This window comes from Halococcus salsus (assembly GCF_009900715.1).
GTDB classification, from domain to species: Archaea; Halobacteriota; Halobacteria; order Halobacteriales; family Halococcaceae; genus Halococcus; species Halococcus salsus.
The window spans coordinates 111,151-165,228 of sequence record NZ_JAAAJC010000005.1 but is presented as its reverse complement, the minus strand read 5'-3'; the positions used below and the strand labels follow the sequence as shown (position 1 = coordinate 165,228).

At 66.6% G+C, this 54,078-nt stretch carries 61 protein-coding genes, 2 tRNA genes and 1 pseudogene (2 of these 64 cut by a window edge); 34 read left to right on the top strand and 30 right to left on the bottom strand.

Annotated features, from left to right (window positions below; all coding sequences use genetic code 11):
* Window positions 1-194: the end of a twin-arginine translocase subunit TatC gene (gene tatC / locus GT355_RS13565; RefSeq protein WP_160135118.1), read on the top strand. It extends 607 nt beyond the left edge of the window; the window shows 194 of its 801 coding nt (coding positions 608-801); its start codon lies off the left edge, out of view; its stop codon occupies window positions 192-194.
* 33 nt (window positions 195-227) lie between these two features.
* On the opposite strand, the gene GT355_RS13560 is transcribed toward tatC, so the two are convergent.
* The 3 genes from GT355_RS13560 to GT355_RS13550 all read right to left on the bottom strand — a co-directional run bounded on the left by GT355_RS13560 (window position 228) and on the right by GT355_RS13550 (window position 3,706).
* A complete protein-coding gene (locus GT355_RS13560) occupies window positions 228-1,505 on the bottom strand; it encodes a Fic family protein (RefSeq protein ID WP_240145815.1) in 1,278 nt (425 codons plus the stop codon).
* A gap of 313 nt (window positions 1,506-1,818) precedes the next feature.
* Complete coding sequence (locus tag GT355_RS13555) at window positions 1,819-2,937, bottom strand: ORC1-type DNA replication protein (protein WP_160135117.1); 1,119 nt, start codon at window positions 2,935-2,937, stop codon at window positions 1,819-1,821.
* 43 nt (window positions 2,938-2,980) lie between these two features.
* Window positions 2,981-3,706 (bottom strand): DUF1405 domain-containing protein, encoded by a 726-nt coding sequence (locus GT355_RS13550; protein WP_160135116.1) that lies wholly within the window; start codon window positions 3,704-3,706, stop codon window positions 2,981-2,983.
* A 99-nt stretch (window positions 3,707-3,805) separates the two neighbouring features.
* Here GT355_RS13550 and pdxS point away from each other — a divergent pair, with 99 nt between their 5' ends.
* Window positions 3,806-4,714 carry a pyridoxal 5'-phosphate synthase lyase subunit PdxS gene (gene pdxS, locus GT355_RS13545; protein ID WP_160135115.1) on the top strand — a complete coding sequence of 303 codons (909 nt, stop codon included), beginning with the start codon at window positions 3,806-3,808 and terminating at the stop codon, window positions 4,712-4,714.
* A 278-nt stretch (window positions 4,715-4,992) separates the two neighbouring features.
* Here pdxS and GT355_RS13540 read toward each other — a convergent pair whose 3' ends face one another.
* On the bottom strand, window positions 4,993-6,216 hold the full coding sequence (locus tag GT355_RS13540; protein WP_160135114.1) for an MFS transporter: 1,224 nt from the start codon (window positions 6,214-6,216) through the stop codon (window positions 4,993-4,995).
* Window positions 6,217-6,832: 616 nt separating this feature from the next.
* On the bottom strand, window positions 6,833-7,384 hold the full coding sequence (gene thpR, locus GT355_RS13535; RefSeq protein WP_160135113.1) for an RNA 2',3'-cyclic phosphodiesterase: 552 nt from the start codon (window positions 7,382-7,384) through the stop codon (window positions 6,833-6,835).
* Between the two features lie 53 nt (window positions 7,385-7,437).
* Between thpR and GT355_RS13530 the strand changes: the two genes are divergently transcribed.
* Together GT355_RS13530 and GT355_RS13525 are read left to right on the top strand one after the other, a co-directional pair.
* A complete protein-coding gene (locus tag GT355_RS13530; protein ID WP_160135112.1) occupies window positions 7,438-8,199 on the top strand; it encodes a tetratricopeptide repeat protein in 762 nt (253 codons plus the stop codon).
* On the top strand, window positions 8,171-8,464 hold the full coding sequence (locus GT355_RS13525) for a DUF424 domain-containing protein (protein ID WP_120074859.1): 294 nt from the start codon (window positions 8,171-8,173) through the stop codon (window positions 8,462-8,464). The genes GT355_RS13530 and GT355_RS13525 overlap by 29 nt, the downstream gene beginning before the upstream one ends.
* Here GT355_RS13525 and GT355_RS13520 read toward each other — a convergent pair whose 3' ends face one another.
* A complete protein-coding gene (locus GT355_RS13520; protein ID WP_160135111.1) occupies window positions 8,465-8,722 on the bottom strand; it encodes a GYD domain-containing protein in 258 nt (85 codons plus the stop codon).
* A 122-nt stretch (window positions 8,723-8,844) separates the two neighbouring features.
* Between GT355_RS13520 and GT355_RS18085 the strand changes: the two genes are divergently transcribed.
* From GT355_RS18085 to GT355_RS13510, 3 genes are read left to right on the top strand one after another with little or no spacing between them, the layout of a single operon-like run.
* Complete coding sequence (locus GT355_RS18085) at window positions 8,845-8,991, top strand: hypothetical protein (protein ID WP_192928021.1); 147 nt, start codon at window positions 8,845-8,847, stop codon at window positions 8,989-8,991.
* A 52-nt stretch (window positions 8,992-9,043) separates the two neighbouring features.
* Window positions 9,044-10,291, top strand: coding sequence for an aminotransferase class V-fold PLP-dependent enzyme (locus GT355_RS13515; protein WP_160135110.1), 1,248 nt, complete (start codon window positions 9,044-9,046; stop codon window positions 10,289-10,291).
* Window positions 10,292-10,336: 45 nt separating this feature from the next.
* On the top strand, window positions 10,337-10,756 hold the full coding sequence (locus GT355_RS13510) for an iron-sulfur cluster assembly scaffold protein (protein ID WP_160135109.1): 420 nt from the start codon (window positions 10,337-10,339) through the stop codon (window positions 10,754-10,756).
* 366 nt (window positions 10,757-11,122) lie between these two features.
* On the opposite strand, the gene GT355_RS13505 is transcribed toward GT355_RS13510, so the two are convergent.
* Window positions 11,123-11,725 carry a DUF502 domain-containing protein gene (locus tag GT355_RS13505; RefSeq protein WP_120074865.1) on the bottom strand — a complete coding sequence of 201 codons (603 nt, stop codon included), beginning with the start codon at window positions 11,723-11,725 and terminating at the stop codon, window positions 11,123-11,125.
* A gap of 39 nt (window positions 11,726-11,764) precedes the next feature.
* A complete protein-coding gene (locus GT355_RS13500) occupies window positions 11,765-12,598 on the bottom strand; it encodes a proline dehydrogenase family protein (protein WP_160135108.1) in 834 nt (277 codons plus the stop codon).
* Between the two features lie 82 nt (window positions 12,599-12,680).
* Here GT355_RS13500 and GT355_RS13495 point away from each other — a divergent pair, with 82 nt between their 5' ends.
* From GT355_RS13495 to GT355_RS13485, 3 genes are all read left to right on the top strand, one after another.
* Complete coding sequence (locus tag GT355_RS13495; RefSeq protein WP_160135107.1) at window positions 12,681-13,226, top strand: CDP-2,3-bis-(O-geranylgeranyl)-sn-glycerol synthase; 546 nt, start codon at window positions 12,681-12,683, stop codon at window positions 13,224-13,226.
* Window positions 13,227-13,437: 211 nt separating this feature from the next.
* On the top strand, window positions 13,438-14,154 hold the full coding sequence (locus GT355_RS13490; protein WP_160135106.1) for a twin-arginine translocation signal domain-containing protein: 717 nt from the start codon (window positions 13,438-13,440) through the stop codon (window positions 14,152-14,154).
* Between the two features lie 24 nt (window positions 14,155-14,178).
* Window positions 14,179-14,586: a hypothetical protein gene (locus GT355_RS13485; protein WP_160135105.1), complete on the top strand. Its 408-nt coding sequence runs from the start codon at window positions 14,179-14,181 to the stop codon at window positions 14,584-14,586.
* A gap of 66 nt (window positions 14,587-14,652) precedes the next feature.
* Here the strand turns inward: GT355_RS13485 and GT355_RS13480 are convergent, their stop codons facing one another.
* The 3 genes from GT355_RS13480 to GT355_RS13470 form a co-directional block, all read right to left on the bottom strand.
* On the bottom strand, window positions 14,653-15,108 hold the full coding sequence (locus tag GT355_RS13480; RefSeq protein ID WP_160135104.1) for a 30S ribosomal protein S19e: 456 nt from the start codon (window positions 15,106-15,108) through the stop codon (window positions 14,653-14,655).
* A gap of 72 nt (window positions 15,109-15,180) precedes the next feature.
* Window positions 15,181-16,146, bottom strand: coding sequence for a cation diffusion facilitator family transporter (locus tag GT355_RS13475; RefSeq protein ID WP_160135103.1), 966 nt, complete (start codon window positions 16,144-16,146; stop codon window positions 15,181-15,183).
* Between the two features lie 53 nt (window positions 16,147-16,199).
* On the bottom strand, window positions 16,200-16,742 hold the full coding sequence (locus tag GT355_RS13470) for an HIT family protein (protein WP_160135102.1): 543 nt from the start codon (window positions 16,740-16,742) through the stop codon (window positions 16,200-16,202).
* A gap of 158 nt (window positions 16,743-16,900) precedes the next feature.
* Here GT355_RS13470 and GT355_RS18280 point away from each other — a divergent pair, with 158 nt between their 5' ends.
* Window positions 16,901-17,149, top strand: a complete 249-nt coding sequence (locus GT355_RS18280; RefSeq protein WP_476702760.1) for a DUF7835 family putative zinc beta-ribbon protein — start codon at window positions 16,901-16,903, stop codon at window positions 17,147-17,149.
* A 107-nt stretch (window positions 17,150-17,256) separates the two neighbouring features.
* Here GT355_RS18280 and GT355_RS13460 read toward each other — a convergent pair whose 3' ends face one another.
* Entirely contained in the window at window positions 17,257-18,906 is a 1,650-nt protein-coding gene (locus GT355_RS13460) for a tRNA uridine(34) 5-carboxymethylaminomethyl modification radical SAM/GNAT enzyme Elp3 (protein WP_160135101.1), read from the bottom strand.
* Between the two features lie 121 nt (window positions 18,907-19,027).
* Between GT355_RS13460 and GT355_RS13455 the strand changes: the two genes are divergently transcribed.
* On the top strand, window positions 19,028-19,903 hold the full coding sequence (locus GT355_RS13455; protein WP_160135100.1) for a homoserine kinase: 876 nt from the start codon (window positions 19,028-19,030) through the stop codon (window positions 19,901-19,903).
* Between the two features lie 16 nt (window positions 19,904-19,919).
* Here GT355_RS13455 and GT355_RS13450 read toward each other — a convergent pair whose 3' ends face one another.
* Complete coding sequence (locus GT355_RS13450; protein WP_160135099.1) at window positions 19,920-20,432, bottom strand: PH domain-containing protein; 513 nt, start codon at window positions 20,430-20,432, stop codon at window positions 19,920-19,922.
* 166 nt (window positions 20,433-20,598) lie between these two features.
* Here GT355_RS13450 and GT355_RS13445 point away from each other — a divergent pair, with 166 nt between their 5' ends.
* The 4 genes from GT355_RS13445 to GT355_RS13430 all read left to right on the top strand — a co-directional run bounded on the left by GT355_RS13445 (window position 20,599) and on the right by GT355_RS13430 (window position 24,138).
* Entirely contained in the window at window positions 20,599-21,855 is a 1,257-nt protein-coding gene (locus tag GT355_RS13445; RefSeq protein ID WP_240145814.1) for an Nramp family divalent metal transporter, read from the top strand.
* A 304-nt stretch (window positions 21,856-22,159) separates the two neighbouring features.
* Window positions 22,160-22,633, top strand: a complete 474-nt coding sequence (locus GT355_RS13440; RefSeq protein WP_160135098.1) for a TRAM domain-containing protein — start codon at window positions 22,160-22,162, stop codon at window positions 22,631-22,633.
* Window positions 22,634-22,696: 63 nt separating this feature from the next.
* Window positions 22,697-23,482 carry an SDR family oxidoreductase gene (locus GT355_RS13435; RefSeq protein ID WP_160135097.1) on the top strand — a complete coding sequence of 262 codons (786 nt, stop codon included), beginning with the start codon at window positions 22,697-22,699 and terminating at the stop codon, window positions 23,480-23,482.
* Window positions 23,482-24,138, top strand: a complete 657-nt coding sequence (locus GT355_RS13430) for a Dph6-related ATP pyrophosphatase (RefSeq protein ID WP_160135096.1) — start codon at window positions 23,482-23,484, stop codon at window positions 24,136-24,138. The genes GT355_RS13435 and GT355_RS13430 overlap by 1 nt, the downstream gene beginning before the upstream one ends.
* Before the next feature lie 66 nt (window positions 24,139-24,204).
* Here the strand turns inward: GT355_RS13430 and GT355_RS13425 are convergent, their stop codons facing one another.
* The 4 genes from GT355_RS13425 to GT355_RS13410 all read right to left on the bottom strand — a co-directional run bounded on the left by GT355_RS13425 (window position 24,205) and on the right by GT355_RS13410 (window position 26,494).
* Window positions 24,205-24,372 (bottom strand): hypothetical protein, encoded by a 168-nt coding sequence (locus GT355_RS13425; protein ID WP_160135095.1) that lies wholly within the window; start codon window positions 24,370-24,372, stop codon window positions 24,205-24,207.
* Window positions 24,373-24,374: 2 nt separating this feature from the next.
* Window positions 24,375-24,881 (bottom strand): DUF2243 domain-containing protein, encoded by a 507-nt coding sequence (locus GT355_RS13420; protein WP_160135094.1) that lies wholly within the window; start codon window positions 24,879-24,881, stop codon window positions 24,375-24,377.
* The gene (locus tag GT355_RS13415; protein WP_160135093.1) at window positions 24,881-26,125 is read right to left on the bottom strand and encodes a sulfite oxidase; all 1,245 of its coding nucleotides are present in this window, start codon (window positions 26,123-26,125) and stop codon (window positions 24,881-24,883) included. Before GT355_RS13415 ends, GT355_RS13420 begins: the two co-directional genes overlap by 1 nt.
* Window positions 26,126-26,218: 93 nt before the next feature.
* The gene (locus GT355_RS13410) at window positions 26,219-26,494 is read right to left on the bottom strand and encodes a DUF7091 family protein (RefSeq protein WP_120071840.1); all 276 of its coding nucleotides are present in this window, start codon (window positions 26,492-26,494) and stop codon (window positions 26,219-26,221) included.
* Between the two features lie 141 nt (window positions 26,495-26,635).
* Between GT355_RS13410 and GT355_RS18565 the strand changes: the two are divergent.
* The 4 genes and pseudogenes from GT355_RS18565 to GT355_RS13395 all read left to right on the top strand — a co-directional run.
* A pseudogene (locus GT355_RS18565) lies at window positions 26,636-26,818 on the top strand (replication protein A); the annotation flags it as partial.
* Between the two features lie 150 nt (window positions 26,819-26,968).
* Window positions 26,969-27,874: a hypothetical protein gene (locus GT355_RS13405; RefSeq protein WP_420825970.1), complete on the top strand. Its 906-nt coding sequence runs from the start codon at window positions 26,969-26,971 to the stop codon at window positions 27,872-27,874.
* Window positions 27,871-28,464 (top strand): RPA family protein, encoded by a 594-nt coding sequence (locus GT355_RS13400; protein WP_160135091.1) that lies wholly within the window; start codon window positions 27,871-27,873, stop codon window positions 28,462-28,464. The genes GT355_RS13405 and GT355_RS13400 overlap by 4 nt, the downstream gene beginning before the upstream one ends.
* A gap of 80 nt (window positions 28,465-28,544) precedes the next feature.
* Window positions 28,545-28,958, top strand: a complete 414-nt coding sequence (locus GT355_RS13395; protein ID WP_120071834.1) for a DUF8146 domain-containing protein — start codon at window positions 28,545-28,547, stop codon at window positions 28,956-28,958.
* Here the strand turns inward: GT355_RS13395 and GT355_RS13390 are convergent.
* Entirely contained in the window at window positions 28,955-29,407 is a 453-nt protein-coding gene (locus GT355_RS13390) for a DUF5814 domain-containing protein (protein ID WP_120071832.1), read from the bottom strand. The two genes, GT355_RS13395 and GT355_RS13390, sit on opposite strands and share 4 nt — an antisense overlap.
* Window positions 29,408-29,503: 96 nt before the next feature.
* On the opposite strand from GT355_RS13390, the gene GT355_RS13385 reads away from it, so the two are divergent.
* Window positions 29,504-29,575 (top strand) — tRNA-His (locus GT355_RS13385).
* A 69-nt stretch (window positions 29,576-29,644) separates the two neighbouring features.
* Here the strand turns inward: GT355_RS13385 and GT355_RS13380 are convergent.
* Window positions 29,645-29,929: a hypothetical protein gene (locus GT355_RS13380; RefSeq protein WP_160135090.1), complete on the bottom strand. Its 285-nt coding sequence runs from the start codon at window positions 29,927-29,929 to the stop codon at window positions 29,645-29,647.
* A 139-nt stretch (window positions 29,930-30,068) separates the two neighbouring features.
* Between GT355_RS13380 and GT355_RS13375 the strand changes: the two genes are divergently transcribed.
* Complete coding sequence (locus GT355_RS13375; RefSeq protein ID WP_120071828.1) at window positions 30,069-30,791, top strand: competence/damage-inducible protein A; 723 nt, start codon at window positions 30,069-30,071, stop codon at window positions 30,789-30,791.
* Here GT355_RS13375 and GT355_RS13370 read toward each other — a convergent pair whose 3' ends face one another.
* Entirely contained in the window at window positions 30,792-31,976 is a 1,185-nt protein-coding gene (locus GT355_RS13370) for a site-2 protease family protein (protein WP_160135089.1), read from the bottom strand.
* Window positions 31,977-32,054: 78 nt separating this feature from the next.
* Here GT355_RS13370 and GT355_RS13365 point away from each other — a divergent pair, with 78 nt between their 5' ends.
* A complete protein-coding gene (locus GT355_RS13365) occupies window positions 32,055-32,435 on the top strand; it encodes a cupin domain-containing protein (RefSeq protein WP_160135088.1) in 381 nt (126 codons plus the stop codon).
* 53 nt (window positions 32,436-32,488) lie between these two features.
* Window positions 32,489-34,549 (top strand): DEAD/DEAH box helicase, encoded by a 2,061-nt coding sequence (locus GT355_RS13360; protein ID WP_160135087.1) that lies wholly within the window; start codon window positions 32,489-32,491, stop codon window positions 34,547-34,549.
* Here GT355_RS13360 and GT355_RS13355 read toward each other — a convergent pair.
* Window positions 34,546-34,830 carry a pro-sigmaK processing inhibitor BofA family protein gene (locus tag GT355_RS13355; protein ID WP_160135086.1) on the bottom strand — a complete coding sequence of 95 codons (285 nt, stop codon included), beginning with the start codon at window positions 34,828-34,830 and terminating at the stop codon, window positions 34,546-34,548. The genes GT355_RS13360 and GT355_RS13355 overlap by 4 nt on opposite strands.
* 150 nt (window positions 34,831-34,980) lie before the next feature.
* Between GT355_RS13355 and GT355_RS13350 the strand changes: the two genes are divergently transcribed.
* The 3 genes from GT355_RS13350 (at window position 34,981) to GT355_RS13340 (ending at window position 37,664) form a co-directional block, all read left to right on the top strand.
* Window positions 34,981-35,053: transfer RNA gene (locus tag GT355_RS13350), tRNA-Pro, on the top strand.
* Window positions 35,054-35,115: 62 nt separating this feature from the next.
* Complete coding sequence (locus GT355_RS13345; RefSeq protein ID WP_275690154.1) at window positions 35,116-35,466, top strand: pyrimidine dimer DNA glycosylase/endonuclease V; 351 nt, start codon at window positions 35,116-35,118, stop codon at window positions 35,464-35,466.
* 101 nt (window positions 35,467-35,567) lie between these two features.
* A complete protein-coding gene (locus GT355_RS13340) occupies window positions 35,568-37,664 on the top strand; it encodes a minichromosome maintenance protein MCM (protein WP_160135084.1) in 2,097 nt (698 codons plus the stop codon).
* Window position 37,665: 1 nt separating this feature from the next.
* Here the strand turns inward: GT355_RS13340 and GT355_RS13335 are convergent, their stop codons facing one another.
* Window positions 37,666-38,520 (bottom strand): transcription initiation factor IIB, encoded by an 855-nt coding sequence (locus GT355_RS13335; protein WP_160135083.1) that lies wholly within the window; start codon window positions 38,518-38,520, stop codon window positions 37,666-37,668.
* Window positions 38,521-38,589: 69 nt separating this feature from the next.
* Window positions 38,590-39,021, bottom strand: coding sequence for an HIT family protein (locus GT355_RS13330; protein WP_160135082.1), 432 nt, complete (start codon window positions 39,019-39,021; stop codon window positions 38,590-38,592).
* A gap of 130 nt (window positions 39,022-39,151) precedes the next feature.
* On the opposite strand from GT355_RS13330, the gene GT355_RS13325 reads away from it, so the two are divergent.
* Window positions 39,152-40,363, top strand: a complete 1,212-nt coding sequence (locus tag GT355_RS13325; protein WP_160135081.1) for an AI-2E family transporter — start codon at window positions 39,152-39,154, stop codon at window positions 40,361-40,363.
* Between the two features lie 49 nt (window positions 40,364-40,412).
* On the opposite strand, the gene GT355_RS13320 is transcribed toward GT355_RS13325, so the two are convergent.
* Window positions 40,413-41,483, bottom strand: coding sequence for a DUF7972 family membrane protein (locus GT355_RS13320; protein WP_160135080.1), 1,071 nt, complete (start codon window positions 41,481-41,483; stop codon window positions 40,413-40,415).
* Entirely contained in the window at window positions 41,480-41,689 is a 210-nt protein-coding gene (locus tag GT355_RS13315; protein WP_160135079.1) for a Sp36 family protein, read from the bottom strand. Before GT355_RS13315 ends, GT355_RS13320 begins: the two co-directional genes overlap by 4 nt.
* A gap of 100 nt (window positions 41,690-41,789) precedes the next feature.
* Here GT355_RS13315 and GT355_RS13310 point away from each other — a divergent pair, with 100 nt between their 5' ends.
* Window positions 41,790-42,185, top strand: coding sequence for a hypothetical protein (locus GT355_RS13310; protein ID WP_160135078.1), 396 nt, complete (start codon window positions 41,790-41,792; stop codon window positions 42,183-42,185).
* A 409-nt stretch (window positions 42,186-42,594) separates the two neighbouring features.
* Here the strand turns inward: GT355_RS13310 and GT355_RS13305 are convergent, their stop codons facing one another.
* Window positions 42,595-42,918, bottom strand: coding sequence for a 4Fe-4S dicluster domain-containing protein (locus tag GT355_RS13305; protein ID WP_120071805.1), 324 nt, complete (start codon window positions 42,916-42,918; stop codon window positions 42,595-42,597).
* Window positions 42,919-43,028: 110 nt separating this feature from the next.
* Here GT355_RS13305 and GT355_RS13300 point away from each other — a divergent pair, with 110 nt between their 5' ends.
* The 3 genes from GT355_RS13300 to GT355_RS13290 are packed head-to-tail and all read left to right on the top strand — an operon-like array spanning window position 43,029 to window position 47,025.
* Window positions 43,029-44,168 carry a thiamine ABC transporter substrate-binding protein gene (locus GT355_RS13300; protein ID WP_160135077.1) on the top strand — a complete coding sequence of 380 codons (1,140 nt, stop codon included), beginning with the start codon at window positions 43,029-43,031 and terminating at the stop codon, window positions 44,166-44,168.
* The gene (locus GT355_RS13295; protein ID WP_160135076.1) at window positions 44,168-45,952 is read left to right on the top strand and encodes an ABC transporter permease; all 1,785 of its coding nucleotides are present in this window, start codon (window positions 44,168-44,170) and stop codon (window positions 45,950-45,952) included. The genes GT355_RS13300 and GT355_RS13295 overlap by 1 nt, the downstream gene beginning before the upstream one ends.
* Window positions 45,940-47,025 (top strand): ABC transporter ATP-binding protein, encoded by a 1,086-nt coding sequence (locus GT355_RS13290; RefSeq protein ID WP_160135075.1) that lies wholly within the window; start codon window positions 45,940-45,942, stop codon window positions 47,023-47,025. Before GT355_RS13295 ends, GT355_RS13290 begins: the two co-directional genes overlap by 13 nt.
* A gap of 29 nt (window positions 47,026-47,054) precedes the next feature.
* On the opposite strand, the gene GT355_RS13285 is transcribed toward GT355_RS13290, so the two are convergent.
* Complete coding sequence (locus GT355_RS13285; protein WP_160135074.1) at window positions 47,055-48,134, bottom strand: ATP-NAD kinase family protein; 1,080 nt, start codon at window positions 48,132-48,134, stop codon at window positions 47,055-47,057.
* Between the two features lie 202 nt (window positions 48,135-48,336).
* Window positions 48,337-49,029, bottom strand: coding sequence for a competence/damage-inducible protein A (locus GT355_RS13280; RefSeq protein ID WP_160135073.1), 693 nt, complete (start codon window positions 49,027-49,029; stop codon window positions 48,337-48,339).
* Between the two features lie 403 nt (window positions 49,030-49,432).
* Between GT355_RS13280 and GT355_RS13275 the strand changes: the two genes are divergently transcribed.
* Window positions 49,433-50,275, top strand: coding sequence for an eIF2B alpha/beta/delta subunit family protein (locus tag GT355_RS13275; RefSeq protein WP_160135072.1), 843 nt, complete (start codon window positions 49,433-49,435; stop codon window positions 50,273-50,275).
* On the opposite strand, the gene GT355_RS13270 is transcribed toward GT355_RS13275, so the two are convergent.
* Window positions 50,272-50,469 carry a DUF8106 domain-containing protein gene (locus GT355_RS13270; protein WP_160135071.1) on the bottom strand — a complete coding sequence of 66 codons (198 nt, stop codon included), beginning with the start codon at window positions 50,467-50,469 and terminating at the stop codon, window positions 50,272-50,274. The two genes, GT355_RS13275 and GT355_RS13270, sit on opposite strands and share 4 nt — an antisense overlap.
* Before the next feature lie 102 nt (window positions 50,470-50,571).
* Window positions 50,572-52,593, bottom strand: coding sequence for an AMP-binding protein (locus GT355_RS13265; RefSeq protein ID WP_160135070.1), 2,022 nt, complete (start codon window positions 52,591-52,593; stop codon window positions 50,572-50,574).
* A gap of 110 nt (window positions 52,594-52,703) precedes the next feature.
* Here GT355_RS13265 and GT355_RS13260 point away from each other — a divergent pair, with 110 nt between their 5' ends.
* Window positions 52,704-54,078, top strand: partial view of a short-chain fatty acid transporter gene (locus GT355_RS13260; protein ID WP_160135069.1) — the 5' portion only. Its footprint extends 53 nt past the window's final position; only the first 1,375 of its 1,428 coding nucleotides appear in the window; the start codon lies at window positions 52,704-52,706; its stop codon lies off the right edge, out of view.

Sequence of the window (54,078 nt, the reverse complement as noted above, 5' to 3'; positions counted from 1 at the left end):
TGATGCTCGCGATCATGATGGGGATCACGACGCGGGCGTGGCTCGCGAGCAAGCGGCTCTACTTCTGGGGGACGTTCATCGGGGTCGCCTTCCTCTTCAGCCCCGACCCGACCGGGATGGCCCCGATCATCGTCGCCGCGACGATGATCACGCTGTTCGAGGGGACGCTCCTCTTGCTCCGGTGGACCGAATGATCTGCAACATGGGATTGTTGACCTTCACTTGAATCAAGGGCCGATATCTAAAGGAAGGTCTACTGTATCCCGGTCAACGACATCCCGTGGCTCTGGCAACTGTGCATAATCATATTCTATTATCGCGGTGACGTCAATAGCTTCAAATATTCGGTTACGCCGTTGATCATTGAATTGTCGTACACGACCATCGGCAACGAGCTGCTCAATAGCGTTGCTAGCTGATTGATATGTCATTCCCATCATTTCTGCAGCTTCGTTAACAGAGAAGTATGGTTTAGAAATAAGCCCCTCAGTGAGACGACTCACGGATGTTGGGGCAGTAGCGTACGTTGTTTTGTACCGATCACGAAGCACTAGAAGTAGTTTTGCACGAACGAATGCCTCCTCTGCCTGCCGACGAATTCCTGTTAAGAAAAAGAGGATCCATTCTTCCCACACCCCCTTCTCTGAAACATTCAACAGCAAATCGGTATATTGGTCACGAAACTGCCTGAAGTATGAACTGAGGTATAACACGGGGTGAGCTAGCGTATCTCCGCTGATCAAAAGCAGAATGATCAGCAATCGCCCAACCCGTCCATTACCATCACGAAATGGATGAATCGTCTCAAACTGATAGTGTATGAGTGCAATATCGATAAGTGTTGGATAATCACCACCGCTTTGAATGTACTCAATGAGTGCATCTAAATCAGCATGTGCCATGTTGGGTTTGGGCGGAACAAATCGAATCGGCTTTTTCCAACTTTCTTCTTCTTTGATCACCACGAAATCGCCGTGATCGTAACGAAATTCACCAGGCATAAGATCGTCTTCATCGGTCCGACCACCAACCATGAGTGTCTCATGGATCGATTTGAGTAGGGATTGATCAATATTTTTCCAACTTCTGCCAACTTCGTTGAAGTGGCTTATACCCTCGCTGAGTGCCTGAATATAGTTTTTTGCTTCGCGGATGTCATCAAGCTCGTCTTCGGATGCTTCGAGCTGTTCGATTTTGTCAGCACCCATCTCGTAACGACGAATATCGGAAACCGTCACACGAGTTCCTTCAATTTGCGACGATTGTTCAGCTTCTTTGTAGACAAAAGAGCTGAAAATAGCATTACGTTGCTCAACCTCGCCTGCGACTCCATCTAACTGGCCCAACGCATATGCTGCTGACGTTAGCTCTTCTACTATCTCAGAAGAGACAGCTAATTTCGGAGGGAGGGGGTTCGGTCGATACGCTTTTGCTAATCCTCTATCTTCACGGAGAGGAATATATTCTCCAGGTGCTTCGTCCGGGAGATCATACCCGTCGATCATCGCTTGTGATTGAATAAGCGGCGCTCAATTAAAATTCTTCGGGGTTATTTTGATCTACGCCCCCTCTATTCAGGCTCTATTCAAATTGATGTCCCACGGTTGGTTTGATAGAACCTCGTCGCTACAACGTCTCTTTAGCTGTAGCGTCACTCTGCACCGGTCATAACCGAATTTGAATAAGAGCGTCTGTGATGTCTCTTGTGAAAATTCAACTCGATAGTTTTGAACAGCGGTTACTGTAGATATCTGGTTCAATCGTTAACAATTTCTACCACGTTTTCTATAGAGGAGACCTTCAGAAAATGCTGTTTTATTACGACAGCCGGTCACGAACCGCGTCGGCGTCGTAGGCCAGCGAGAGCTCGCGCGAGCGGCCGCGACCCTCGACGGTGGTGTAGGTGGCCTCGATGAGGCCTACCCGGTCGAGCTTGTTGACGATCTCGGAGTAGCGGGTGTAGCCGAGGTCGGTCTCGTCGTGGAAGGCCTCGTAGACGTCACCCGCGCGGTCGCCGTCGTACTCGGCGACGACACGGAGCAGCGCGCGCTCGGAGTCGGTGAGCCCGCGCACCCGCCGTGAGAGGTGGACGTGACGCGATTTCTCGTAGGCGGCTTCGACGTCCTCGGCCTCGACGCGCTCGCTCGCGCGACCCTCGGCGTGGAGGCCCGCGCGCCGCAGGAGGTCGATCCCGACCCGGAGGTCGCCCGTGCCGGCGGTGAGTTCGGCGACCCGATCCAAAACCGTCGGCCCCACCACCCCCTCACGGAAGCCGCGCCGCACCCGCTCGTCGAGGATGTCGACCACCTCGTTCTCGCCGTAGGCCGGGAAGAACACCTCTTCCGGGCGAAAGACGCTCTGGACGCGACTGTCGAGTTCGGCCACCACGTCGAGGTCGAGGTCCGAGGAAACCAAGAGAACGCCGACTTTCGCGCCGGCGTGGGTCTCGTGGGCTCTGAGAAGCGAATAGAGGGTCTCGGAGGCCTCGCCCTCGTAGAAGAGGTAGTTCACGTCGTCGAGACACACGGTGAGAACCTCGTTCTCGTCGGTGAGGTGGTCGGCGATCTGCTCGAAGAGGCTCTTGAAGGAGATCCCGCTCGCGGGCGGTTCGTACTCGAAGATCGCCTCGAAGATCCGTGAAAAGACGGCGTAGCGGGTCGAATCGACCTGACAGTTGACTCTGACGGTTCTCACGCCACGCCGGCCGTCGAGCTCGGCGAAGAGCTTCTGGATCGCGGTGGTCTTCCCCGTTCCGGGTGGGCCGCGAACCATCGCGTTGAGCGGGCGCGAGCCACGGACCGCGGGCCGGAGGGCGTACTGGAGCCCGTTGAGTTGATTCTCGCGGTGGTGGAACGTCTCGGGGAGGTAGTCGACCTCGAAGACGTGTTCGTCACGGAAGACCGACTCGTCCCACGAGAGCATCCCATCGTCCGCCATCACTTTCACCACGCTCGCGGGCGGCTTCAACCCTTCGGCGGTCTCAGCTATCGGCGCGTTGCAACTTCTCGATCCGGGTCGTGAGCGCCAGAAACGTGATCGTCATGGTGAGCACCACCGCGCCCGCGGCGGCGACCCGGTGGACCGGCCAGACGTGCTGGATGACGCCGCCGACGACGTACTGGCCCGGCAGCTGTGTGTGGTGGGTCGTTCCGACGATCGGGATGAAGTAGTCCACGACGTCGTTGAAGCCGTACCAGAGGAGGGCAATAGCGACCGCCCAGACCGAGAAGTCGCTGTAGCGGTGGATCACGAACCCCTCGACGGCCATCGCGAGGTGGCTGAAGAAGAGGAATAGATAGAGCCAGAGCGGGGTGCTCGCGAGGAAGGCGTCGTGGAAGGCCAGGAGGGTGAACGGCGTCCAGAAGCCGAGTTTGAGACAGCCGAAGAAGGCGAGCATGTCGAGCAGCTCGTTCGACCGGCCGAGCTTCCAGGCGGCGATCGAGAGCGCGATGAACAGGGTCGCCATGGGGCTGTCGGGGACCACCGGCCACGCCGCCAACGGCTCGAACGCGAACTGGAAGCGGTAGTACCAGAAGCCGAAAGCGGTACCTGCGAGGTTGACGGCGACGACGAGCCACGCGAGCCGAAGCCCGAGGTCTTCGAGGATAGCGGGCACCGGCGCGACGTACCACGGCAGCGCCTCGCGGTCGGGTATCGACCCGTCGAGGAACCGACCCAGCGCACCAGCACCGCCTGCTTCGGCCATTGTGCGGGGGTCGAGCGGGCGTGGCAAAACGGTAGCGGTCGTGGTATCCCCTGACTCGCCGAAGACGAGGGTTAAGTGAATCCGGACGGTAGACCCACCATGGCCGAGGAGACCGATCTCGAAGACCTCAAGCGCGGCACCGAACTCGTCAAGCGCGGGTTCGCGCGGATGCAGCAGGGCGGCGTCATCATGGACGTCGTGAACGCCGAACAGGCACGGATCGCCGAGGACGCTGGCGCGGTGGCCGTGATGGCGCTCGAAGCCGTCCCCGCCGACATCCGAAAGCGCGGCGGCGTCGCCCGGATGGCCGATCCCGCCGACATCTCCGAGATCATCGAGGAGGTCTCGATCCCGGTGATGGGCAAATCCAGGATCGGTCACACGAAGGAGGCCCAGATCCTCGAAGCGGTCGGCGTCGATATGATCGACGAGTCGGAGGTCCTCACGCCCGCCGACGACGACTACCACATCGACAAGCGCGACTTCACCGCGCCGTTCGTCTGCGGTGCACGCGACCTCGGCGAGGCCCTCAGGAGAATCGGCGAGGGCGCAGCGATGATCCGGACGAAGGGCGAGGCCGGCACCGGCGACGTCAACCAGGCCGTCTACCACCAGCGGACGATCAAGGGCGCGATCCGCAAGCTCGAAGGAATGAGTCACGAGGAGCGCGAGGCCTACGCCCGCGAGATCGAAGCTCCCGCCGACCTCGTCCACGAGACCGCCGAAGCGGGTCGCCTGCCCGTGGTGAACTTCGCCGCCGGCGGCATCGCCACCCCCGCCGACGCCGCGCTGATGATGCACCACGACTGCGACGGTATCTTCGTCGGGTCGGGCATCTTCGGGGCCGAGAACCCCGAGGCGATGGGTGAGGCCATCGTCGAGGCCACCAACGCCTGGGACGACCCCGAGAAACTCGCCCGGATCGCGACCAGTACGGGGAAAGGGATGAAAGGTGACGCGAACGCCGATCTCCCCGAAGAGGAGATGCTGCAGGGCCGCGGCGTCTAATCCCGTTTTCGTCGGTACTTTGTGGACGGATCTACGGATGTGGCATTCCCGACGGAGTGGTCGGTCCAGGAGCACCCACCGCGCTGTAGACGAACACCCCGACGAGAAGCAACAGCACTCCCGTTATCCGTAGAAACGCTCTGCGCCCCGTTCTCGCGCTGTACGAACGAGCGATACAGAGCGTTCCCGGCAGAAAAACTATCACGGCGGTCAGCCACATGACTGGCCTGCAGCCGACTAACTTGTAGCTCTTTTGTGGGTTCACCCGATGTCGACACTTAGACGGCATCCCGCGCTGGCAGGTAGACGTAGCAGGCGGCCCCGAGCGCGGTGATACCAGCGAGAACGAAGAACACCTCGTCGCGGAGACCGTAGTCGAAGAACACTCCAACCACTGTCGACCCGGTCGCCGCGAGGAAGAAAAAGAGCGTTCGGAAGAAGCCCCACGCCATCCCGCGGACCGCGGGCGGCATCACGGCGATGATGTAGGCGTTGCTCACCGGGTCGAGTCCGAGCCGCGTTCCAAGGAGTATCGTGACAACGGCGAGCGGCACGAGACCCTCGACGAACGGGAGCACGGCGAGCGGCACCACGCCGAACGACGCGAGCGCGAGCAGTACCGTCCGGTCGCCGAGGCGGTCGGCGGCGTTGCCGGCTATCGACTGCGTGAGCGCGCCGGAGAGGAAGAAGAGCGCGAACAGGCCGGCCGCGGCCCCGCCCGAGAGCTCTTTCACCGAGATCAGGTAGGTCGGGAGGAACGACGAGAGTCCCTGCATGACGAACAGCAGGAGGGTCGCGGCGACGACGGCGGTCGCGGAGCGCCGTGAGACGGCGGTAGAGAGCGAGCGGACGACCCCACGGACCGACGGGCGCGGCGGGGGATCGGTCGGGGTGCGCTGTGGCACCGCTCGATAGATCCCGACCGCGACGAGGAGGAAGGGTACCGCGAGGAGCGCGACGGTGGTCTGCCACGAGAGCGGGCCGACCAGCGTGTTCGCGACGAGCGGGATCGCCGCCGACCCGACGCTCCCGGCGGCGAGCGTCGCACCGATGGCGGTGCCGTCGCGGTCGCCGAAGACGTCCGAGAGAACCATCCCGCGTGCCGGGCCGTAGAGCCCCGTCCCGAGACCGAACAGCGCACAGCCGACGACGAACAGCCCGAAGGTGGGCGCGAGGCTCACCGCGACGACCGCGCCGGCCGAGACCACGAGGCAGGTCACGAGCAGCGTGCGCTCGCCGAGGTGGTCCGCCGCGGCCCCGGCGGGGAACTGCATCAGCGCGTAGGCCGCCCAGACGACCGTGATCGCGAGCCCCGCCGTGGCATTGCTGACGGCGAAGTACGCGCGGATGTGGGGGAGGATCTCGGGGAAGAGATACCGGCCGCCGAGGATGAGAAACCAGCCGGCGGCGACCACGATGAGCGTCCAGCCGCGGCCGTCGCCGCGGAGCCCCCCGCCGGTCGTCGCGAGCCGGCGTTCGATCGAGTTGGGGGACGTCTGCATTCGTCCGGATCCGTTCGAACAGCGTATGAACGTAGTGATCCGCCCAACACACCTCCAGAACCAACACAAAGCGGATGGCGGACCGATGCGACGTGGGGGTATGGTTCGTTCCCTCGACGACCTCGATGTCGACGACGATGCGCTGATCGTCGAGTGTATGGCGTGCGATACGGCCTGGGTATTCGAACCCCACAGCAGCGCTGCGTACGACTTCGAACCCGCCGAACACAGCCACCCGGACCACAAAGTGGAGTGGCCGGTTCCTGCTGAACGGTATCTCCGGGGCCACGAGTGGGTCGTCGATCACGAGAACGGCGTCGAGCGCGACACGTACAACAGTAAGTCACAGGCCGAGAACGCGATCGCGTCGATCGAGATGTTCCCGTGGTGTTTCTTCGAAAGTGACCACACGGAGCCGTGGCTCCGCGAGGTTGATCCAGGCCTTCCGCCACTCCGAGGCTACTACATTAGCGAGGACGACATCGACGGGGATAAATTGAACCGACTCGGCCGAAAGGTCGCTCGCGCGGTCTTCGACTTAACCCCGCGTACTGTCACGCATATCGAACTCGATGCGATGCCCGGTTTCGAGACCACCGACCCCGAGCGCTCGCGACTACAGCTCGAACCGCTCGACGGTGGTGTACTCGGGACCGTCGTCGGTGAGCACGCTCTCGGTAAGACGGATGGAATCGACCTCGCGGGTCCCGACGGTCGGGTCGGTCTCGCGGAGCGCGCGCTGCACCCGTTCCTTCCCGCCGGCGTGGTCCATTCGAGCTATCGTCGCGTGCGGCGTGAACGCGTGGTCGGCGGGGTCGAATCCCAGGTCGACCGTCTTCCGTTCGATGGCCTCGTGGAGCTGTGTGAGGTCGTCGCCACCCGTGCGGACGCCGACCCAGACCACCCGGATGTACTCGGCGCTCGGGAACGCGCCGAGCCCGCCGAACTCGGTCGTGAACGGGTCGACGTCGCTCTCCCCGACCGCGGTTTCGAGGGCGTCGACGAGGTCCGAAACGCGCGATCCGTCGATCTCGCCGAGGAACTTCAGCGTGACGTGAACGTGGTCGGGGTCCGTGAGGCGGATCCCGCCCGCGTCCGTGAGGGGGTCCTGTACGGTGGCGATCGCCTCCTCGAGGCCGTCGAGACCGACGCTGACGAACAGTCGCATGGAGTGCGTAACAGGCCGTAGGCCTTAATCGGGGTCGTCCCGTAGGCCAGGCCATGACTGACCCTGACGACGAACGAGAGGGTGGTTCGCACCCGTTCTCGGAGGGTGAGGGCTTTTCCGACCCCGAGGGGTTCGACCTCGACCCGCCCGAACTCGCGGTCGACCCGAGCGAGGTCGACCCGGTGGACTCGCGCGTGCTCTCGGACCTGCTCGACGAGCGCCAGATCGCTGGCGACGTCGACGTCGAGGAACTCATCGACGTCGGCCTGAGCTACATCGAGATCAACCGGTACGAACAGGCCACCGAGACTTTCGAGCGTGCCGCACGGTTCGCCGAGGACGACCACCTCGAACAGGAGGCGTGGGTCAACAAGGGCGCGGCCCACGCCGAGCTGGAGGAGTACGACGCCGCCATCGGGGCTTACCAGGAGGCGCTCTCGCTCGACGCCGACTCCGAGCACGCCGCGAGCGCCGAGACCAACCTGGCCTACGCGCTCTGGGAGAGCGGCCAGACGGAACAGGCGCTCGACCACGCCGAGCGGGCGGTCGAGCGCGACCACCGCTTCGCTCAGGGCTGGTACAACCGGGGCTTCTTCCTGCTCGAACGCGGGCTCGCCGAGGAGGCACTCAACAACTTCGACAACGCGCTCCGGCTGGGTTTCCGAAACGCCGAGGTGCTTGAGGAGAAGGCGCGTGCTTTGGAGGAGACCGGTCAGGACGACCGCGCGGAGGAGGTGGCCGAGGAGGCCCGCGAGCTTCGCGAACAGGCCGAGGAGGAACTCGTCCGTGATCGTCAACGAGCGCGAAACGCCTGAGGGGCGTCTCGTCTCGGTGTGTGACGAGGCCGTCCTCGGCGAGACCTTCGACAACGACGGCGTGCCGTTCGAGGTCACCGAGGAGTTCTACGACGGCGAGCCCGCCGACGAGGACCGGGTGGTGGCGAGTCTCGCGCGTGCCCGCGTGGCGAACATCGTGGGTGCCGAATCGGTGGACCTCGCGGTCGAGCACGGGTTCGTCGAGGAGGGGAACGTCCTCGACCTCGGCGGGACGGCCCACGCCCAGCTGTTGCGGCTCGGGTAGCTACTCGCCGACGAGCGCACCGAACTCCTCTATCGGAACGCCCTCCATCGTGTCCATGTCGAGCCCGTGGCGGGCGGCGGCCGTCGAGACCTCGAAGACCACGAGGAAGTCGTAGCGCCCGAGGAGGGCGTAGGTGTCCGCGAGTTCGGCGTCGACGTCCTCCAGTTCGAGACTGATGTCACCCCAGAGCGAGGCGAGCTCCTGGAGGTTCTGGAACTCCGCGTCGACCGCTTCGACGAGCGCGACCCACGTCTGCATACCCTCGGTTTCGAGGCGACGCCGAAAAGGGATTCCGGCCGTTCGCCGAGCGGTGGTTCCGTGTCGCGAGCGCTTGTGAATGCCGGCTCAGCCCTTATCCGTCGACCGGCGTGTGTACGGACATGAGCTACTCGACGACCATCGGCTGGTCGCTGTTCACCTCGGGTATCGTCACGCTGTTGCTCAAGGTCGCCCCCTACGATTCGCTCTACTGGGGGATCGGACTGCTCGTGGTCGGGCTCGTCGTGATGTCCCGACGGGTGCTCTGAGCACGTCGAACCGACCGAAGGAATGTTCCGCCTCGGGAGCGTAACGAGGCCAATGAGTACGCAAACCGAGGAACCGCTCGACGTCGAACGGCTTCGAAGCGAGTTCCCGATCCTCGAACGCGAGGTCGGCGACGGCCAGCGCGTGGTCTACCTCGACAACGCCGCCACGAGCCAGACCCCCGACCGGGTGGTCGACGCGATGAGCGACTACTACCGGGGGACGAACGCCAACGTCCACCGCGGGATCCATCACTTGAGTCAGGAGTCCTCGGTGGCCTACGAGGAGGCCCACGACCGGCTCGCCGAGTTCGTCGGGGCCTCGGGCGGGCGCTCGGAGATGGTCTTCACGAAGAACACCACCGAGGGGTTGAACCTCGTGGCCTTCGCGTGGGGCCTCCGGGAGCTCGGCCCCGGCGACGAGGTAGTGCTCTCGGAGATGGAACACCACTCCGCGCTGGTGACCTGGCAACAGATCGCCGAGCGCACCGGAGCCGACGTGAAGTTCATCGGTATCGACGACGCGGGTCGGCTCGACATGGACCACGCGAAGGAGCTGATCACCGACGACACCGAGATGGTCTCGGTGACGCACGTCTCGAACACCCTCGGGACGATCAACCCCATCGCCGACCTCGCCGAGGTCGCCCACGACCACGGTAGTTTCATCTTCGTCGACGGCGCGCAGGCCGTGCCACACCAGCGGGTCGACGTCGAGGCGCTCGACGTGGACTTCTACGCCTTCTCGGGGCACAAGATGTGCGGGCCGACGGGTATCGGCGGTCTGTACGGGAAGGAGGACCTGCTGGCGGCGATGGAGCCGTTCATGTACGGCGGTGGAATGGTGCGGAAGGTCGCCTTCGACCGGACGACGTGGGCCGAGGTGCCCGAGAAGTTCGAGGCGGGCACGCCGCCCATCGCGGAGGCCATCGGGTTCGCCGAGGCCGCCGACTACCTCGACGACGTGGGTCTCGAACGGATCGAGCGCCACGAACGCGAGCTCGTGGAGTACGCGATGGACCGGATGGACGAGTTCGACGACATCGAGGTCTACGGGCCGCCGGCGGACGAACGCGCCGGCCTCGTCTCGTTCAATCTGGAGGGGGTCCACGCCCACGACCTCGCGAGCATCATGAACGACCACGCCGTCGCCATCCGACCGGGCGACCACTGCACCCAGCCGCTCCACGACGTGCTCGGGACGGCGGCCTCGGCCCGCGCATCGTTCTACCTCTACAACACGGAGGAAGAGGTCGACGAACTCATCGAGGCCATCGACGACGCGCGGCAGCTGTTCGGCTGAACCCCCGGAATCCTTTTGCGTCGGACAGGCCTACTCGGGTTCACTATGAGCATGGGTTCGGACATGTATCGTCAGCAGATACTCGATCACTACAAGAACCCGCGGAACTACGGCGAGCTCGACGAGCCCACCTTCTCACACATCGGCGAGAACCCGATGTGTGGCGACGAGATCGCGGTGGACATCGAGCTCGACGACGACGGCGAGACCATCGAGCGGGCGGCGTTCCGCGGGGACGGCTGTGCGATCAGCCAGGCCAGCGCGAGCATGCTCACGAGCGAACTCCAAGGGATGACCCTCGACGAGCTCGACGAGCTGGACCGCGACGACGTGATCGACCTCCTGGGTGTGGACATCAGCCCGATGCGAGTCAAGTGTGCGGTGCTCGTGGAGATGGTGGCCCAGGACGGCGCGGCGATCTACCGGGGCGAGAAGACCAGCATCGAGAAGACCAAAACCGAGTAGCTGCTTTTCGAGGGATTCGTGGCCGCTCTGCGGCCAGCGGGCGCGGTGCGGCCGCGGCCGGCGGCTGTAGTGCGGCCGCGATGTGGTTGTGGGCTTGGTGTCTCGGCGAGCGGGAGCGAGCCGAGGCGCAGGAGAGCGGTGCTCTCCTGGTGGATGAAGGGCGAAGGAGCGAGTGAAACGAGCGACTGAGGGCTTCGGCGGTGCGGTGCTGGAGCGGTTGGCGGTTGCGGAGAGAGTAGTGATCCCACCGCGAGCGACCGGAGGGAGCGAGCGGGCCGAGGAACCCCCGCAGGGGGTGACGACGGCTTTTGATCCACATTTTGCCAGGGAGCGAACGAAGTGAGCGACCGCAGCAAAAGGTGGGGTTTAGTCGTCGTCGGTCGGCGACGGCGTACGGCCGGCGGGCGAGAGGCCTGATTCGTCGGCCTCGCCGAAACCCGCGCTCAAAACGCGCGTGAGGGCGTCCTCGACGCGTTCGTCGGTCTCCTCGTACTGGTCGGGGGTGACCTCGATGACGAAGCCGGTGGTGATGTTGGGGGCGGTGGGTAAAAAGAGGATGTCGCGGCCGTCGTCGGTCCGGGTGCCGGTTTTGAACGCCGTCATCCGGAGGCCCTCCCAGGTCTCGAGTTTGACCGGGGCTTGGAGGTCGCCGGTGCCGGTGACGGCGGTTTCGACCCCCATCTTCGAGGCGTTGTAGACCACCCGGAGACCCGGCACCCGGTTCATCACGCCGTCGATGGCCTCCTCGACGAGGGGGCCGCTCGCGGTGCGCATCAGGTAGCCGATGGCGAGCACGAGCGCCGCGAACACCAGCAAAGTGAGCGGGACCCGGACCCAGGAGGGTTCGATGGTCTCGATGAGCGGGAGCCCGGCGATCGTCCGGTAGATGAAAGCGAGAACGTAGAGCGTGACGATGATCGGGACGAGCACGACCAGGCCGCTCGTGGCGTCACGGCGCAGGGAAGTCATTCGGTCGAAGATACGCGGGAAGCGTTATCAGCGCTTCCCCTATCGACCGACCAGCGCACGGAGGGCGAACGTGAGGTTCTCGCGGCGCTCCATCACCCGGCGCGAGAAGTACGAGAACCACTTGCCGCCGTAGGGGACGTACTGCCAGACGTCGTAGCGGTCGGCGAGGTCGTACTGGACCTCGTTTCTGACCCCCATCAGCATCTGGATCTCGAAGTCGGTGCCGTACTCCTCGTGGCGGTCGACGGCGTGTTTCACCATCGCGGCGTCGTGACTCGCGACCGCGATGCCGTCGTCGAAGCGCTCGAACATGATATCGAGACACTCGCGGTAGGCGTCGTTGACCTGCGCACGCCCCCGGTGAGCGAGGTGGCCGGGTTCGTCGTAGGCCCCCTTCACCAGCCGGACTTTGCCGGGGGAGTCGGCGAGCCGACGGAGGTCCTCGGGGGTGCGCTTGAGGTTGGCCTGGACGCAGACCCCGACCTGCTCGTACTCGTCGGCGTGGTGGGTGTAGGCGTCGAGCGTGGGGTCGGTCGTGGAGTGGTCCTCCATATCGAGCCAGACGAACGTCCCGCTCGCTTCGGCGTGGTCGACGATCTGCTCGAAGTTGTCGCGAAAGCAGTCCTCGGAGACGTCGAGCCCGATCTGCGAGGGTTTGACCGAGATACACGCGCCGACGTCGGCGGCGGCGATCGCGTCGAGGAGCGAGCGGTAGGCGTCGCGGTCGGCGGCCGCGGGCTCGGGGGCAGTGTAGTGTTCGCCGAGGAGGTTGCAGATGCTTCGGACCCCGTGGGTTTCGAGTTCGCGGGCGTGGTCGACGACCGCCTCGTGGGTCTCGCCAGCGACGAACCGGTTCGCGATCGGTGGGATCATGCCTGCAAATTTTGCCAAAGCGCCAAAGGCGTATCGTTCCCCGGACCACGGGAATTAAAGTCCCGCGCGGCGACTCGAAGCCGTGAGCCTCGTCGAGACCATCGTCGTCGCCATCTGGGCTATGGGGCCGGCCTACGTCCCGAACAACGCCGCGGTCCTCGCCGGCGGCGGCCGACCGATCGACGGCGGCCGCACCCTCGGTGGGGCCCGACTCCTCGGCGACGGCAAGACCTGGCGGGGTACCGCCGTCGGCACCCTCGCCGGCGCGGTGGTCGCGCTCGTCCTCAACGCCCTCGCGCCGACGGTCGCGGGCGCGACCGGGTTCTCGATACCGACGTTCCCGCCGTTGGTGATGGTCGCGCTCCCGTTCGGCGCGATGGTCGGCGACATCGCCGCGTCGGGGCTCAAACGCCGCACGGGACGCGAACGCGGCGCGGCCTTTCCCGGCCTCGACCAGTACGACTTCGTGGTCGGCAGCCTCGTGTTCGCCGCGCTCGCCGCGCTCGATTGGTTCGCGGCGACGTTCACCCCGCCGGTACTCGTCGTCGTGCTCGTCCTCACCCCGCTGCTCCACCTCGGCACCAACTTCATCGCCTACCGTGCCGGACTCAAGAGCGAACCCTGGTGAGGGAACGCCTCGCGCCGGTCGCGAAACGACGTCGTCGGCGGCTCCCTACACTTCTCGTCTTCCGAGACGAACAACTGAACCATCGTTGAGAAACGTTTAGAAAAATATATGTTTAGTGTATCCGTTCGTACTGGTAGCCAGTTAAACCACAAGCGGTTTTTGCTGGACCAACGCGGTTGTGTGGATGAATCAGCCGCTGTAGAGGGAAACAATGAGCAACGAAGCAGCATTTCAGTTCGATGGCACCGGATCCGACGACGAATCGACCGAACCGACGACGTTCTTCACCCGCCGACACCTGATGAAGGGGACGGCTGGGGCGATCGGTGTGGCCGCGCTCGCCGGACTCGGGCTCTGGTACGGAACCCAGCCCTCGCTCGCGGCGAGCACCTTCGAGGAGAACGGTGAGGGTGTCGTCCCCGTGACGACCAACGCCGGCGAGGTGACGGACGTCACCGTCGCCCCGGTGTTCGCCCTCGACTGGGCCAACTTCGGTGGCGGTGTCTCCGGCTTCGACTTCGACCTCGTGGCCGACGTCGGGGGCGCGACTCACACCGTCTACTCCGAGACGGGCGTCGTAGACGCGAGCGCAAGCGCCATCAGCTTGTTCGACGCCGACGACATGAGCAACTACGACGGGACGGCGACCGTGACGTGTGCGCCGCTCTCGATCATTGACGGCACGGACATCACGACCAGCGATTTCCCGACGGACGTCGCGCAGGGTGCTTCCCAGAGCCAGGACGTCACGCTGCGGCTCACCTCGTCCGGGACGACGAACATCGGCGGGACGTCCGTCGACGCGGCCGAGGCCACCATCTCGTTCACCGTCGAGGTCACGAACCCCGACGGCACCGTCACCGCGGAGATAACCTCCTCGAACGCCGAGGCGAGCGCCGCCGACGACGAAGGAACCACCGCAGTCTAACTACCTCGACTTCGTCCCATTCCCATGAGTCGATTCTCGTATCTCCTTCGCCTGTCTGGATTCGTCGGGTTAGCCGTCGGGTTCGTCGTCGAGTCCTACACTGCACTCCTCCGCGACCCGATCCTCTACGGTGGCGCGCAGTCGGTCCCCGGCTGGCTCGGTACGATCCCGACCGCGCTATTGGTCGGGTCGCTCGCGGTGCTGTTCTACGGGATGGTGCTCGACGAGGTATTCAAGGGCTGGGTCGACCTCCTGGCGATCTGTGCGGTCGGCGGTCAGTGGGCGGTGCCGTTCGGGACCTATCTGGTCACGACGACCGGTCCGGGGAGTCCCGCCGGGCTGCTCGTCGTGGTGGGGTACGTGTTCCAGGCGCTCGCGGCGCTCGCCGTCGCCATCACCTACCTCCGGCGCGGCCGAACGCGGTCGTCGTGAGCCGAACCGTACTGTACCCACTCGTCGGAGATCGTGAGAAACAGCGGTCGAAAAAGTTCCCTTCGTTCAGGCGTAGCGTTCGAGTTCCGGCCGGTCGAGGTCGGAAAGCACGTCGCCCGCGGTCTCGTCGAGGAGGCTTCGGCCCTCGGCGGTGACGCGTCGACCCTCGCCCTCGGCGGTCTCGACGTAGCCGGCCGTTTCGAGCTGCTGGAGGATGGTTCGGATGATCTTGCCGCTCCCCTCGGTCGCCCGGGCGGGCGCGACCTGGTAGCGGTTCGAACCGCCCTTCGAGCCGCCGTAGGCGGTGGTGAGTCGGTCGACACCGACCTCGCCGTCGACCGCGACCCGACGGAGGAGGCTCCCCGCGCGGGTCGCCCAGAAGTCGTCCTGTTCGGGCGGGAGTTCGCGGCCCGTGCCGGTCTTCGTGAAGCGCGCCCAGTCGGGCTGTTCGACCTCGTCCGCGAGCCGGTCGGCGAGCGCCTCGATCAGCGCGTCCGCCGGAACGTCGTAGAGAGTTGCCATACATACGAAACGCTCATCCGGCGGTTTAAACGCGTCGTTACCCGCTCGTGAGCCCCTCGGGTCCCGACGCGGCTACTCGCGAACGCCGTCGGGGGTCGGGTCGTCGCCGTTCGTGGGTCGCGTGTCGGCCCCGTGGACGAGGCGATCGGTCTCGGGGTCGACCTTCCACTCGCCGAGCTCCTTCGGGTCGACGTGGACGAAGACGTCGTCGACCGCGTCGAGCGCCCGGATCGACGCCACGACCGCGCTCTCGATGTCGTGGGCCTCCGAGAGGGTGCGGTCGCCCTCGACCTCGATGTGGAGGCTGACGTCGATCTCCGGGCCGACGTAGTGGGCGATGACGTCGTGGGCCCCCTCGACGTCGGGGTGGGCGAGCGCGCGCCGGATGATCGTACTCTGGAGTTCGTCCGAGGGTGCCCCGCCGATGAGGTACGGGACGTTGTCCCGAACGACCTCGACGCCGGTGATGAGGATCCCCACCGAGACCATGGCGGCGGCGACCGGGTCGAGGATCGGGAAGCCAAAGCGAGCCCCGAGGACCCCGACGAACGCCGCGCTCGCGGTGAGGATGTCGTTGCGGTTGTCGAGCGCGGTCGCGGTCAGCGCGGGCGAGTCGTGGGTTCGGCCCGCCGCGAGGCAGTACCGGTAGAGCCCGAACTTGACGAGGGCGGCGGCGGCGAGCACCACGAGCGCGGCGGGGCTCTCGGTGGCCGTCGTCGCACCCGAAACGATGGCCGTCACCGAGTCCCAGAGGATCGTCCCGCCGGTCAGGAAGATCGCGAGCGCGATCGCGAGCGCGACGAACGGCTCGATCCGCTCGTGGCCGTGGGGGTGCTGGCTGTCGGGCGGTTGGGTGGTGAGGTAGAGTCCGGCGAGCACGACGGTGGCGTAGGCGGCGTCGATGAGGCTGTTGACGGCCTCGGAGCCGACCGCGAGGCTGCCGGTGTCGAGCCAGACCCAGCCCTTCGCGGCGGCGAGGACGACGTTCGCCCCCAGCACCACCAGCCCGATCCGCCTGACCGCCGCCGCACGCTCCATACCCGAAACTCGGCGAGCGCGAACCAAAGCCGCTTCGACTGTCCGCGAACGTGTCAGGGTGTCTCGGTCTCGACGACGACCGCCTCGTCCGTTCCCCGGTCGGTCGTCCCGTCCTGGTCCGCGAAGGCCGCCCGGAGGTGGCCGTAGGTGTCGTCGATCGCCTCGACGATGACCTTCGTGTCGCTCGTCACCGGCATGAAGTTGGTGTCGCCCGCCCACCGCGGGACGACGTGGGTGTGACAGTGGTCGCCGATCGACCCACCGGCGGCATCCCCGAGGTTCATCCCGGTGTTCAGTCCGTCGGGGTCGAGCCCCGCTTCGACCGCGCGGATCGTCCGCTGCACGAGTCGCGAGTGGTCGAGGAGTTCGGCCTCGTCGAGGGCCGCGTAGTCGCCGGTGTGGCGGTAGGGGATAACCATCGCGTGCCCCGGGTTGTAGGGTGCGTTGTTGAGGAGACAGAACGCGTGCTCGCTCCGGGCGACGACCCGCGCCTCGCGGTCGTCGTCGCGCTCCGGGAGTTCACAGAACGCACAGCCCGCGGACTCCTCGTCGCGTTCGACCCACTCGATGCGCCACGGCGCGAACACCTGGTCCATGCGTGGCGTACTCCCTCCCCCCGTTTAGTCGCTCGTTTCCCGCCGGACTGTTTCATGCATAAATGCTTTTTGGCCGTTCACGACCGTTTCATCGTTCTTCGCTGGAACGGTACACCACGAAGATCGTTTCAAACGACCGATATCGGTCGCCTTCGGCGATGCGGCCGGCTGAACGGTCTGAACGACGCATAACGGTATCGGGTTTTTATAGCCCTGACTCANNNNCTGCAGACGCCCTCACCGAATCCTGCGACGACTGCGAACGCGACACGCCACATACCGTCTCGATAGAACTCCGGACCGAGAGCAAGAAACGCGAGAACCGGGAGTTCTCCCGCGAGCCCTATCGGATAACCGAGTGCATGGTCTGTGGCTCCGAGACCGCCCTGCGGATGAACAACGCCTAAGTCGAACGTTTCTCCTCCCCAGCACCTGCTGCCAGTAGCGACTCGCCCGTCCTCGAACGCGAGAACAGCCGCCGCGTGAGCCGAGAAGGTTCTCCGCTGACCGCCCCTCAGAGCCGCTTCGAGACGTACGGACCGTCCTGGCGGTAGCCCCGGTTTCGGTAGTACTCGCGCGCGCCGATGCCGCTGATGACCGCGAGTTTGTCGTAGCCGGCGTCGGCGGCCATCGCCTCGGCGTGCCGGAGGAGCTTCCCGCCGTAGCCCTTGTGCTGCCAGTCCGCGCTCTGTTGGCCGACTTCGACCATCGGCCCGTAGACGTGGAGTTCGCGCACGATGGCCGCGTTTCGGAGTTCCTTCCTGACCGGGTCGTTCGGGAAGCGGAGCCGGCAGAACCCCACGAGGAGGTCCTGGTCCGGGTCCTCGTAGCTGATGAACTGCTCGGTGCCGCCGCCCGACTCGTAGGTCAGCACGTCGCGCTCGACGTTCTGGGGGGGCTCGTCGTTCATCCCGACCTCACGACACCGGATGCAGTCGCAGCTCCAGCCGTGTTCGTCCATCCGCTGGCGGGCGAGCTGGCGGAGGTTCGACTTCCAGACGCCCGCGTCGATGAAGTCGGCGGGGATGTCGCGCTGGACCCGTTGCAGACGGACGTACTTCGGGATCATCGACTTGACCTCGGCGACGAGGTCGGCGGCCGACTCGTTGTCGAGGGGTTCGTACTCGCCCTCGCGCCACATGTCGTAGGTTCGCGTACCGCGCACCACGAGCATCGGGTAGATCTTGAGGTAGTCGGGCCGCCACTCCGACTCCTCGAACAGCCGTCTGAAGTCCTCGATGCACATCTCCCTATCCATCCCGGGCTGGCCGGGCATCATGTGGAAGCCGACCTTGAAGCCCGCGTCCCGCAGCCGGCGGTTCGCGTCCACTGAGGCCTGGGTGCCGTGGCCGCGGTGCATCGCGCGGTTGATCTCGTCGTAGGTGGTCTGCACCCCGACCTCGACCTTCGTGCCACCAAGCGAGAGCATCCGGTCGATCTGTTCGGGGTCACACCAGTCGGGTTTGGTCTCGAAGGTCGTCCCGATGTTCCGGATCCGTCCGTGTTCGTTCTCGGCGATCACGTCTTCGAGATACTCGAATTCGTATTCTTCAGGGCTCTGCGCGAAGCTCTCCGTCTCCGACGGATCGGGTTCGGCCGTCGGGTCGAAGTCGTTCATGGCTTCGAGCGCCCGCTTGACGAACCACTCCTGGTAGTCGTGGCTCCGGGCGGTCATCGTCCCGCCCATCAGGATGAGTTCGACTTTGTCGACCGGGTGCCCGATCTCGCGGAGCTGGTTCAGCCGAAGGGTGACCTGGCCGTAGGGGTCGTAGTCGTTCTGCACCCCGCGGGCGGCGGCGGGTTCGTGGCCCGTGTAGGACTGCGAGCTCGAAAATTCGGAGGCCGGTCCGCCGGGACAGTAGAGACACTTCCCGTGGGGACACATTTGGGGGGACGTCATGATCGCCACCGGCGAGACGCCCGAGGCGGTTCTAACGGGCTTTCGCCGGAGGACTTTTTCGAGCTCCTCGCGGCGGCCCTCGGGCGCACGGTCGAGGATCTCGGAGTTCTTCGGGACCTTCGGGGCCGAGAACTCCGAACACGCGTCGAGCTTGGCCGACTCGACGTCGTCGCGTTCGATCTCGCCATCGAGGATCCGCTCGACCAGCGTCTCACAGACCCGTTCGAACGCTTCGGTCTCGGTCGGTTGGGTCTCGGTGCTCATCGGTAGTGGTGGGAGAATCGCCGTGGCGTTCGAATAAGCCTGTTGCTCGTCGGATCGTGCCCTGTGCCGGGTTCCCGGCAGTGGTCGCTACCCTTTTGCCGGGAGGCGCGCAACGCAGGCCATGCTCACCGTCCGGGCCCCCGCGACCAGCGCCAACCTCGGTAGCGGGTTCGACGTCTTCGGCGTCGCGCTCTCGCGCCCGGCGGACGTCGTCCGTGTCTCGAAGGCCGCCGAGACGACCATCGAAGTCACGGGCACCGGCAGCGAGTACATCCCGGAGGACCCGGAAAAGAACACCGTCGGCGCGGTCGCGGAGGCGCTCGACGCGCCGGCCCACATCGAGATCGACAAGGGGATCCGGCCGGCCTCGGGGCTCGGTTCGTCGGCCGCGAGCGCCGCCGCCGCCGCGGTCGGCCTCCGCGACCTCTACGACCGCGACTACACGCGGGAAGAACTGGTGCCGATCGCCGCCGAAGGCGAGGCCGTGGTGTCGGGCGAGGCCCACGCCGACAACGTCGCGCCCTCGATCTTGGGGGGATTCACGGTCGCCACCCCCGACGGGATCACGCAGGTCGACACCTCGATCCCGCTCGTGGCCTGCCTCCCCGAGACCGTCGTCTCGACCCGCGACGCCCGGCGGGTAGTGCCCGATCGGGTAGACATGGACGACGTGGTAGAGACGGTGGGCAACGCCGCGAGCCTCACCGTGGGGATGTGTCGAGGCGACCCCGAACTCGTCGGGCGGGGGATGGCGGATCCGACGGTGACGCCAGCGCGGGCCGAGCTGATCGACGGCTACGATGCGGTCTGTCTGGCGGCGCGGGAGGCGGGCGCGACGGGTGTCACCGTGAGCGGTGCGGGACCGACGGTGATAGCGGCGTGTCGGGCGGGCGACCGACGAGCGATAGGGAGTGCGATGCTCGATGCGTTCGCCGAAGCCGGCATCACCGCCCGTGCCTTCCGGACCCGTGTCGGCGAGGGCGCGACGGTGTACTGAACGCCCTGCAAACCCCTCACGGACCGACGCGGGCCCCCGAAGTGGAGGCGGCGTCGAGCGCTTCCGTGAGTTTGCGGTTCACCTGCTGGGGGTTCGGCACGTCGGTGAGCGTGATGTCCATGGTGTCGGAGCCGGCGGTGTAGATCGTGATGTCGCCGTAGGAGAGCAGTCGTTCGGTCATCGACTGGCTGCAGGTCGTGTTCTGGACCCGGTCGAGCCGGATCTGGGCGACGTTCCGGTTCAACAGTCCGGTCTTCTGGTAGACCTCCTCCGAGGTCAGCACGTATCGGGTGCTCACGACCGAGATGTACGACCACGCGATGACCGCGATGCCGAGCGGCACGCCGACGAGGGACAGCCATCGGAGGGTCGGGTCGGTCACGACGACCGCGAGCGCGATCCCGCCGAGCACGAGCACCAGCCCCGCGAGGACCGCGGGCGCGATCAATCGAAGGCTCGGATGCCCGTCCCAGAGCACCGATTCCCCCTCGGTGAGGGTGACCCACTCGGGAGCGTCGCGTTCTGCCATCGCCCGGAGTAGCGCGCCGAGCCTGATAGATTTATCCACCTCGCGCCCGACCTCCGAACCGATACGGTGGTATCCGACGGTCGGAACCGATAAGTTAACCCGAACTAAATAACTCATTAGATATGGCTAATTCACTTCCCGACCGTCTCCGGAGGCGGGTTCGTCGGTGAGCCGCGGCGGGGCGTCCTTGCGGCAGCTCCCCGTCCGGGAGCTGCTGAGCTATCTCGGGCCGGGGTTCCTGATCAGCGTCGCGTACATGGACCCGGGGAACTGGGCCACCAACATTTCGGGTGGGGCGCAGTACGGCACCGCGTTGCTCTGGGTGATCGTGCTCGCGAGCTTCATGGCGATGGGGATCCAGATCGTCGCCGCGAAGCTCGGGATCGCCACTGGAAAAGGGATCGCCCAGCTCTGTCGTGAGCGACTGCCTCGGCCCCTCGTGTACTTCCTGTGGGCCGCCGCGGAGCTCGCGATGATCGCGACCGACATGGCGGAGATCATCGGCGCGGCGATCGGCTTCAGCCTCGTGTTCGGTATTCCCCTTCCGGCAGGGGCGGTGCTCGCAGGCATCGCGTCGTTCGCCTTATTGGGCGTGCGAACCGCCCGAAAGCAGGGCTACCGCTGGGTCGAGTTCGTGATCATGGCGCTGGTCGGCGTGATCGCGCTCGGGTTCCTCTTCGAGGTCGTGCTCGCCCGACCCACGGGTGGCGAGATCGCCCGCGGGCTCCTGCCGTCGATCCCCGGTCCGGACGCGCTCTACGTCGCGATCGGGATCCTCGGCGCGACCGTGATGCCGCACTCGGTCTACCTCCACCCATACATCGTCCAGGACCGCCGGAACCGGTTGATGGAGACCGATGGCGACACCGAGGCCGTCCACCGCCGGCACTTTCGGTTCGAGTCGGTGGACACGATACTCGCGCTGTTCGGCGCGATGTTCGTCAACGCCGCGATGCTCGTGGTCGCCGCGGCGGCGCTTCAGGGCACGGGCATCAGCACGCTCAACGAGGCGTACGTCACCCTCCAGAACGTCTTCGGGTCGAACTCCAGTCTGGTGTTCGGGGTCGCGCTGATCGCCGCCGGCCTCTCCTCCTCGTTGGTGGCGACGATGGCGGGACAGACAGTGATGGACGGCTTTCTCGACCTCCAGATCAACGTCTGGCTCCGGCGGTCGGTGACCTTGGTTCCGAGTCTCGCGGTCGTCATCGCGGGCTTCGACCCGACGAGCGTGCTGGTGGCCTCACAGGTCGCGCTGAGCTTCGAACTCCCGTTCGTGTTGATCCCGTTGCTCTGGTTCACGCGCCAGGAAGGATTGATGCAGTCGTTCACGAACCGGAGAAGCACGACGACGGTGCTCGGCGCGATGATCGCGCTGATCGTGGTGCTCAACATCTGGCTGATCTACACCGAAGTGTTCGTCTGAGCGCCGTTTGGCGGCGGTGCGGTTGCAGTGCGGCCGCCGCGGCGCTGCGGGGCGGTTACGGTTCCTGGCGGATGAAGGGCGAGCGCCGTAGGCGCGAGGGCTTCGGCGGTGCGGTTGCGGAGGAGTCAGTTGTCGTACCGTGAGCGACCGCAGGGAGCGAGCGGGCGCGAGGGTGACCAACGGGAACCCGACGCGCTTTTGATCCACATTTTGCCAGGGAGTGAGGCGCGAAGCGCCGAACGAGCGCAGCAAAAGGTGGAGACAGGGTCGTAAGCATTTAGCTACCCGGGTCGAAACTACCCGTATGGCGGACTGTCCACTCGCCGACGAATGCCCGAGTTTCTCCGAACGGATCAACGGCATGGGGTGTCAACACTACGGGAATCGCGGCGGTGCGGAGTGGTGTAATCACTACAGCCAACCCATCAGGGAGCTGAAATCCCAGCCGGTGACGATCGGCGAGGAGCTGGTCGTGACGGTCGAGGACATGCACGAGAGCGGCGCGGGCGTGGGCCGGACCGAGGACGGTTTCATCGTCTTCGTCGACGGCGTGCTGCCCGAGGCGCGCTCGCGCGTGAAGATCACGAAGGTCCGCTCGAACCACGCGCGGGCGGACGAACTCGAACGCCTCCCGATGGAGGACGAAGAGGACGAGACGAGCGACGAGGACGACGACGAAACCGAGGCCGACGAGGGTGAAGACGACGATGACGACGGGCCGAAACGGCCGGGGCGTCGTCAGCGGCTCGGCAGCCGCGAGAACTTCTGGGGCGGGTAGGCCGGCTGGACAGTCCGGCGACGAACCACGGGGAGCTATGGGTCCGGCGACCGTCGAGCGAGTATGGACCTCGAACTCGACGGCAACGCGGCGCTGGTGACGGCGAGCACGAGTGGCCTCGGACTAGCAAGCGCCGAGGCGCTCGTCGCCGAAGGCGCGAACGTGACTATCTGTGGTCGTGACGCCGACCGGCTGGACTCGGCACGCGAGACGGTCGACGCGGCGGGACCGGGCGACGTGCTCGGCGTGCAGGCGGACATCACCGACCCGGCGGACTGTGAGGCCCTGGTCGAGGAGACCGTCGAGGCGTTCGGCGGGCTCGACCACCTCGTGACGTCGGCGGGTGGACCGCCGAGCGGGGAGTTCCTCGACCTCCCCGAGGAGGAGTGGTACGCGGCCTACGACCTACTCGTGATGAGCGTCGTTCGGGTGCTCACGGCCGCCCACCCGCACCTCGACGACAGCGACGCCGGGACCTGGATCGCGATCACCTCGACGAGCGTAGCCGAGCCGATCGAGGGGCTGGTGCTCTCGAACGCCGTCCGGCGCGGGGTTCCGGGGTTGGTCGAGACCGTCGCACGGGAGTTCGGGCCATCGATCCGCGCGAACTCGGTGCTGCCGGGGAGCTACGAGACGCCGCGTATCGAGGAACTCGTCGAGCAGGGCGTCGAGCGCGGCGAGTACGAGAGTTACGAGGAGGGGCTCGCCGACTGGTCCGACGACGTGCCGCTCGACCGCGTGGGCGACCCGCGCGAGCTCGGTGACGCGGTCGCGTTCCTGTCGAGTGCGCGCGCGAGCTACCTCACGGGAGCGGCGATACCGGTCGACGGTGGGACGTTACGGGGCTGATGCGAGCGGTCTGTTCGTGGAGCGGCGGCAAGGACGCCGCGTACGCGCTCGCCGAACTCGATGGTGTCGAGGAACTACTGACGACGGTTTCGAGTTCGACGAACCGGAGCACGATGCACGGGGTTCGGCGAGGTCTCTACGAACGCCAAGCCGACGCGCTCGGGCTGCCGATCGAGTTCGTCACGCTCCCGCGCGAGCCCACGAACGAGACCTACGAGGCGGTGATGGCCGAAGCGATGGACGGATACGCCGAGCGTGGCTTCACGCACGTCGTGTTCGCCGACCTGTTCCTCGAAAGCGTGCGGGCCTACCGCGAGGAACGGCTCGCCGAGAGCGACCTCGATGGTTGCTGGCCGATCTGGGGGCGCGACACGTCGGCGGTCGCGGAGACGGTCGCCGATGCGTACGAAGCCACCGTGGTGTGTGTCGACGGCGAGGTGTTCGACGCCTCGTTCGCGGGTCGGACGTTCGATACCGCATTTCTCGCGGACCTCCCTCCGGACGTCGACCCGTGCGGCGAGAACGGCGAGTTCCACACGTTCGTGACCCACGGGCCGACCTTCGAGGAACCGGTCGACGTGCAAACGGGTGAAACCGTCACGCGTGGGGTGGGCGACGGCGAGTTTCATTACTGCGACCTCGTCGTCCCTGAGTGAGTCGGGTCGTCACGGACTTCGTCACTTGGGTCGAAGCAGTCCGTGACGTAGCCCCCGAGGGTCGATCTACTCGGCCAGCACTCTATCGAGGGCGGCGACGCCACCGGCGATGGCGACCCAGATTCCGAGCACGCCGACGATCAGCACCGCCCAGTGCGGAACCGGCGTCGGCCGGGCCCCGGCGTGGGCGACCACGACGGAGAGGGCCAGCACGTCCGTGGTCGGGGGGATCACGGTCAGGGAGCCTCGGTGGTGTCCTCGGTTTCGCTGATCCCCGTCCGGTAGACGTACGCGCCCGCGCCGATGATGAGGACGCTGACGACGATCCAGTGGGGGTTGTACGTCCCGCCCATCGAGAGCGGCTGGTGGAGGCCGAGGATCACGTGGTCGACGACCGCGTCGTAGAGGTCGAAGACGCCGAGGCCGACCACCGCCGCACCCGCGACCGGCCGGAACGCCAGCGGGGTCGCGGTCCGCCGTTCGGCGCGCCAGACGAGGCCCGCACCGATCCCCGCGATGACGACCATTCCGATGGAGAACAGCCCGTCGGCGAGGACGTTGATCCTGAGACCGTCGAGGGTGTTCATCGGGTAGATCCCGGAGACGAGGTGGTGCCACTGGAGGACGTGGTGCAGGAGGAGGACGTCGATCAGCCCGCTGAACCCGAACCCGAACACCCCGGCGGCGAACAGCGCTCGACGGGGAATGGTCCGCTCGGCGGACTCGCCCGATTGGGTCGCCATTACGCCTCCACCTCGACGGTGACGCCGAGCGGGCGGTAGGCGTTGTTGCCGTAGCCCTTCACGTTCCACGGGAACTCGTCGTTCTCGATACCGCGACGGCCCGCCTCGGGGTCGGAGACCGTGGCCGGCTGGGTTCGACCGCGCTCGTCGGTCGCCCGCGAACAGAGGGTGTGCTCGCCCGGTTCGGGTTCCCAGACGTACCGGAAGCGATCGAGCGCGTAGCGGCCGAGGTCGGGACCCACGGGTTCCGCCTCGGCCCACGACTCGCCGCCGTCGGTCGAGACCTCGACGCGCTCGACCGCGTCCTCGCCCGACCACGCGACCCCCGAGAGTTCGACCCGCGGGCCCGAGAGCGCGGCCCCGTCCTCGGGCGTCGTGAGGAGCGACTTGACGAGCTGGTCGAAGAGGTAGGCGTTCCGAACCTCCTCGCTCCCGGTCAGCTGGTCGTAGGTGCTCGTGGTCTCCATTGACCGATGACGGTCCGGCTGCTCGTCCTGGTCGGGGACGATCCGGTAGGAGGACTGCTGGTACTGGGTGTAGTCCTGCCCGTCGCGGTTGGTCCACGCCTCGCCCTCGACCATGCCGTCCATCACGCGGATCTCCTCGACCCACTTCACGCTGTTGTTGCCGAACCACCCAGGTACAACCAGCCGAACGGGGTAGCCGTGTTCGGGAGCCATCGGCGCGCCGTTCATCTCGTAGGCCAGCAGGCAGTCCTCCCGGACCTTCGACAGCGGGATCGACCGGCAGAAGACGTCCTTGTCGGGCGGCGCTTCACCACCCATCGCGGAGAGCCAGCGCCCGTCGTCGCCGTCCTCGTCGGCCGTACCGTACTCGTCGAGCACGGCGCGCACCGGCGTGCCGGTCCAGACCGCGTTGCCGACCGCCCCGAAGCTCCACTGGTCACCCTCGGCGTCCGGCTCGAAGTACGCCCGGCCGTTGCCCGAACACTCCATCGTGTGGACCACCGATTCGGTGGGGTAGTCACATCGGAGTTCGTCCATCGAGAGCTCGGCTTCGGCCTCGATCATTCCCGTGAGCGAGACGGTCCACTCGTCGGCGTCGATCTCCGGGGTCCGGTGGTGGACCCGGACGAAGTGTTCGTCGCGCGGCGTGATAGGGGCCGCGAGGTTCGACCGAGCGGCCGTCTGTGCGTTCGGCGGCTCGTCGACGAGCACGTCGAGGCCGGGATACCGCTCGGTGAGCGAGTCGCGTCGCCGTGGGTCCGGGCCATCGGGTGCCATGTCAGACGACACGCCGGCGACTCATTCCCGTGTTCTGCTTGCGAGGAGAAGGTCGTGGCTCGGGTCGACGCTCGCCGAGGGTCGTCCCCGCACTCACCAGGTCTCGACGGTCCCCTCGCGGATGTCCTCCAGACAGCCCTCGCAGTCGGGGTGGTCGGGGTCGAAACAGTCCGGGACGTAACCGTCGAGCGTCACGGTGCGTTTCTGGGCGTGGCGGCGACAGACGACCCGGAGGTGTTCGTCGTAGGGACCGTCACCCTCGGCGCGGGTACGGCCGCTGCTGTAGGCCCGTCGCGATTCGGCGTAGCGCCGACCCGCCGCGCGCGCCGTCGTGCTGAGAAGCCGCGCGAGGCGACCCTCGTCGCTCATGAGTGATGGGAGAGGAGCGCGCTACAAAGGCCCGTCGCTCGTGTTCTCGACCACTTTCACCGTGCTCGCGGAACTTTTTATACCATCGCGCGCGTACCCTCAGGTGTCTCCCACCGAAAACACGCGGAGACAGGACAACCAATGACGGACGTACAACAGCACGCAGCGGAGATACACGAGCAGTTTTCGGATACGCTAGACATCAGCGTCGAGGACGTCGAGGAGCGCCTCGACACGCTGGTCAACGACTACCGAGTCCCCCTCGAAGAGGCGCGCCGGAGCGTCACGAGCAGCTACCTCGACGAGGCCGGGATGGACCGGGACGAACTCGGTGGCGAGAGCGAGGAGCGGACGGTCGAGACCATCGACGCGCCCGAGCAGTGGGTCGACCTCACGGTGAAGGTCCTCCAGCTCTGGGAGCCCCGGAGCGAGTCGATCGCCCAGGTGGGCCTGCTCGGCGACGAGACGGGCACCATCAAGTTCACCGCGTGGGCGACCTCCGACCTCCCCGAACTTGAGGAAGGGAGCGTCTACCGGCTCGAAAACGTCGTCACCGACGAGTACGAGGGCCGGTTCTCGGTCAAGCTCAATCGGACGACGGACATCGAGGAGCTTGACGAGGAGCTCGACGTCCCCGAGTCGGGCGGCGCGAGCGAGGAACGAACGATCGGCGAAGTCGACGCGCCCGAGGAGTGGATCGACCTCACGGCCAAAGTCACCCAGCTCTGGGACCCTCGCAGTGAGTCGGTTGGGCAGGTGGGCCTGCTCGGTGACCCGACGGGGACGATCAAGTTCACGAAGTGGGCGAAGTCAGACCTGCCCGAACTCGAAGAGGGCGGCGTCTACCGCCTCTCGAATCTCGTCACCGACGAGTGGGAAGGGCGATTCTCGGTCAAGCTCAACCGCACCACGAATATCGAGGAGCTCGACGAGGACATCGAGGTCGGCGACGACGCCATCGCCGTGGAAGGCGCGCTGGTGGACATCCAGCGCGGGAGCGGTCTGATCAAGCGGTGTCCCGAGGAGGACTGCACGCGAGTGCTCCAGAACGGTCGGTGTTCCGAACACGGCGAGGTCGACGGCGAGTTCGACCTCCGGATCAAGGCCGTCATCGACGACGGCAACGAGGTCCACGAGACGATCTTCGACGAGGAGGCCACCGAGGCGCTCACCGGGATCACCCTCTCCGAGGCGAAGGAGATGGCGATGGACGCGCTCGATACGACCGTGGTGGCCGACGAGATCCGCGGGGAGATCCTCGGGAGCTACTACCGCGTCGAGGGGCCGACCTTCGGGCGGTACGTCCTCGCGAACGACTTCGAGCGGCTGGGCGGGCCGGTGGATGCCGAGGAGACCCTCATCAAAGCGAGGTCGCTATGAGCGGTGCTCCCATGCGGAAGGTCGCCCGCCGGGTCTTCGCCCGCGAGTTCAACGACGCCACGGAGACGTTCAAGGAGAGCGATGAGGAGCGCGCACCGGTCTACGTCCTTCTGCCCAGCGGCGAGCGCGCGAACCGCGTGTTCTTCGTCGGCACCCTCACCGAGACCGAGGACGTAGGGTCGGATTCGGAGTACTGGCAGGGCCGCGTGGTCGACCCCACGGGGACGTTCTACGTCTACGCGGGTCAGTACCAGCCCGAGGCCGCGAGCACGCTCCGGGAGATCGAGCCACCCGCGTACGTCGCGGTTGCGGGCAAACCCCGGACCTTCGAGACCGACGACGGCCAGACCAACGTCGCGGTTCGACCGGAGTCGATCACCGTGGTCGACGCGGAGACCCGCGACCGGTGGGTGGTCGAGACCGCCGCCCGAACCACCGAGCGGATCCAGGCGTTCGAGGCCGACACCAACGAGTACGCCCGGATGGCCGAGGAGCGCTACGACCTGCCGCTGGACGACTACCGTCAGGAAGCCGTCTCGGCGCTCGAAAGCCTCGAAGAGGACGACGAGGTCGCGGTCGACGCCGACTGAGCGGCGCGATTCCTCTCGATCGAGCGCGTGTCATCGTCTGACGAAGGATTAAGGTCTCGGGGCGGATAGGTCGAACCCAGATGGGCAACAAGAACAAGACGATCTCGTTCCGGGTGAACGAGGACGCCTTCGAGACGCTTCGCGAGATCGCCGAGGAGCGCGACATCTCGCTCTCGGCGGTGTTCCGCAACTACGTCGAGATGCTGGTTGCCCACGACGGTCAGGTCGAGGTCGTCCCCGAGCACGAGGTCGACGAGAGCAGCGAGGATTCGTCGAGCTTCCCGCCGAAGGTCGAGGTGCCCAAGAGCTACGTCCGCGAGCACGAGCGCCTCGAACTCGAAGCCGACCACCTCCGCGAGCAGCTCGACGAACATCGCCGGTACGTCACCCAATTGAGCCAACGGTTGGAGGACCAGGAGGGCGAGGAGGACGTGATCCAGCTCGAAGAACTCGACGACGAGAGCGAGGAAGAGGAGCCGTTCCGGCTGGGTTAGAGCAACGCCCGCTTTCGGTCGTCGATCTTTTGTGCAGCCTCCCGGTCGTTCTCGACGTTCGCGAGGTCCTCCATCGCTTCGAGCGTGCGGACCGAGTTGTCGAGGAAGGAGAGGATGTCGCCGGGGTAGGCGGTCACGAGGTAGTCGTCGCCCATCACGTCGACGATGGCCTCGGGGCCGAAGCCCTGGGCGCGCAGGTCGAGGAGGTAGGCCATGAACTTGCGCTCTGGGTGGCCACAGTAGGGGTTCGACTCGCAGTCGCAGTCGAGGAAGTCCTCGGCGAAGTCGAGGACGCGCTCCTGGGTGGCGTCGTCGAGTTTCGCGAGCCCCTCGCCGGAGTAGAGGATGTCGAGGGTCGCACCGCTGAACGCGCTCCGCGGAATGTGGGTCTCGAGCTGGGAGCCGATCCGGCGGTGGTTCTTGACGTAGATCTTGTCGGTGACGGCCACGGTAGCGGGGCTACGACAGGCAAACGCAAAAACGCCGCGAAACTCGGGAAGAGTCGTAACGTACTTTATCCACGCGCAGATAGGAACGGATGCGTGTCCGGGTTGGGGTAGTGGTCATCCTTCAGCCTTGTGGAGGCTGAGACGCGGGTTCGATTCTCGCACCCGGACTATATCAGATATTTTACACAACGTCGGGCGGCTTCTCCGTTGCTGTGAATTCGATCGACCGAACCGCCCTCACTCGTCCACGGCCCGGTAGTAGACCGACGGCCGCCGGTCGCCGGTCTCGATCCGTCTGGCCTCGACACTCCCGGTCTCGATCAGTATCTCGAGGTTCTGCTCGGCGATGTCCCTGAGCTTCTCGCTCGTGACCGGTGGGGTGCTGGCGAACTCCAGCACCGCGCCCGTGATCTCCTCGGCGGTGTAGGCTTCCGGATGACCCTCCTCGAGAAAGTTACGAACGGAATCTATCGAGGTACTTACTTCCTCGCCGGCCTCCCACTGGTCTTGATCGATGGGCATACGTCGAGCTATCCGGCCGGTACCAAAAATCCATGTGATCCGCTACCGTTCGTCGGTCGAGGGTCCGACGGGGGCTCGATGAAGCAGCCTACCGGACCGACAACGAAGGGCTATCCGTCGCCACCGCCCAGATCGGTCAATGGAAATCGCGCTGCTCACCATCGGCGACGAGATCCTCTCTGGGGACACCGAGAACTCCAACGCGACGTGGATCGCCTCCCGGCTCACCGAGCGCGGCGCGACCGTCGCACGGATCCTCGTGGTGCCCGACGACCGCGAGCTGATCGCCGACCGGGTCGCCGACTACTCGGCGACGTTCGACGCGGTCATCCTCACCGGCGGACTGGGGGGGACGCCCGACGACGTCACGATGGACGCGGTGGCGACGGCCTTCGACCGGCCGCTCGCGGTCAACGACCGCGCCCGCGCCGACGTCGAACAGCGCCTCGAAGCCGTTCGCGAGGAGTACCCCGATATCGCGCTCGACGTCGAGGCCGAGGCCTCGATCCCCGAAGGCAGCCAGCCGCTGATCAACGACCCCGGGCTCGCGCCGGGCTGTGTGATCGAGAACGTCTACGTCCTCCCCGGAGTACCCGCAGAGATGAAGGCGATGTTCGAGACGATCGAGGACGGGTTCGGGGGCGACGTCCGCTCGCAGGTGTTCTACACCCCGACGCCGGAGGCCGACATGATCGACGACCTCACCGAGGCCGGCGAGCGCTTCGACGTCGCGGTGGGCTGTTATCCCGACCGGGCGGTGCGCCACAACCGGATCAAGCTCGTCGGTGAGGACGAGGGCGAACTCGACGCGGCGCGCGAGTGGCTCACCGACCGGCTCGAAACCGTTCCGGCACCCGAGTAGCTACAGCGATTCCTCGGGCGAACGCGGCGAATCGCGGGGGGTCTCGGCTCCCGACTCCCTCCCGCTCGACCGGAGGATGGTGAGCGCGGTCATCAGGTCGGTTCGCGAGACCAGCCCGACGAACTCGCCGTGGAGACCCACGACGGGAAGCCGACCCACGCCCGCCGACTGCATCGTCGAGAGCGCGGTCATCGCGTCGGCGTCCTCGGGGATCGTCTCCAGCTCGCGGGTCATCACCTCCTCGACCCGGAAGGCGTCGCGCTCGACCTCGCGGACCTTCTGTGCGTCGGTGAGGGTCACCATTCCGACGAGCTCGCCGCTTTCGAGCACGGGATAGCCGGTGTGGCGCTCGGTGAGCATCCGGTCAATGAGGTCGGCGACGCTGGCCTTCGGCGAGAGGGCGTCGATCTCCGCGGCGGGCGTCATCACGCGTTGGACGGCGACGCCCTGGAGCGCCGCCTTCGTGACGGCCTGTTGGGCCTCGCCGCTCGCGCTCATGTAGATGAAGAAGGCGATGGCGATGAAGACGATGCTTCCGCTGAAGAGACCGACGAGCGCGAGCAGGAACGCGAACCCCTTCCCGACCTCGGCGGCGAGCTGGGTGGCCTCGGCGTGGGTTCGGGTCCGGGCGAGGAGCGCCCGGAGGACCCGCCCGCCGTCCATCGGAAAACCCGGGAGGAGGTTGAACGCCGCGAGGGCGACGTTGAGCAGGGCGAGGTAGGCGAGCACGAAGCGCACGCCGCCGAGCGACTCCGGGACCACGAGGAAGACCACGAAGGAGCCGAGACCGAGGACGACGCTCACGGCGGGGCCGGCGACCGCGACCGTGAGTTCTTGCCGCCAGTCCTCGGGCATCTCGGCCATCTGGGCGATACCCCCCAGAAACCAGAGCGTGATGGCGTCGATCTCGTAGCCGTAGCGCATCGCGACGAACGAGTGGCCGAGTTCGTGGAGCACGACACCGACGTAGAGCCCGACGGCGGCGACGATACCGAGAACGTAGGGCGTGTTGCCGGCCGAGAGCTCCGCCACCGGCAGGTTCGCGTCGAAGATCCCGTTCAGCAGCGGCAGGAGTTGGCCGATACCGTTCCCGATGAACCACGCGAACAGCGGGAGGACCAGGAGGAACGAGAGCCCGAGTCTGATCGGAATCCCGGCGATGCTCCCGATCCTGAAACTTGGCATGCGCAAGCTACGGTCGGTGGCCCCTTAAATCGTGTCGTGGCCGCGGGGTTTTAGCCGTCAGTGGACCGATGACGAGCGATGAGCGAACCCGAACAGCCGGCACCCCTGGTCCGCCGGGCGGCGGACATCGAGTACGAACCGGTCGACGCGGCGGACGGCCTCGAAAAGGGCGTCCTCGTCGACGAGTCACGTGGCGCGCCGAACTTCGCCATCCGGCGGTTCACGCTCGCGCCGGGTGCCGAGGTCCCGAAACACACCAACGAGGTCGAACACGAACAGTACGTGCTCGACGGCGAGTACGTCGCTGGAATCGACGGCGAAGAACACACCGTGAGCGCCGGCGACTCGCTCCTGATCCCCGCCGGGACGGTCCACTGGTATCGCAACACAGGCGACGAACCGGGTGCGTTCATCTGTGCGGTGCCGAACGGCGACGACGCGATCGAACTCGTGGAGTGATCCACAGACGCGGTTTCGAGCGACTGAAGTAGCCCGCAGCGCTATCGAGACCAGTGTCACAGCAGGTCGGACGGGTCGGAACGCTGTTCGTTCACGGGGCTGGCAACGGCTATCTCGTCGCCGTCATGGACGGGGACCAGCGCACGCTCTCGGCCCGCCTCGACCTCGGCGAGACCGACGCCGGCCCGCGGCCCGCGAAGTTCGGGGTGAAACACTCTTCGGGCGAGGAGCCACGCTCGCCCGACCAGTTCGTCGAGCTCGCCCGCCGCGCCGACCGTATTCGAATATCGGAGCAGACCGGGCGAAACCAGCGCGAAGCGTTTCAGGAGATGCTCTCGGGCTACCAGTTGGACGCCAAGCGGGTCCGGACCTGCCGGTACTGCGCGGCGGCGGGGCGGTACTCGCCGATCACGACCGAGACCGCGATCGAGGCCGACGGCGAGCGGATCTGTCCCGACTGCGCCCGGCAGGAACTCGAACGCGAGATCGCCCACCACGACGTCTCCGGTACGGCCGCCGACCGCCTCCACGAACTCCTCCAGTCCGTCCAGGACCTCGACCGGGTGAAGAACCTCCTCTCGGGCCAGCTCGACCCCGACCTCACCAAGTTCGACGAGATGAGCGCCACCACGGAGGCCGTGAACCCCGTCTCCGTGGATTCGCTCGACCTCCATCCGAACTTCCAGTCGCTCGTGTCGGACCGGTTCGACGAACTACTGCCCGTGCAGAGCCTCGCGGTCGAGAACGGCGCGCTCGACGGCGACGACCAGCTCGTCGTGAGCGCCACCGCCACGGGAAAGACCCTGATCGGCGAACTGGCGGGCGTCGACCGCTTACTTCAGGGCGAGGGCAAGATGCTCTTCTTGGTGCCGCTCGTCGCGCTCGCGAACCAGAAGTACGAGGACTTCCAGGACGACTACGGCCACCTCGCGAACGTCACCATCCGGGTCGGTGCGAGCCGCGTTCGCGGAGACGGCGAGCGCTTCGACCCGAACGCCGACATCGTGGTCGGGACCTACGAGGGGATCGACCACGCGCTCAGAGTGGGTCAGGACTTGGGGGACATCGGCACCGTCGTGATCGACGAGGTCCACACGCTCGAAGACGACGACCGTGGCCACCGCCTCGACGGCCTGATCGCCCGGCTCAAGTGGTACTGCGAGAACCGGCGGCAGGAGCGCGCGCGGGACGAGCGAGGCGAGGGAACCCAGTGGCTCTACCTCTCGGCCACGGTCGGCAACCCGAACTGGCTGGCGAACCGCCTCGACGCCCGGCTCGTGGAGTTCGAGGAGCGGCCGGTGCCCATCGAACGTCACGTCACGTTCGCCGACGGCCAGGAGAAGGCGCGGGTGGCGGACAAGCTGGTGAAACGCGAGTTCGACCGGAAGTCCTCGAAGGGGTATCGTGGTCAGACCATCATCTTCACCAACTCGCGGCGGAGATGTCACGAGCTCAGTCGAAAACTGGAGTACGACGCCGCGCCGTACCACGCGGGGCTCGATTACTCCCGGCGGAAGACCGTCGAGCGGAAGTTCGCCGACCAGGAGCTAGCGGCGGTGGTCACGACCGCCGCGCTCGCCGCCGGGGTCGACTTCCCGGCCTCGCAGGTGCTCTTCGACTCGCTCGCGATGGGTATCGAGTGGCTCACGGTCCAGGAGTTCCACCAAATGCTCGGGCGGGCGGGACGACCCGACTACCACGACCGGGGGGTGGTCTACGTCCTCGTCGAACCCGACGGAAGCTACCACGCGAGCATGCCGGGCAGCGAGGACGAGACCGCCTTCAAACTCCTGAAGGGCGAGATGGAGCCGGTGGCGATGCGCTACGACGAGACCGATGCGGTGGAGGAGGTGCTCGCGAACGTCGCGGTGGCGGGCGGCGGCGCGAAGGCGCTGACCGGGCGGATGGTCGGGGAGGTCCCGCTCAAACACGCGGTCGGCAAACTCCTCGACTACGGCTTCATCGACGGGCTCGAACCCACACCGCTCGGTCGGGCGGTGACGCGGCACTTCCTCGAACCCGGCGCGGCGTTCACGATGCTCGACGGCATCCGAAAGGGAAGCGACCCCTACGACGTGGTGGCCGACATCGAGCTCCGTGGCGAGGAGGACTAGAGGAAGGGCCCGACGAGGTCGACGAGCGCGGGGACGAACGCGAGACCGAACATCGAGAGCAACACCACCAGCACCGCGGCCGGCAGCCCGCCGATGGCGACGACGAGCACCGTGAGCCAGTTCACCTCGACGGGGAAACCGAACCAGCCCGCGACGAGGAAGACGAGCAGCCCGACGACCGCGTTGACGATGAACGGCCGGAGCGCCTGGAGCACGCGTATCCCGACGAGCAAGAACAGGACCGCGACGGCGAGGACCGCGAGTTCGAGTCCCGTAACCATGCCCGATGCTTACACGAGATGGATATAGACCTTCCGTCACGTCCGAGCCGCCCGTGGCGATTTCGGAACACGGAGCCGTCCGTCGGACGGCGACCGCGTGCTGTCGAGGGAACGGAAGGATTATTCGCACGCGTCCGATAGGAGCGATACGGGACCGTGGGTTAGCCTGGTATACTTCGGGCCTTGGGTGCCCGTGACCGCGGTTCAAATCCGCGCGGTCCCACTCGTGTTCTCTCGTTGTCGACCACAACCGACCGGCACTGTCGAATCGTTGGGTGCCGACCGATGACCCGGATGTGGTGTGTTCCCGTGGAAATCCTCTGCGAGCAGCATCTCGCCGGCGAGCACGCCGAACACCACCAGCTCGAAGGCACGATCCTCCGGCATCCACACGGCGAGGCGATCGCCGAGGGCCACGCCGAGAAGGGCAACATCGACACGACGCGGTTGGAGGAGCGCCACGACGACCTCGCGGCGGAGATGGAGCGCCGTGGGATGAACCACGACAGCCCGCTCGACTACGACGGGCCGACGTTCGGGGCCGGCGCGATCGACGTTGAGCGCAATCGCGAGGATCTCCTCGAACGGTGTGACGACTGCGCCGCACGCGCCCGCGAACGGCCCACCGAGGCCTGACGACCCTCCCGTTGTCGGTTCGACGCATCCCTCTCACAGGTTCACTTTCGCCCTACCCAGTACGAAAGTTCTTAGCGGGGAACGCATTAGTTGGGACCAAGATGGCCAGCGCGGAGAACGCCGAACTGATAGACGATTTCGAGGAGTTCTACCGCAACTACTACCGGAACGAGATCGGCGAGCTCGCCCAGAAGTACCCGAACGAGAAGCGCTCGCTCTTCATCGACTGGAGCGACCTCTACCGCTTCGATTCGGACCTCGCCGACGACTACCGCTCACAGCCCGGCCAACTCCAGGAGTACGCCGAGGAAGCCCTCCGGCTCTACGACCTGCCGGTGGACGTCGGTCTCGGCCGCGCCCACGTCCGGATCCGTGGCCTCGGCGAGACGACCGAGATCCGGGAGATCCGAGCGCGTCACCGTGGCCAACTGCTGAGCGTTCAGGGTATCGTCAGAAAAGCGACCGACGTCCGCCCGAAGATCACCGAGGCGGCCTTCGAGTGCCAGCGGTGTGGCACGCTCACCCGGATCCCCCAGACGGGGAGCGACTTCCAAGAGCCCCACGAGTGCCAGGGCTGTGAACGACAGGGTCCCTTCACCATCAACTTCGACCAGTCGGAGTTCGTCGACGCCCAGAAATTACGGGTACAGGAGAGTCCGGAAGGGCTTCGCGGTGGCGAGACCCCCCAGAACATCGATATCCACATCGAGGACGACATCACTGGTGAAGTCACGGCGGGCGACCACGTCCGCGTGACGGGTATCCTCCACCTCGACCAGCAGGAGACCAACCGGGAGGCCTCGCCGATGTTCGACGTCTTCATGGACGGCATCGCGGTCGACATCGAGGACGAGCAGTTCGAGGACATGGACATCTCGGAGGCCGACAAACGCGCCATCGTCGAACTCTCCACGGAGGACGACATCTACGAGCAGATGGTCGGCTCGATCGCGCCCTCGATCTACGGCTACGACCAGGCCAAGCTCGCGATGATCCTCCAGCTCTTCTCGGGTGTCGCGAAACACCTCCCCGACGGCTCGCGGATCCGGGGGGACCTCCACATGCTCCTGATCGGGGATCCCGGGACGGGGAAGTCCGTGATGCTCCAGTACATCCGGAACATCGCGCCGCGGTCGGTCTACACCTCGGGGAAGGGGTCGTCGAGCGCGGGGCTGACGGCGGCCGCGGTACGAGATGATTTCGGCGACGGCCAGCAGTGGACGCTCGAAGCCGGCGCGCTGGTGCTCGCCGACCAGGGTATCGCGGCGGTCGACGAGCTGGACAAGATGCGCCCCGAGGACCGATCGGCGATGCACGAGGCGCTCGAACAACAGACCATCTCGGTCTCGAAGGCGGGGATCAACGCCACCCTCAAGTCGAGGTGTTCGCTGCTGGGGGCGGCGAACCCCAAGTACGGGCGATTCGACCAGTACGAGTCCATCGGCGAGCAGATCGACCTCGAACCCGCGCTGATCTCCCGATTCGACCTGATCTTCACCGTCACGGACACCCCCGACCCCGAGGAGGACAAGAACCTCGCCGAACACATCCTCCGGACGAACTACGCGGGGGAACTCAACACCCAGCGGACCGAGCAGACCGCGGCGAACGTCTCGCAGGCGGAGGTCGACGCCGTGACGGACACCGTCGCCCCGGCCATCGAACCCGAGCTCCTCCGGAAGTACATCGCCTACGCCCAGCGCAACTGTTTCCCGACGATGACCGAGGAGGCCAAGGAGGCGATCAGCGACTTCTACGTCAGCCTTCGCTCCGAGGGAGCCGACGACGACGCGCCCGTGCCCGTCACGGCCCGAAAACTCGAAGCCCTCGTGCGGCTCGCGGAGGCCTCGGCCCGCGTTCGGCTCTCCGACTCCGTCGAGCTGGAGGACGCAGAACGCGTCATCGAGATCGTCCGGTCGTGTCTCAAGGACATCGGCGTCGACCCCGAGACCGGCGAGTTCGACGCCGACATCGTGGAGACGGGCCAGTCGAAGACCCAGCGCGACCGTGTCAAGAACGTCAAGGCCCTCATCAGCGAGATCGAGAGCGAGTACGACTCGGGTGCGCCGGTCGACGAGGTGCTCGACCGGGCCGAGGAGACCGGCATGGAGCGCTCGCAGGCCGAACACGAGATCGAGAAGCTCCGCCGGCAGGGTGAGGTCTACGAACCACAGACCGACCACCTCCGAACGACCTGAACTACCCCCGGAGGTCGTGATAGGTCGCCCGGAGCGTGACGGGGGTGACGCCCGCGACGTCGGCGGCGGCCTGCTGGGTGAGCGAGCCGTCCAGCTCGCGCGCGGCGGTGTAGAGACAGGCCGCGGCGACCCCGCTCGGGTTTCGGCCGCTGGTCACCCCGAGCGACTCGGCTTCCCCGACGAGTTCGCGTGCTCGTCTCTCGACGGCGCTCGAGACGTCGAGCAGACTCGCGAATCGGGGTACGTACTCGGCGGGGTCTATCGGCCCCGTCGGGAGGCCCAGCTCCCGGTTGAGCGCGTCGTAGGCCGCGACGAGTTCGCCGCGAGTGGCCTTGGCGGCCTCGCGGACCTCCGCGATGGTTCGCGAGAGCCTCTCGGTTCGACAGACCGCGTAGACCGCCGCGGCGGCGAAGCCTTCGAGCGACCGCCCCCGGAGGAGGTCCGCGTTCTGGGCGGACTCGAAGAGCACGCACGCCCGGTCGCGAACCGTCTCCGGGAGCCCGAGCGCACCGACCAATCGACGGATCTCGGTGAAGGCGTAGACCCGGTTTCGCTCGGCTTTCGAGGCGATCCGCGCGCGGTTGTGCTGGCGGCGCAGACGTGCGAAAAGCCTGCGTTTCCGCCCGGTGAGCCGGGTCGACCGGCCGATCTCGGTCGAGAGCCCGCGGTCGTGGCGCGAGCGCGTGAGGGGCGCACCCGTCCGCTTTCGATTCGGACCGTCGGCGAACGACCGCCACTCCGGACCCCGGTCGATGTTGTCCTCGGCGACGACCAGCCCACAGCTCGTACAGAACGTCTCGTTACCGGACCCGCTCAGGGAGCCGTTGCATTCGGGACACGCGTACCTCGTCTCCATCACGAATCCTCCCACACCGGCCCACTACTTAATATTTTCTTGTTTTTCCTATCTTAGATTAAAAATATGTTAGCGAGCACCGATACGGTCGGCGATGGCGTCGAGCTCGTCGTCGGAGAGGTCGGGTCGGTCGCCGGCGACGGCGTGGATCGGCGCGCCGCCGTCGTCCGAGAACCGTGGGATGACGTGCCCGTGGACGTGCGGGACCTCCTGACCGGCGGCGGGACCGTTGTTGAACGCGACGGTGGTGGCGTCGGCGTCGACCGCGGCTTCGACGGTGGGCGTCAACCGGTGGAGGGTCGAGAAGACCTCGGTCGCGAGGTCCTCGGGGAGGTCGTCGAGGCGCTCGTGGTGGTCGTTCGGCACCACGAGGGTGTGGCCGGGTGCGAGCGGGTTCGCGTCGAGGAACGCGGTCGTCCGGTCGGTCTCGGCGACGATACGACCGGGGATCTCGCCGGCGACGATACCACAGAACGGGCAGTCGGGGTCGTTCGAGCTCATGGGTTGATGGCGTGATGCCGGGGGACCATCGGACGCGCCCGACAAAGAGGGTTCGGGACGGGTGTCGGCGGACCGTCGAGCGGGGGCCGGCAAGCCACAACGGTTTGAATCGGCTGTTCCATGTTCGGCCATGTCCGAGACCAGAACCGGTCCGCCAACGAGCCGCGCACGGCTCGGGTGGTGGCTGTTCGTGTTCGTGCTCGCGGTCTTCGTCGCGTTCGTGGTGTCCTCGTTCGCCGGCATGGTCGTGCTCGCGGTCTTCGGCTACTACGCCACCCGCCCGATCTGCCGGTGGCTCGGGAACTACATCGACTCCGACGGCATCGCGGCGGGGCTCACGGTCCTCCTGATCGTGGTGCCGATCATCGCCCTCGTGCTCTATACGGGCCTCAGCATCATCCAGCAGCTCTCGGGCGTCGTGAGCCTCGGCAACGGGACGAGCGGCGCGCTCGACCTCAGCATGCTGCCGCCGGCACAGGAACAGACGGTGCAGACCCTGCTCCAGAACCCACAGCAAGCCATCAGCCAGCCCCGTCAGCTCGCCCAGACCGCGTTCACGCTCGGGAGCCAGGTGCTCGGCGGGGTCGCCGGCGGGCTCGTGCTCGTCGGGCTGGCGCTGACGCTCGCGCACTTCCTCCTGACCAACGACGACCAGCTCGCCGAGGGCTTTCGAACCCTCGTAGGCGGGCGCGACACCACCGCCTACGCCTACGCCGCGGCGGTCGACGAGGACCTCGAATCCGTCTTCTTCGGCAACCTGCTGTTCGTGGGCGTGATGGCGGTGCTCGCCGGCGTGGTGTACGTGGCCACCAACCTGATCGCGCCCGCGGGCCTCACGATCCCGTTGGTGTTCGTGCTCGCGGTGTTGACGGGGATCACCAGCCTGATCCCGATCGTCGTCGGGAAGGTGATCTACCTCCCGGTCGTGGCGTATCTGGCCGTGCAGGCGTTCGAGAGCGGGGAGAGCGGCGCGTACCTGTTCGTCGTCGGCGCGCTCGTCGTCTACTTCCTCGTGCTCGACATCATCCCGCAGACGTTCATCCAGCCCGTGCTCACCGGCCGCCAGCTCGACGCCGTGGTGATCATGTTCGCCTACCTGCTGGGCCCGATCCTGTTCGGCTGGTACGGCTTCTTCTTCCTCCCCATCGCGTTCGTCGCGGTGCTCGAAGCCATTCGGATCGTGCTCCCCGAACTCGTTCGGGGCGAACCCCTGACCCCGACGGTCTCGCTCGGCGAGAGCATCGGGACGGACCCACAGGCCGACCGCGAGGACGTCACCGACGACGCGACGCCGAACGTCGACGGGACGACGGACGAAGCCGACGACCAAGACGACAGCTGAGATGTGATTCGTGGGATGTGTCGCACGCCGCGAAAAGTAGTTCGAGGGTTCAGCGCTGAGAGTCGCGCAGGATGAACGGCCCGATCGCGAGGGTGCGTTTCGCGATGGTCGCGATCCGTGCGATGTAGGAGATGAGCAGGAGGAAGGGTAGACAGGTGATGACGAACGCGATGGAGGTCACCCAGACGAGCACCGAGACCCCGAGGACGACCCCCGAGAGCGAACTCCCGCCGAGGAAGGTCGTCATGAAGCCCGCGACGATCAGCGCCGGCACCGAGACGTAGAGGATGTTCTGCGAGAGGCTGATCAGCTCCCACTCGAAGTAGAGCGTCTTGATGTGCTCGCGGGCCGGGCCGAACATCGTGAGCACCGTCTTGAGTTCGTCGAGCCGCTCGAAGCTCTCCGCCGAGAGGTCGTCGGTGTAGTCGTCGGCGATCCGCTCGGTCTGGAAGACCTTCCAGCCGTAGTTGTAATCCAGCGCGCCGGAGAGCACGTCGAACGAGCCGAACGTCTCGCCGTCGAGCCGGCCGGAGACGGTGTCGGCGTTCTCGATCAGGCTGTTGGTGAACTCGTCGACCTCGCCACGGAGGTCGTCGTTGTCGTTGTCGGCGATCGACTCGCGCAGCCCCTCGGCGCGGTCCTTGCTCTCGAGGATGAGGGCTCTGAGGAACGCCGACGGGTCGGCGGGGGTCGGCGAACCCGTCAGCTCCTCGGTGTAGTCCCGGAAGTCCATGGTGTTGCTCATGCGTTCGCGCTGGTCGCCGAGCGGGCCGTTCTCCTGACTGATAACGATCTGGGAGATAGTCAGCACGAGGGTGACGCCGGTGATGATGGCCGAGATCATCGTCGAGAACAGCGTCTCGATCGTGTCGGCGGTCTGGGCGTCGGTGAGGAGGAACTGATAGAAATACGTGCCACCGAGCACGAACACCCCGAAGATCAACAGCGCGAGCAGCCCGGTGACGACCACCCGGTGGCCCGCAAGGAAGAACCAGACCTTGAGACGGGTTTCACCGGAGCGCTCGCGCATCGTGTTCGCGGTCCCGATGTCCTCGATGCTCTCCTGGTCGAGTTGGGTGTCCTCCTCCTGGGTGTCGATGGTGTCCGCCGCGTCGCTCATTGGGAGTCCGTGGCCGCGTCGCGCGGACGCTTGAGAACGAGGTACTTGGTGCCGCCGCCGGAGTACTCGACGGTGGTCACGAGTTCCCAGCCCTCCGCACCGAGTTCGTTGAGTTCGGCGACCGGGTCGCTCGCCTCCTTCTTGGTCGCCTCGCGAGGCGGCCGGAGGGTGTGATATTCCCACGCGGTCGGGTCGTCAGTGGTCATCATCGAACCCAACGCGGCCCGCCGGTTGATAGTTTCGCATTCGCGGACTGAGTGGCCCATCACGTAAGCTAGAAGGCCGTTCGGGGCCGACCGGAGAACAGTGACCTCCACCCTTCGCCCCCGGCTCCTCGTCCTCGTGGTCGTCGTCGCGCTCGTCGGCTCCGGCTGTGTAACGGCCCAACCGACGATCACCGTTGAATCGAACAGCCCAGCGGTCTTCGAGGGCTTCTCGACGTCCGATGCCTGGGGTGCCTCCTCCATCCAGGCCTCCGTCTCGCTGACCCCGCAGGCGACGACGAGCCTCGGGGTGACCGAACTCTCGGTCGTGACCGAGAGCGGGAAGTCGTTCTACACGACGACGGTCGATGCGGGCCAGACCAGCGTCACGCTCCCGCTCCCGGTCGGCACGACCGCGACGGTGGTGGCGGTGAACACGGTCAACGGCACGACCGTCGGCACCGCGAACGTGACCACCAGCGGCAACACGCTCCCCTGACCATCCACGTCTTGCCACGGTCGCGCAGTTCGTTCGCTCCCCGGCGAAACATGGACTAACAGCCCGTCGGGTTCCCACGGGAAGAGCTTCGTTCGCCTCGTTCCCTCCCGGCGATCGGCCACGCTCCGATCGCAGTGAGGTTCTGCCTTCAGTCGACCCTCACACCATTCGTTCGCGGGTCAAATACCAACCGCTCCGCCACCGCAACCGTCCCGCGACGGCCACGAGCCTCCCCAACCGACTCACTCCGCTCGGGCACCGCCCTCGCGTCGTTCATCCCTCGCACGCCGATTCGCGGCCGCCGCTCGCTATCGCTCGCGCCACCCGCATGCGCGCGCCGACCGCTCCAACCTCGTCAGCAAAACGCTCCGACCTCGCCAGCAGAACTTCGTTTCGAGCCGTTGCCCTGCTATCCTGACCGACCGGCGTCGACGTCGATCGCGTCGACGGGACAGACGTCGACACAGAGCATACAGTCGATACACTGGATCTCGTTTGCGGGTTCGGCCTTCCGCTCGCTCTCGGGGTGACCGGGGGTCTCGACCCACTCGAAGACGTCGACGGGGCAGTCCTCCAGACACGCGCCGTCGGCGAGACAGATGTCGAAATCCACCGCGACGTGCGTGCCGTGGATGCCCAGTTGCTCGGGTTCGTCGACCGGTCCCCAGACGGTGACGCCGTCGTTCTCGTCGACCGCCTCGCGGCTCCGTTCGAATTCGGGGTCGATGCCCATCGTGTGCGACAGAGGCCGGGCGCTCACTTAAGCCTTCGACCGTGGCGGCCCACGACCGTCCACCGATCAAGGACAACAGGTTTACCTCCACCCGGTGAAATCACTCGGTAATGAAACGACGAGCGTTCATCCGGCGAGCCGGGGGCGGCGCGGTCGGGGCGACGCTGCTCGCGGGCTGTACGAGCGGCGACGGGTCGACGAACGGCTCCGGCTCGAACGGGAGCGCGACCGGCGGGTCGGGGACCACGACCGGTAACACGACCGCGACGGTGGGGTCGGCGAACGGAGGCGGCACCCTCACGGTCGCCACCTACGCGTCGTTCACCGGCGAGGACACCGCGGGCGCGTGGCTGAAATCCGCCTTCGAGGAGCGCCACTCGAACGCGACCGTGGAGTTCCAAGTCCCCGAGAACGGGGTCAACCAGTTCGTCCAGCGCGCCCAGCAGGGGGCCCCCATCGACGCGGACCTGTACGTTGGGCTGAACACCAGTGACCTCGTCCGCGTCCGGCGGCAGCTCGACAGCCCCCTGTTCCGGTCGAGCGGGAACGTCGACGGGACGGATGCGCTCAAGCAGACGCTGGACGTCGATCCGCGAGGACGGGCGATCCCCTACGATACGGGCTACATCACGCTTGTCTACGACGGGACGAAGGTCGACGGGCCGAAGAATTTCGACGCGCTGACCACCTCCCAGTACGCGAACAAGCTCATCACCGAGAACGCCCAGCAGTCGGATCCCGGGCAGGCGTTCCTGCTCTGGACGATCCTCGCGAAGGGCGAGGACGGCTACCTCGATTACTGGCGGGACCTCCTCGACAACGGGGTGCGAGTGCTTTCGGACTGGGAGCCCGCCTACCAGGCCTTCACCGACGGCGAGGCCCCGATGGTGGTCTCCTACTCGACCGACCAGGTCTACTACCACGACTCGAAGGCCCAGCTCCGCCGCCATCAAGTGGGCTTCCTCGACGGGGAGGGCTACGCCAACCCCGAGGCGATGGCGACCTTCGCCGACGCGAGCAACCCGACGCTCGCCCGTGAGTTCATGAGCTTCGTGCTCACCGACCGGGCCCAGTCGGAGATCGCGGTCAGAAACGTCCAGTTCCCCGCCGTGAAGGGTGTCTCCCCGGGAGAGGAGTTCGAGAAGTACGCGAAGGAACCCCCGAACCCCGTCACGATGTCCTACGACGAGCTCGCGGGGTCGGTCGGCGGTTGGGTCGAGGACTGGTCGCGGCTCGTGGCGAGCACCTGATGGCGCGGCGGGCGGAGCGCCTCGCGCTCCCGGTCGGGGTCGTCGCGACGTTCGCGATACTCCTCGTCGTGTTCTACTACCCGGTAGGGAGCGTCCTCGTCGCGGCCGTCGTGCGGAGTGGCCGGCTCACCCTCGGCCCGCTCGCGGACGTCCTCGGCGACCCCTTCTACACCGGCGTGCTGGCCGGCGCGGTGCGCGACCCGTTGGGGGTGCCCGCAGGTCTCGGTGGCTGGGTTCGAGCCGGTTTTCCCTCGATAGGGTTCGGGCTGTTCGGCTTCACGGCTTGGCAGGCCGCGCTCTCGACGGTCGCCAGCGTCGCGGTTGGACTTCCGGGCGCGTACCTCCTCGCACGGTTCGAGTTCGTCGGCCGGCGGACCCTCCGATCGCTCACCATCGTGCCGTTCGTCCTCCCTTCGATCATGGTCGCGGTCGGCTTCCTCGCGATGTTCGGGCAGAACGGCTCGCTCAACGACCTCCTCGGGTTGCTCGGCCTCGGCCCGGTCGGCGGCGTGCTGTTCACCCTCAAGGCGGTCGTGCTCGCCCACGCCTTCTACAACGCGCCGCTCGTGACGCGGCTCGTGACGACCGCCTGGGAGTCGGTCGACGCCCGCCGGGTCGAGAGCGCGCGGTCGCTCGGTGCGTCCCGACTCAGGGCGTTTCGCGACGTCGTGCTGCCCGAACTCGCTCCCGCGGTCCTCACCGCGGCACTGCTGACGTTCGTCTTCACCTTTCTCTCGTTCCCGATCGTGCTCGCGCTCGGCGGGCTCCAGCTCGCCACCGTCGAGGTCTGGCTCTACGCCCGCGTGCAGGACCTCGCGCTGGGCGAGGCCGCGACCCTCGGCACCATCGAGACGGTGCTCTCGCTCTCGCTGACCTACCTCTACCTCAGATACGAGGCACGACAGGTCCGTTCGCGCGGCACCACGACGCTTTCCCGCCACCGACTTTCGGTCGGCTGGCGCACCCTCCGCGACCCGGTTCGAGTCGGACTGTTCGCCTACGGACTCGTCGTGGTGCTCCTGTTCGTCGGCCCGCTCGTGAGCATGGTTGTCGAGAGCTTCACGGGACCGAACGGACTCACGACAGCGAACTACGCCTTCCTCGCGCGCCAGCAGGCCGCGACCGCCGTTGGGACGATACGACCACTGCCTGCGGTCCGGAACTCTCTCCTCTTCAGCCTCGGCACCCTCCTCCTCGCGGTGCCGATGGGGGTGGTGGTCTCGGTGCTCGCGGCGCGGGGCGGTCGCGGGTCCAGAGTTGCCGAAACCCTGATGAGCGCGCCGCTCGCGGTCAGCGGTGTCGTGGTCGGTCTCGGGATGCTCCAGACGCTGGTGTTCGGCACGACGGTGGCCGGCCACCGCCTCGTCGCGAGCGGGCCGGTCGCCATCGTGTTCGCCCACGCCGTCGCGGCCTACCCGTTCGTGAGCCGGAACGTCACACCCGCCCTCTCCGGGATCGACTCCCGCCTCCTCGATTCGGCGCGCTCGCTCGGCGCGAGTCGGTTTCGGGTCCTCCTCGACGTCGAACTCCCGCTGGTGGCGACGGCCGTCCTCGCGGGGGCCGCCTTCGCGTTCGCGATCTCGATCGGGGAGTTCGACTCGACGGTCCTCCTCTCCCAGGGCGTGAACACCTACACGATGCCCGTGGCGCTCGAACGCTACATCGGGAACCGGTCCGTGGGGCCGAGCCTCGGTCCCGCGACCGCGATGGGCACAGTGTTGTTAGTCGTGACCGCGGCGAGCTTCCTCGTGATCGACCGGCTCGGCGGGCGGTGGCAGCCGTGAGCCGGGAGGAGACGGGCGTCGAGCTCGACGGCGTGACCGTCCGGTTCGGGGACGTCGCCGCGCTCCGTGACGTCTCGCTCACGGTCGCCGAGGGCGAGTTCTTCACTCTCGTCGGCCCATCGGGCTGTGGCAAAACCACGACTCTGCGGGCGATCGCGGGCTTCGAGACCCCCGCGACGGGTGCAGTTCGGATCGAGGGGCGGGAGATGGACGGCGTGCCGCCGGAGGACCGGAACCTCGGCGTCGTCTTCCAGAACTACGCGCTCTTTCCCCATCTCTCGGTACGCGAGAACGTCGCCTACGGCCTGCGATTCCACGACCCACCGGACGAGGGTACGGCGGACGAGCGTGTCGCGGATCTCCTCTCGCTCGTGGACATGGCCGACATGGCCGACCGCGACCCCGAGGACCTCTCGGGTGGGCAGCAACAGCGCGTCGCGCTCGCCCGCGCGCTCGCACCGGGACCCGACGTACTCCTCCTCGACGAACCCCTCTCGGCGCTCGACGCGCGCCTCCGCGAGCGGCTCCGGGTCACGCTCAAGGACATTCAGCGCGACCTCGGGATCACGACGATCTACGTCACCCACGACCAGGCCGAGGCGCTCGCGGTCAGCGACCGAGTCGCCGTGATCAACGACGGTCGGATCGAACAGGTCGACACCCCCGAACGGGTCTACCGCGAGCCCGCCTCGCGCTTCGTCGCCGCGTTCGTCGGCGACAACAACCGCTTCGAAGCGGTGGTGACCGGGACGAACCCGCCGCGAGCGTCGGTCGACGGAACCGATGTCGCGCTCTCCGACGACACCGTCGTGGGGGCGAACGAGCCGGTGACGCTCTGTGTCCGACCCGAGGCCATCCGGGTGGTCGATGGGGGCGTGGAACCGTCGGGGGAAGCCACCACGACGCTAGCCGCGACGGTCGAAAGCCGTGAGTTCCTCGGCGACGCCTATCGGGTTCACTGTCGCTGGAACGACCGATCGATACTCGTCAAAACCGGTGGCGAGCGGCCGCCCGAGGGGGACGTCCACCTGACGTTCGACGCCGAGGACGTCCGAGTGCTGACCGACAAGTGATCGCCAGCGTGTTCGTGCGTCGGTCGGCGCTACACGACCTTCATCATCCGGCGTTCGAACCGGCCAGTTCGAACCTTCCGCCAACCCCGGAGGTCGCCGTCGAGGTCCGGGTCGCCGGTGTCGACTCTGAGAATGCCGATACCGTCGAGTTTGCGCCGGGAGGCCACCACCTCGACCTCGGAGCGCCGGAGCACGGCGGGCGCGATCTGCTGGTTGCCGCGACCGAAGACGAAGCCCTGGCCGCCGATCGGCGAGACCACGACGACGTTGTGTTCGCCGAGCGCGGCCTCGATCTCGTCGGCGCTGCCGTCGAGCACGAGGAGTTCGCCGTCGTTCGATTCGTCCGCCCGCCAGACATCGACACCGAGTGAAGTTCCCTCGAAGCCGAGCTCGTTCTTGATCGCGCCGAGGGTGCTGCCGGGACCGAGGACGTAGGTCGTGCCGGGCTCGACGCTCGCCGCGACCCCCGCCGCGAGGGTCTCGACCGTGCCGCCCGCGAGCTGCTTGCTGGATTGGACCTCCTCCGCGACGGGGACCTCGACGAGCGCTCTGAGTTCGGTGTGGACCTCGCCCGCGCGGTAGTCGTCCTCGTCGATGTCGTTGACTTCCCTCGACTCGGTGCGCTCGAAGGTCGCCGCGATCCGGCCCGCCGCGCGCGGCGAGACCGCGAACACGGACGAGTAGATCTTGACGCCCGCAGGAACACCGAGGATCGGGATCGAGGAGTCGAGGTCGGCGAGGGTCTCGGCGACGTCGACCGCGGTGCCGTCCCCACCGACGAACAGGACGAGGTCGACATCGCGTTCGGCGAACGTCTCGATGGCTGTGCGGGTGTCGTCGGCGGTGGTTTCGTCGGGTGGTCGGGTCACGACTTCGGGGTCGAAACCCGCCGCATTGGCGACTCGTTCGCCCATCTCGCCGCCAGCGGTGAGGAGGTCGACCCCGTCGGCGTGGCTCGCCAGGGAGTCGAGCGCCTCGCGAGCGCGGTCGGGGGCGCGCGGTTCGGCTCCGCGCTCGCGGGCCTCCTCAACCTTCCCGTCGGTGCCCTTCAATCCGACTCGGCCGCCCATCCCGGCCACCGGGTTCACCACGAAGCCCACGCGTCGCATGCGTCGGGTCGGTCAGGAATCGGCAAAAGCCGTCCGACTCGAACCACCTATACTGTCGGGGGCGTAATCGACCCTCATGAACGGACTCGTCCTCCAAGAGGGTGTCCAGACCGGGATCATCAACGGCGCGGGCTTCGTCGTCGGCATCGCGGGGATCGTGCTCGCGGTCGCGTGGATGGCCTACCTCTACCGCTGACCGGGCTCACTCCTCGACGAGGTCGACGCGGTCGGCCAGCCAGTCGGCCGCCGACTTGGCCGTCTCCTCGTTCGGGCTCTGGATCTTGACTCTGACGTGCTCGCCGGGGTAGCTCCCGACCGTGACGTCGAATCGGTCGCGAAGCTCCTCGAAACGGTCGAGAAGCGCGCTCTCGGGTTCGTCGACGTGGACGAACTCCACGGACTGAACGGTGCCGGAGAACTCCTCGGCGACGCCCTCGAACATCGCATGCATCTCGTCGGGGACCCCGGGGAAGACGTAGGTCGATTCGACGACGCAGCCCGGGGCGACGCCCGCCTCGTTGTGGAGGACGCGCGCGCCGGTCGGGAGGGCCGCGGTGCCCTCGGCGAGGTCGTCGCTGTGGTAGCCGCCGTGTTCTTCGAGCCACGCGACGGCCTCGTCATTGATTTCGAGGTCGCGGTCGAAGGCCGCCGCCACCGCGTCCATCGTGAGGTCGTCGTGAGTCGGACCGAGGCCGCCGGTGATGAGGACGGCGTCGGCGCGCTCGTGGAGGCCGCGGATGGCCTCGGCGATGGTTTCGATGTCGTCGGGGACCACGACCGAGCGGACGACCTCGACGCCGCGCTCAGTGAGATGCTCGCCGAGCCACGCCGCGTTGGTGTTGACCGTGTCGCCCGCGAGGAGTTCGTCGCCGACGGAGAGGAGCGCGACGCGCATATCACCCCTTGGGAACCGGTGACTAAAAGCCCGGCCGTCGTCCGCCGACGGGCGGTGCGGCCTGCGGTCGCGGAGCGGGTGCGACGGCTGTTGTGGTACGGTCGTGGGCCTGGCGGATGAAGGGCGAGGCGCTTGGTGTGAGCGAAGCGAACACCGCGAACGAAGTGAGCGCGGCGAGGGCTTCGGCGGAGGCGGTCGCGGTGCGGGGTGATTGCGGAGCTGTGAGTGATCGTACCGCGAATAAGCGCGAAGCGCGAGTGAGCGGGCCGACGACTGACCAACGGGAAGGAGGAGGCTTTTGATCCACATTTTGCCAGGGAGCGAGTGAGCCGAAGGCGAACGAGCGACCGCAGCAAAAGGTGGAGCCGGAGAAGTAAAACCGTGTGGCCGTGAGTGGCCTGCTATGATAGACGAGACGGTCGAGGAGATCCGCGAGATGCAGAGCCACAGCTCCTCGGTGGTCGCCGTGAAGGCGGCCCACGCGCTCGCCTCGCTCACCGAGCGCGAGTTCCGGAGCGTCGAGGACTTCGTGCGGGACGTCGAGCGCAACGCCAGCGCGCTCCGACAGGCCAACCCCTCGCACGCCTCGCTCCAGAACACCCAGCGCGAGATCGTCGCCGCGCTCGACGACGACTTCGACGACATCGACGCGGCGAAAGCCCGGGTTCGGGTCGCGGTTCGGCGGGTGATCGAACGCGTCGAGATGGCGAAACGCCGGGCCGCGGAGTACGGCGCGATGGCGATCGAGGACGGGATGACGATCCTCACGCACGACTACTCCTCCACGGTACTGGAAGCGATCGAACTCGCGTGTCGTGACGGGGCCGAGCTCACGGTCTACGTCACCGAGGCGCGGCCCCGCTACCTCGGTCGCAAAAGTGCGCGAACCCTCGCGGCCGTCGATCGGGTCGAGCCCCACCTGATCGTCGACGGCGCGTCGGGCCACTACCTCCCCGAGTGTGACCGGGTGCTCGTGGGGATGGACTGTATCGTCGACGACACGCTCTACAATCGGGTGGGAACCTTCCCGATCACCGCCACCGCCGCGGAGTGCGACGTGCCGGTGACGGTGGTCGGTTCGGGGGCGAAAGTCATCGACGAGGGCTTCGTCTTCGAGAACGAGTTCCGGGCGAGCAGCGAGGTGATGCGCGAACCCGCGGAGGGCTTCTGGATCGACAACCCGGCCTACGACGCGACGCCCGTTCGGCTGATCGACTCGGTGATCACCGACGAGGGGATGGGTTAGGCTTCGAGGACCTGCTCGGGGCGGGTCGTGACCGCGGTCGAACAGACCGGACAGGTGTAGACGAGGGAGTCGGCGTCGTGGTCGACGTTCCAGTCGCCGTCGATCGGGCTCTCGTGACCGCACTCGGGACAGTAGAGCACGGCCTTGTCCCCCATGCTATCGTCCGCGTGGCGGTGGGTGGTGGTGGGCGTCATTGAATACGGATAGGGACGCGACGGGTATAGGTCTGGCGGGAGAGCCCTCGAAACGCCCGTTGACGCCAAATAATGGTGACATTCACCGCGAAACGATCCCCGCTACCGAGCGCGTTCGACCGCGTCGAGCGCCGCGGGGTTCTCGATCGAGCTCATGTCCCCGAGCTCCTCGCCCCGGTAGACCGAGGCGATCGCCCGCCGGATGATCTTCCCCGACTGGGTCTTCGGGAACTCCTCGACGAACAGCACCTCGCGCGGGCGGAAGGGTTTGCCGAGGTCGGTGCCGACCCGGTCGCGGAGCGCCTCGCGGAGGTCGTCCGATCCCTCGACGTCGTCTTCGAGGACGGTGTAGGCCACGACCGCCGTGCCCGTCGTGTCGTCGGGGACGCCGACCGCGGCGGCCTGGTTCACCGCGTCGTGGTCCATCAGCGCGCCCTCGACCTCGGCCGGCCCGACCTTCCGGCCCGCGACGTTGAGCGCGTCGTCGGCCCGCCCGTGCAGGAACCAGAGGCCGTCTTCGTCCTTCTGGGCCCAGTCGCCGTGGTTCCACATCGGCGGCTCGGTGAACGTCGACCAGTACTCGTTGAGATAGCGTTCGTCGCCGCTCCAGAGGGATTTCGTCATCGAGGGACAGGAGTCACGCGCGACGAGGTAGCCCCGCTCGCCCTCGTCGGCAACGGATTCGCCCGCCTCGTTCACGATATCGATGTCCATCCCGATCCCTGGCCCACCGAGGGTGCAGGGCTTCAACGGCTGGATCGGCAGCGGCATCAGGAAACAGCCGCAGATCTCGGTGCCGCCCGAGATGTTCATGATCGGCGTCTCGCCGTTGCCGACGTGCTCGTAGAACCAGTACCACGATTCCTCGTCCCAGGGCTCGCCGGTCGAGCCGAGGAATCGGAGGCTGGAGAGGTCGTGGCCCTCGACCCACTCGTCGCCCTGCTTGCGGAGCGCGCGGATCGCGGTGGGCGAGATGCCGAACTGGGTGACGTCGTGGTCGTCGATCATCCGCCAGAAGCGGTCGGGTTCGGGGTGGTCGGGCGCGCCCTCGTACATCACGACCGTCCCTCCGAAGGCGTGGTTGCCGAGCAGGGTCCACGGGCCCATCATCCAGCCGATATCCGAGACCCAGAAGAAGTTGTCGTCGGGTTCGTGGTCGAAGCCGAAGTAGATCTCCTTCGCACACTGCATCAGCACGCCCGCGTGGGTGTGGACGATGCCCTTCGGCTGGCCGGTCGTGCCCGATGAGTAGAGCAGGATCGACTCCTGCCCCGAATCGAGGGACTTCGTCTCGTAGTCGGGAGACTCGTCTTCGATGGCTTCGGTCCAGGACTCGTCGCGGTCGCCCCACGGGATCTCGTTCGATCCATCGTCGTCAGCATCCGCGTCGGGCACGAGTCCCAACCGGTCGTAGACGATGGTGTGTTCGACGTGCCCGGCCTGCTCGATGGCGTCGTCGGCGGCCTCCTTCAGCCGTACCTCGCCCCCGCGGCGGTAGAACCCGTCGCCGGTGAACAGGACGGAAGGCTCGGCGTCGGCGATCCGGGTCGCGGTGGCGTCGACGCCGAACCCCGAGAAGACCGGGACCGCGATCGCGCCGACCTTGAAACAGCCGTAGAGGATCGCGATGACCTCGGGGACCATCGGCATGTAGAGCGCCACGGTATCGCCGGTCCCCACGCCCCGAGCTTCGAGCGCGTTCGCGACTCGATTCGCTTGGTCGTGGAGGTCGCCGAAGGTCACCTCGCGCACGTCCCCCGGTTCACCTTCCCAGAGACACGCCACGTCGTCCCGGTGCTCCCCCGTGGCGTGCCGGTCGAGGGTGTTGTGAGCGATGTTGAGTTTCCCGCCAGGATACCAGTCCGAGAACTGCGGGCCGTCCGAATCGTCGCGGACTTCGTCGTACGCCTCAAAGAAGTCGATTCCCAGATACTCGGGGAGCTCGTCCCAGAACCAGTCGATCCCCGATTCGTCGACGCCCTCGACGTCGCCACAGGTCCGTGCGATCAGTTCGTCGTAGTCCGCGATGTCGTACTCCTCCATGAACGCGTGGACGTTCGTGGATTCGACGAACTCCTGGCTCGGCTCGTGGACGAACCCCTCGGTGTCGGAAGCTGACCCCATCGTTCCCGACTATCGAGCCGGCGCTCACAAGAACCTTTGCGCCCGCCCCACAAACCGGCGACAACCCGTCGGTAGTTTTATTCGCCGTCCTCCACTCGGACGATCGTTCCATGGCAACCAGAGAACGCGGCACGGTGGTACAGCGGCTCGGGTCGGCGATCGCGGACGTGGTCGAGCGGTGGATGCCGAGCCCGTTCCTGTTCGCCATCCTCCTGAGTTACGTGGTCTTCGTCGCCGGAATCCTCGTCGAGGGCGCGGGACCGGCGGCGATGGTGGGCTACTGGTACGACGGCTTCTGGACCCTGTTGACCTTCGGGATGCAGATGGTGCTCATCCTCGCGACGGGCTACGTCGTGGCCTACCACCCGCTCGTTCGGCGGGGGATCGAGCGCCTCACGCGGATCCCGAACGACGGCAGGCAGGCGGTGGTGCTGGTCGGGGTGATCGCGATGGTCGTCGCCTGGATCCAGTGGGGGCTCGGCCTCATCGTCGGCGCGGTGCTCGCCCGCGAGATGGGGCGCCAGGCCCACGAACGCGGGCTCTCGGTCCACTACCCGCTGCTCTGTGTCGCGGGCTACATGGGGATGGGTCTGACCTGGCACTGGGGGCTCGCGGGCTCCGCGCCGCTGTTGATGAACACCCCGGGCAACGTCTTCGTCGAGCAGGGCATCGTCGACGGCCTCATCTCCACCTCCCAGACGGTCTTCAGCGGCTACTCGCTCGCGCTCACGGTGCTCGGCATCGTCTACACCGCGGTCGTGCTCTACCTGCTCGCGCCGACCCGCGAGGAGAGCGCGGGCATCACGGCGTTCGTCTCGCCGAGCAAGCTCCGCTCCACCGGCAGCGACACCGGAACGGCCGCCACCGACGGCGGTACGACCACGACGGGTGACGACCCCGCCGACCCCACCCCCAGCGACCGGATCAACAACAGCCGGGTCATCGGCGGGGTTATCGCACTCACCGGTGTCGCGGTCGCGGTCTGGACCTTCGCGACCGACGGGCTGGCCGCGCTCAACCTCAACGTGATGAACTTCCTCTTCCTGTTCATCGGTCTCGCGCTGTTCACCAGCCCGGAGGCCTACGAGGACGAGTTCGGCGAGGCGGTGCTGGCGACCAGCGGCATCATCCTCCAGTTCCCCTTCTACGCCGGGATCATCGGGATGATGAACAGTTCCGGGCTCTCAACGACGCTCGCGGAGACGCTGGTCTCGATTTCGACGCCCGCGACCTTCCCCGCGGTGGCGTGGATCACGGCCGGGATCATCAACTTCTTCGTGCCCTCCGGCGGCGGCGAGTGGACCGTCATCGGCGAGACGGTCTTGGGAGCCGCCGACCAGCTCGGGGTGCCGCCCGGACAGGCGGTCGTGGCCTACGCGGTCGGCGACGCCCACACCAACCTCTTCCAGCCGTTCTGGGCGCTCCCGCTCCTGGGGATCACCGGGATGCGCGCCCGCGACGTCTTCGGCTACGCCGCGACGGTAA

Coding starts and splice junctions, on each gene's coding strand:
- GT355_RS13560 (WP_240145815.1), bottom strand. CDS start 1,505: ATGATCGACGGGTATGATCTCCCGGACGAAGCACCTGGAGAATATATT.
- GT355_RS13555 (WP_160135117.1), bottom strand. CDS start 2,937: ATGGCGGACGATGGGATGCTCTCGTGGGACGAGTCGGTCTTCCGTGAC.
- GT355_RS13550 (WP_160135116.1), bottom strand. CDS start 3,706: ATGGCCGAAGCAGGCGGTGCTGGTGCGCTGGGTCGGTTCCTCGACGGG.
- pdxS (WP_160135115.1), top strand. CDS start 3,806: ATGGCCGAGGAGACCGATCTCGAAGACCTCAAGCGCGGCACCGAACTC.
- GT355_RS13540 (WP_160135114.1), bottom strand. CDS start 6,216: ATGCAGACGTCCCCCAACTCGATCGAACGCCGGCTCGCGACGACCGGC.
- thpR (WP_160135113.1), bottom strand. CDS start 7,384: ATGCGACTGTTCGTCAGCGTCGGTCTCGACGGCCTCGAGGAGGCGATC.
- GT355_RS13530 (WP_160135112.1), top strand. CDS start 7,438: ATGACTGACCCTGACGACGAACGAGAGGGTGGTTCGCACCCGTTCTCG.
- GT355_RS13520 (WP_160135111.1), bottom strand. CDS start 8,722: ATGCAGACGTGGGTCGCGCTCGTCGAAGCGGTCGACGCGGAGTTCCAG.
- GT355_RS18085 (WP_192928021.1), top strand. CDS start 8,845: ATGAGCTACTCGACGACCATCGGCTGGTCGCTGTTCACCTCGGGTATC.
- GT355_RS13515 (WP_160135110.1), top strand. CDS start 9,044: ATGAGTACGCAAACCGAGGAACCGCTCGACGTCGAACGGCTTCGAAGC.
- GT355_RS13510 (WP_160135109.1), top strand. CDS start 10,337: ATGAGCATGGGTTCGGACATGTATCGTCAGCAGATACTCGATCACTAC.
- GT355_RS13505 (WP_120074865.1), bottom strand. CDS start 11,725: ATGACTTCCCTGCGCCGTGACGCCACGAGCGGCCTGGTCGTGCTCGTC.
- GT355_RS13500 (WP_160135108.1), bottom strand. CDS start 12,598: ATGATCCCACCGATCGCGAACCGGTTCGTCGCTGGCGAGACCCACGAG.
- GT355_RS13490 (WP_160135106.1), top strand. CDS start 13,438: ATGAGCAACGAAGCAGCATTTCAGTTCGATGGCACCGGATCCGACGAC.
- GT355_RS13485 (WP_160135105.1), top strand. CDS start 14,179: ATGAGTCGATTCTCGTATCTCCTTCGCCTGTCTGGATTCGTCGGGTTA.
- GT355_RS13480 (WP_160135104.1), bottom strand. CDS start 15,108: ATGGCAACTCTCTACGACGTTCCGGCGGACGCGCTGATCGAGGCGCTC.
- GT355_RS13475 (WP_160135103.1), bottom strand. CDS start 16,146: ATGGAGCGTGCGGCGGCGGTCAGGCGGATCGGGCTGGTGGTGCTGGGG.
- GT355_RS13470 (WP_160135102.1), bottom strand. CDS start 16,742: ATGGACCAGGTGTTCGCGCCGTGGCGCATCGAGTGGGTCGAACGCGAC.
- GT355_RS13460 (WP_160135101.1), bottom strand. CDS start 18,906: ATGAGCACCGAGACCCAACCGACCGAGACCGAAGCGTTCGAACGGGTC.
- GT355_RS13455 (WP_160135100.1), top strand. CDS start 19,028: ATGCTCACCGTCCGGGCCCCCGCGACCAGCGCCAACCTCGGTAGCGGG.
- GT355_RS13450 (WP_160135099.1), bottom strand. CDS start 20,432: ATGGCAGAACGCGACGCTCCCGAGTGGGTCACCCTCACCGAGGGGGAA.
- GT355_RS13440 (WP_160135098.1), top strand. CDS start 22,160: ATGGCGGACTGTCCACTCGCCGACGAATGCCCGAGTTTCTCCGAACGG.
- GT355_RS13435 (WP_160135097.1), top strand. CDS start 22,697: ATGGACCTCGAACTCGACGGCAACGCGGCGCTGGTGACGGCGAGCACG.
- GT355_RS13430 (WP_160135096.1), top strand. CDS start 23,482: ATGCGAGCGGTCTGTTCGTGGAGCGGCGGCAAGGACGCCGCGTACGCG.
- GT355_RS13420 (WP_160135094.1), bottom strand. CDS start 24,881: ATGGCGACCCAATCGGGCGAGTCCGCCGAGCGGACCATTCCCCGTCGA.
- GT355_RS13415 (WP_160135093.1), bottom strand. CDS start 26,125: ATGGCACCCGATGGCCCGGACCCACGGCGACGCGACTCGCTCACCGAG.
- GT355_RS13410 (WP_120071840.1), bottom strand. CDS start 26,494: ATGAGCGACGAGGGTCGCCTCGCGCGGCTTCTCAGCACGACGGCGCGC.
- GT355_RS13400 (WP_160135091.1), top strand. CDS start 27,871: ATGAGCGGTGCTCCCATGCGGAAGGTCGCCCGCCGGGTCTTCGCCCGC.
- GT355_RS13395 (WP_120071834.1), top strand. CDS start 28,545: ATGGGCAACAAGAACAAGACGATCTCGTTCCGGGTGAACGAGGACGCC.
- GT355_RS13380 (WP_160135090.1), bottom strand. CDS start 29,929: ATGCCCATCGATCAAGACCAGTGGGAGGCCGGCGAGGAAGTAAGTACC.
- GT355_RS13375 (WP_120071828.1), top strand. CDS start 30,069: ATGGAAATCGCGCTGCTCACCATCGGCGACGAGATCCTCTCTGGGGAC.
- GT355_RS13370 (WP_160135089.1), bottom strand. CDS start 31,976: ATGCCAAGTTTCAGGATCGGGAGCATCGCCGGGATTCCGATCAGACTC.
- GT355_RS13365 (WP_160135088.1), top strand. CDS start 32,055: ATGAGCGAACCCGAACAGCCGGCACCCCTGGTCCGCCGGGCGGCGGAC.
- GT355_RS13355 (WP_160135086.1), bottom strand. CDS start 34,830: ATGGTTACGGGACTCGAACTCGCGGTCCTCGCCGTCGCGGTCCTGTTC.
- GT355_RS13345 (WP_275690154.1), top strand. CDS start 35,116: ATGACCCGGATGTGGTGTGTTCCCGTGGAAATCCTCTGCGAGCAGCAT.
- GT355_RS13340 (WP_160135084.1), top strand. CDS start 35,568: ATGGCCAGCGCGGAGAACGCCGAACTGATAGACGATTTCGAGGAGTTC.
- GT355_RS13335 (WP_160135083.1), bottom strand. CDS start 38,520: ATGGAGACGAGGTACGCGTGTCCCGAATGCAACGGCTCCCTGAGCGGG.
- GT355_RS13330 (WP_160135082.1), bottom strand. CDS start 39,021: ATGAGCTCGAACGACCCCGACTGCCCGTTCTGTGGTATCGTCGCCGGC.
- GT355_RS13325 (WP_160135081.1), top strand. CDS start 39,152: ATGTCCGAGACCAGAACCGGTCCGCCAACGAGCCGCGCACGGCTCGGG.
- GT355_RS13320 (WP_160135080.1), bottom strand. CDS start 41,483: ATGAGCGACGCGGCGGACACCATCGACACCCAGGAGGAGGACACCCAA.
- GT355_RS13315 (WP_160135079.1), bottom strand. CDS start 41,689: ATGACCACTGACGACCCGACCGCGTGGGAATATCACACCCTCCGGCCG.
- GT355_RS13305 (WP_120071805.1), bottom strand. CDS start 42,918: ATGGGCATCGACCCCGAATTCGAACGGAGCCGCGAGGCGGTCGACGAG.
- GT355_RS13300 (WP_160135077.1), top strand. CDS start 43,029: ATGAAACGACGAGCGTTCATCCGGCGAGCCGGGGGCGGCGCGGTCGGG.
- GT355_RS13295 (WP_160135076.1), top strand. CDS start 44,168: ATGGCGCGGCGGGCGGAGCGCCTCGCGCTCCCGGTCGGGGTCGTCGCG.
- GT355_RS13285 (WP_160135074.1), bottom strand. CDS start 48,134: ATGCGACGCGTGGGCTTCGTGGTGAACCCGGTGGCCGGGATGGGCGGC.
- GT355_RS13280 (WP_160135073.1), bottom strand. CDS start 49,029: ATGCGCGTCGCGCTCCTCTCCGTCGGCGACGAACTCCTCGCGGGCGAC.
- GT355_RS13275 (WP_160135072.1), top strand. CDS start 49,433: ATGATAGACGAGACGGTCGAGGAGATCCGCGAGATGCAGAGCCACAGC.
- GT355_RS13270 (WP_160135071.1), bottom strand. CDS start 50,469: ATGACGCCCACCACCACCCACCGCCACGCGGACGATAGCATGGGGGAC.
- GT355_RS13265 (WP_160135070.1), bottom strand. CDS start 52,593: ATGGGGTCAGCTTCCGACACCGAGGGGTTCGTCCACGAGCCGAGCCAG.